Source organism: Pseudomonas sp. (assembly GCF_048265905.1).
In the GTDB taxonomy this organism is placed as follows: Bacteria; Pseudomonadota; Gammaproteobacteria; order Pseudomonadales; family Pseudomonadaceae; genus Aquipseudomonas.
Genome location: NZ_JBLXAP010000012.1, coordinates 1 through 57671 on the forward strand (window position 1 = coordinate 1; position 57671 = coordinate 57671).

At 53.7% G+C, this 57671-nt stretch carries 48 protein-coding genes, 2 tRNA genes, 1 other RNA gene and 1 pseudogene (1 of these 52 running past the window's edge); 36 read left to right on the top strand and 16 right to left on the bottom strand.

Annotated elements, in window-relative coordinates; genetic code table 11:
• From ACN0UH_RS15305 to ACN0UH_RS15315, 3 genes and pseudogenes are all read left to right on the top strand, one after another.
• Nucleotides 1-1170, top strand: a pseudogene (locus ACN0UH_RS15305) (hypothetical protein); the annotation flags it as partial.
• Nucleotides 1167-2162: a tetratricopeptide repeat protein gene (locus ACN0UH_RS15310; protein WP_417662868.1), complete on the top strand. Its 996-nt coding sequence runs from the start codon at nt 1167-1169 to the stop codon at nt 2160-2162. The pseudogene ACN0UH_RS15305 and the gene ACN0UH_RS15310, both read left to right, overlap by 4 nt.
• Nucleotides 2163-2290: 128 nt before the next feature.
• Complete coding sequence (locus ACN0UH_RS15315) at nt 2291-2815, top strand: hypothetical protein (protein WP_417662869.1); 525 nt, start codon at nt 2291-2293, stop codon at nt 2813-2815.
• Nucleotides 2816-2983: 168 nt separating this feature from the next.
• Here ACN0UH_RS15315 and ACN0UH_RS15320 read toward each other — a convergent pair whose 3' ends face one another.
• Both ACN0UH_RS15320 and ssrA read right to left on the bottom strand, forming a co-directional pair.
• The gene (locus tag ACN0UH_RS15320; RefSeq protein ID WP_417662870.1) at nt 2984-4240 is read right to left on the bottom strand and encodes an integrase domain-containing protein; all 1257 of its coding nucleotides are present in this window, start codon (nt 4238-4240) and stop codon (nt 2984-2986) included.
• Nucleotides 4241-4424: 184 nt separating this feature from the next.
• Nucleotides 4425-4811: a transfer-messenger RNA gene (ssrA, locus tag ACN0UH_RS15325) on the bottom strand.
• A 149-nt stretch (nt 4812-4960) separates the two neighbouring features.
• On the opposite strand from ssrA, the gene ACN0UH_RS15330 reads away from it, so the two are divergent.
• Entirely contained in the window at nt 4961-7882 is a 2922-nt protein-coding gene (locus tag ACN0UH_RS15330; protein WP_417662871.1) for an ATP-binding protein, read from the top strand.
• A gap of 110 nt (nt 7883-7992) precedes the next feature.
• Here ACN0UH_RS15330 and ACN0UH_RS15335 read toward each other — a convergent pair whose 3' ends face one another.
• The 5 genes from ACN0UH_RS15335 to ACN0UH_RS15355 form a co-directional block, all read right to left on the bottom strand.
• Entirely contained in the window at nt 7993-8406 is a 414-nt protein-coding gene (locus ACN0UH_RS15335) for an HPF/RaiA family ribosome-associated protein (protein WP_417662872.1), read from the bottom strand.
• Nucleotides 8407-8712: 306 nt separating this feature from the next.
• Complete coding sequence (locus tag ACN0UH_RS15340; protein WP_417662873.1) at nt 8713-8988, bottom strand: hypothetical protein; 276 nt, start codon at nt 8986-8988, stop codon at nt 8713-8715.
• A 219-nt stretch (nt 8989-9207) separates the two neighbouring features.
• On the bottom strand, nt 9208-12018 hold the full coding sequence (locus ACN0UH_RS15345) for an FAD-binding and (Fe-S)-binding domain-containing protein (protein WP_417662874.1): 2811 nt from the start codon (nt 12016-12018) through the stop codon (nt 9208-9210).
• Between the two features lie 100 nt (nt 12019-12118).
• Nucleotides 12119-13264 (bottom strand): FMN-dependent L-lactate dehydrogenase LldD, encoded by a 1146-nt coding sequence (gene lldD / locus ACN0UH_RS15350; protein ID WP_010487521.1) that lies wholly within the window; start codon nt 13262-13264, stop codon nt 12119-12121.
• 151 nt (nt 13265-13415) lie between these two features.
• On the bottom strand, nt 13416-15113 hold the full coding sequence (locus tag ACN0UH_RS15355) for an L-lactate permease (RefSeq protein ID WP_417662875.1): 1698 nt from the start codon (nt 15111-15113) through the stop codon (nt 13416-13418).
• A gap of 294 nt (nt 15114-15407) precedes the next feature.
• Here ACN0UH_RS15355 and ACN0UH_RS15360 point away from each other — a divergent pair, with 294 nt between their 5' ends.
• On the top strand, nt 15408-16181 hold the full coding sequence (locus ACN0UH_RS15360) for an FCD domain-containing protein (protein ID WP_417662876.1): 774 nt from the start codon (nt 15408-15410) through the stop codon (nt 16179-16181).
• 33 nt (nt 16182-16214) lie between these two features.
• On the opposite strand, the gene smpB is transcribed toward ACN0UH_RS15360, so the two are convergent.
• Nucleotides 16215-16694: an SsrA-binding protein SmpB gene (gene smpB / locus ACN0UH_RS15365; RefSeq protein WP_339516273.1), complete on the bottom strand. Its 480-nt coding sequence runs from the start codon at nt 16692-16694 to the stop codon at nt 16215-16217.
• Nucleotides 16695-16874: 180 nt separating this feature from the next.
• Between smpB and ACN0UH_RS15370 the strand changes: the two genes are divergently transcribed.
• From ACN0UH_RS15370 to ACN0UH_RS15380, 3 genes are read left to right on the top strand one after another with little or no spacing between them, the layout of a single operon-like run.
• Entirely contained in the window at nt 16875-18278 is a 1404-nt protein-coding gene (locus ACN0UH_RS15370) for a sodium-dependent transporter (RefSeq protein WP_417662877.1), read from the top strand.
• Nucleotides 18279-18312: 34 nt separating this feature from the next.
• Nucleotides 18313-18747, top strand: coding sequence for a type II toxin-antitoxin system RatA family toxin (locus ACN0UH_RS15375; RefSeq protein WP_417662878.1), 435 nt, complete (start codon nt 18313-18315; stop codon nt 18745-18747).
• An 8-nt stretch (nt 18748-18755) separates the two neighbouring features.
• On the top strand, nt 18756-19076 hold the full coding sequence (locus ACN0UH_RS15380) for an RnfH family protein (RefSeq protein ID WP_417662879.1): 321 nt from the start codon (nt 18756-18758) through the stop codon (nt 19074-19076).
• A gap of 136 nt (nt 19077-19212) precedes the next feature.
• Here the strand turns inward: ACN0UH_RS15380 and ACN0UH_RS15385 are convergent, their stop codons facing one another.
• Nucleotides 19213-19752, bottom strand: coding sequence for an outer membrane protein assembly factor BamE (locus ACN0UH_RS15385; RefSeq protein WP_417662880.1), 540 nt, complete (start codon nt 19750-19752; stop codon nt 19213-19215).
• Between the two features lie 97 nt (nt 19753-19849).
• On the opposite strand from ACN0UH_RS15385, the gene fur reads away from it, so the two are divergent.
• Nucleotides 19850-20254 carry a ferric iron uptake transcriptional regulator gene (gene fur, locus ACN0UH_RS15390; RefSeq protein ID WP_417662881.1) on the top strand — a complete coding sequence of 135 codons (405 nt, stop codon included), beginning with the start codon at nt 19850-19852 and terminating at the stop codon, nt 20252-20254.
• Nucleotides 20255-20374: 120 nt separating this feature from the next.
• Here the strand turns inward: fur and recN are convergent, their stop codons facing one another.
• Nucleotides 20375-22048 (bottom strand): DNA repair protein RecN, encoded by a 1674-nt coding sequence (gene recN / locus ACN0UH_RS15395; RefSeq protein WP_417662882.1) that lies wholly within the window; start codon nt 22046-22048, stop codon nt 20375-20377.
• Nucleotides 22049-22241: 193 nt separating this feature from the next.
• On the opposite strand from recN, the gene grpE reads away from it, so the two are divergent.
• The 8 genes from grpE (at nt 22242) to ACN0UH_RS15435 (ending at nt 32701) form a co-directional block, all read left to right on the top strand.
• A complete protein-coding gene (grpE, locus tag ACN0UH_RS15400; protein ID WP_087515770.1) occupies nt 22242-22811 on the top strand; it encodes a nucleotide exchange factor GrpE in 570 nt (189 codons plus the stop codon).
• 99 nt (nt 22812-22910) lie between these two features.
• Nucleotides 22911-24827 (top strand): molecular chaperone DnaK, encoded by a 1917-nt coding sequence (gene dnaK / locus ACN0UH_RS15405; protein ID WP_417662883.1) that lies wholly within the window; start codon nt 22911-22913, stop codon nt 24825-24827.
• Between the two features lie 205 nt (nt 24828-25032).
• Nucleotides 25033-26175, top strand: coding sequence for a molecular chaperone DnaJ (dnaJ, locus tag ACN0UH_RS15410; protein WP_417662884.1), 1143 nt, complete (start codon nt 25033-25035; stop codon nt 26173-26175).
• 176 nt (nt 26176-26351) lie between these two features.
• Nucleotides 26352-27155, top strand: coding sequence for a 4-hydroxy-tetrahydrodipicolinate reductase (dapB, locus tag ACN0UH_RS15415; RefSeq protein ID WP_417662885.1), 804 nt, complete (start codon nt 26352-26354; stop codon nt 27153-27155).
• A 218-nt stretch (nt 27156-27373) separates the two neighbouring features.
• Nucleotides 27374-28522 (top strand): glutamine-hydrolyzing carbamoyl-phosphate synthase small subunit, encoded by a 1149-nt coding sequence (carA, locus tag ACN0UH_RS15420; RefSeq protein WP_417662886.1) that lies wholly within the window; start codon nt 27374-27376, stop codon nt 28520-28522.
• A gap of 39 nt (nt 28523-28561) precedes the next feature.
• Nucleotides 28562-31783 carry a carbamoyl-phosphate synthase large subunit gene (gene carB, locus ACN0UH_RS15425; RefSeq protein ID WP_417662887.1) on the top strand — a complete coding sequence of 1074 codons (3222 nt, stop codon included), beginning with the start codon at nt 28562-28564 and terminating at the stop codon, nt 31781-31783.
• A complete protein-coding gene (gene greA, locus ACN0UH_RS15430) occupies nt 31780-32256 on the top strand; it encodes a transcription elongation factor GreA (RefSeq protein WP_417662888.1) in 477 nt (158 codons plus the stop codon). Before carB ends, greA begins: the two co-directional genes overlap by 4 nt.
• Before the next feature lie 43 nt (nt 32257-32299).
• Complete coding sequence (locus ACN0UH_RS15435) at nt 32300-32701, top strand: DUF4149 domain-containing protein (RefSeq protein ID WP_417662968.1); 402 nt, start codon at nt 32300-32302, stop codon at nt 32699-32701.
• 175 nt (nt 32702-32876) lie between these two features.
• On the opposite strand, the gene yhbY is transcribed toward ACN0UH_RS15435, so the two are convergent.
• Nucleotides 32877-33188 carry a ribosome assembly RNA-binding protein YhbY gene (yhbY, locus tag ACN0UH_RS15440; protein ID WP_087515777.1) on the bottom strand — a complete coding sequence of 104 codons (312 nt, stop codon included), beginning with the start codon at nt 33186-33188 and terminating at the stop codon, nt 32877-32879.
• Nucleotides 33189-33289: 101 nt separating this feature from the next.
• Between yhbY and rlmE the strand changes: the two genes are divergently transcribed.
• The 15 genes from rlmE (at nt 33290) to pnp (ending at nt 49034) form a co-directional block, all read left to right on the top strand.
• Entirely contained in the window at nt 33290-33913 is a 624-nt protein-coding gene (rlmE, locus tag ACN0UH_RS15445; protein ID WP_417662889.1) for a 23S rRNA (uridine(2552)-2'-O)-methyltransferase RlmE, read from the top strand.
• A 240-nt stretch (nt 33914-34153) separates the two neighbouring features.
• Complete coding sequence (gene ftsH, locus ACN0UH_RS15450; protein ID WP_417662890.1) at nt 34154-36079, top strand: ATP-dependent zinc metalloprotease FtsH; 1926 nt, start codon at nt 34154-34156, stop codon at nt 36077-36079.
• A 160-nt stretch (nt 36080-36239) separates the two neighbouring features.
• Nucleotides 36240-37091, top strand: a complete 852-nt coding sequence (gene folP, locus ACN0UH_RS15455; RefSeq protein ID WP_417662969.1) for a dihydropteroate synthase — start codon at nt 36240-36242, stop codon at nt 37089-37091.
• A 20-nt stretch (nt 37092-37111) separates the two neighbouring features.
• On the top strand, nt 37112-38449 hold the full coding sequence (gene glmM / locus ACN0UH_RS15460; RefSeq protein WP_417662891.1) for a phosphoglucosamine mutase: 1338 nt from the start codon (nt 37112-37114) through the stop codon (nt 38447-38449).
• Nucleotides 38450-38513: 64 nt separating this feature from the next.
• Nucleotides 38514-39269, top strand: a complete 756-nt coding sequence (gene tpiA, locus ACN0UH_RS15465) for a triose-phosphate isomerase (RefSeq protein ID WP_417662892.1) — start codon at nt 38514-38516, stop codon at nt 39267-39269.
• 4 nt (nt 39270-39273) lie between these two features.
• The gene (gene secG, locus ACN0UH_RS15470) at nt 39274-39657 is read left to right on the top strand and encodes a preprotein translocase subunit SecG (protein ID WP_417662893.1); all 384 of its coding nucleotides are present in this window, start codon (nt 39274-39276) and stop codon (nt 39655-39657) included.
• 10 nt (nt 39658-39667) lie between these two features.
• Nucleotides 39668-39753, top strand: a tRNA-Leu gene (locus ACN0UH_RS15475).
• Between the two features lie 98 nt (nt 39754-39851).
• Nucleotides 39852-39928, top strand: a tRNA-Met gene (locus ACN0UH_RS15480).
• A gap of 133 nt (nt 39929-40061) precedes the next feature.
• Entirely contained in the window at nt 40062-40520 is a 459-nt protein-coding gene (gene rimP / locus ACN0UH_RS15485; protein ID WP_087518987.1) for a ribosome maturation factor RimP, read from the top strand.
• A 47-nt stretch (nt 40521-40567) separates the two neighbouring features.
• Nucleotides 40568-42049 (top strand): transcription termination factor NusA, encoded by a 1482-nt coding sequence (nusA, locus tag ACN0UH_RS15490; RefSeq protein ID WP_417662894.1) that lies wholly within the window; start codon nt 40568-40570, stop codon nt 42047-42049.
• A gap of 25 nt (nt 42050-42074) precedes the next feature.
• The gene (gene infB / locus ACN0UH_RS15495; RefSeq protein WP_417662895.1) at nt 42075-44582 is read left to right on the top strand and encodes a translation initiation factor IF-2; all 2508 of its coding nucleotides are present in this window, start codon (nt 42075-42077) and stop codon (nt 44580-44582) included.
• 109 nt (nt 44583-44691) lie between these two features.
• Entirely contained in the window at nt 44692-45093 is a 402-nt protein-coding gene (rbfA, locus tag ACN0UH_RS15500) for a 30S ribosome-binding factor RbfA (protein ID WP_417662896.1), read from the top strand.
• Between the two features lie 4 nt (nt 45094-45097).
• Nucleotides 45098-46015, top strand: coding sequence for a tRNA pseudouridine(55) synthase TruB (gene truB / locus ACN0UH_RS15505; protein ID WP_417662897.1), 918 nt, complete (start codon nt 45098-45100; stop codon nt 46013-46015).
• A 375-nt stretch (nt 46016-46390) separates the two neighbouring features.
• The gene (gene rpsO, locus ACN0UH_RS15510; protein WP_010487557.1) at nt 46391-46660 is read left to right on the top strand and encodes a 30S ribosomal protein S15; all 270 of its coding nucleotides are present in this window, start codon (nt 46391-46393) and stop codon (nt 46658-46660) included.
• A gap of 268 nt (nt 46661-46928) precedes the next feature.
• Nucleotides 46929-49034 carry a polyribonucleotide nucleotidyltransferase gene (pnp, locus tag ACN0UH_RS15515; protein WP_417662898.1) on the top strand — a complete coding sequence of 702 codons (2106 nt, stop codon included), beginning with the start codon at nt 46929-46931 and terminating at the stop codon, nt 49032-49034.
• A gap of 96 nt (nt 49035-49130) precedes the next feature.
• Here the strand turns inward: pnp and ACN0UH_RS15520 are convergent, their stop codons facing one another.
• Nucleotides 49131-49820 (bottom strand): ArsR/SmtB family transcription factor, encoded by a 690-nt coding sequence (locus tag ACN0UH_RS15520; RefSeq protein ID WP_417662899.1) that lies wholly within the window; start codon nt 49818-49820, stop codon nt 49131-49133.
• A gap of 73 nt (nt 49821-49893) precedes the next feature.
• On the opposite strand from ACN0UH_RS15520, the gene ACN0UH_RS15525 reads away from it, so the two are divergent.
• The 4 genes from ACN0UH_RS15525 (at nt 49894) to ACN0UH_RS15540 (ending at nt 53607) form a co-directional block, all read left to right on the top strand.
• On the top strand, nt 49894-51171 hold the full coding sequence (locus ACN0UH_RS15525; protein WP_417662900.1) for an MFS transporter: 1278 nt from the start codon (nt 49894-49896) through the stop codon (nt 51169-51171).
• Between the two features lie 111 nt (nt 51172-51282).
• On the top strand, nt 51283-52701 hold the full coding sequence (locus tag ACN0UH_RS15530; RefSeq protein ID WP_417662901.1) for a tetratricopeptide repeat protein: 1419 nt from the start codon (nt 51283-51285) through the stop codon (nt 52699-52701).
• A 205-nt stretch (nt 52702-52906) separates the two neighbouring features.
• Nucleotides 52907-53275: a BON domain-containing protein gene (locus ACN0UH_RS15535; RefSeq protein ID WP_417662902.1), complete on the top strand. Its 369-nt coding sequence runs from the start codon at nt 52907-52909 to the stop codon at nt 53273-53275.
• Between the two features lie 134 nt (nt 53276-53409).
• The gene (locus ACN0UH_RS15540) at nt 53410-53607 is read left to right on the top strand and encodes a CsbD family protein (protein WP_417662903.1); all 198 of its coding nucleotides are present in this window, start codon (nt 53410-53412) and stop codon (nt 53605-53607) included.
• A gap of 58 nt (nt 53608-53665) precedes the next feature.
• Here ACN0UH_RS15540 and ACN0UH_RS15545 read toward each other — a convergent pair whose 3' ends face one another.
• The 4 genes from ACN0UH_RS15545 to ACN0UH_RS15560 all read right to left on the bottom strand — a co-directional run.
• Nucleotides 53666-55072: a rhomboid family intramembrane serine protease gene (locus ACN0UH_RS15545; RefSeq protein WP_417662904.1), complete on the bottom strand. Its 1407-nt coding sequence runs from the start codon at nt 55070-55072 to the stop codon at nt 53666-53668.
• Between the two features lie 109 nt (nt 55073-55181).
• Entirely contained in the window at nt 55182-55481 is a 300-nt protein-coding gene (locus ACN0UH_RS15550; RefSeq protein WP_417662905.1) for a DUF2845 domain-containing protein, read from the bottom strand.
• 31 nt (nt 55482-55512) lie between these two features.
• The gene (locus ACN0UH_RS15555) at nt 55513-55803 is read right to left on the bottom strand and encodes a DUF2845 domain-containing protein (RefSeq protein WP_417662906.1); all 291 of its coding nucleotides are present in this window, start codon (nt 55801-55803) and stop codon (nt 55513-55515) included.
• 11 nt (nt 55804-55814) lie between these two features.
• Nucleotides 55815-57671 carry the 3' portion of a DUF748 domain-containing protein gene (locus tag ACN0UH_RS15560; protein ID WP_417662907.1) on the bottom strand. The gene runs 1242 nt beyond the window's last position, so 1857 of the gene's 3099 nt are visible here — the last part of the coding sequence; its start codon lies beyond the right edge, outside the window; its stop codon occupies nt 55815-55817.

A 57671-nucleotide genomic window follows, 5' to 3' on the forward strand; every position in this document is an offset into this window, starting at 1 on the left:
ACGCCTGGCACCGTCAACAGCACTCATGTCAGCCAGCCTGTCTCGAGTGGTTCGGGCGGTATGCGTGTGGACGATGGCGTCAAGGCACAGTTCAATGTGTTCGCGGGGGTGCAAGCCGGTATCAAGATAACCGGCGCGGTCAATTGGGCGCCACCCGCGGATTTAGCCATATTGCGTAGCGCCCCATTAGCTGGGGCAGATGCTAACGCTGTAGCGCAAGATAATCAGTGGCTGAGTTTGGCGCGACTGGGGGCGAACCTTAGTATTGCTGCCGGTATCGGCGCCAAGGCCGAGCTAAGCATCTCGCTGCAAAATAACCGTTTGATTCTTACCATCAAAGCCGCCGTTATTGCAGGGCCGGGCGTGGATGGGGTATTTAGCTTTGAGGTCGGTTACGAAGCAGTTGCCGAACTGATTAATATATTTCGCCGCGAACTACGAGAGAATCAATATCGCCCACTGGGTTGGGTCACCAGTGAGGCATTTGGGATGATGTCGATGCTCAACCTGCTTGCTGCAGTAGGGCTCGACATAAAAATGGTCTACATGATGGACATGGCTTTTTCCCTGTACGAAGCCCTGACGCGAGGCGGCAAAGGCGGGCCAATTGCACATGGCATCATGACTTACAGAAAGCCTGCGGAACTTGAGCGGTGGTTTGTCGAAGCTATTCCAGAAGCACTGGGGCCAATGTTAATGACACTGATTAGCCCGCCAGAGGCGTTTTCTATAACCGACACAGTGATTGTTGATGGTCAGCCAAAAGAGGTGACTCGAGAGTACTCGGAGACAGAGTGTCATCTGCTGCAACAGCAAGCAATTGAACGGATTTTAGGATGGATTACAAGGCAAGCCCAAGCGACTGGCAAGTTAACTGAAGCCCAGCGCCAATTTGAAGAAGCATGCACTCGCATGAATCGCTTTGGTACTAAGCCTGCAGATGCTGGTCAGATTTATTGTGAAAATCGTTTGGCGCTAGATAATTTTATGGCTGTTGCAGTGGCTAATGTTGGGTCGCAAGCTGAGCAAAATTATAGAATGCGAGAGAAATATAAAATTTATACTACTGAACTGGGGGGCTTGAAGGACGGTTTCTGTCAGCGCAGCAGTTATTATGGGCGAACATTCATCCCGGCAGGCCGAGCGGAATATATTGGGCCGTCTCAATGAGTTATATAAAAGTGAGTGCTATGTTTTTAAAGAAATTTATTTCGGCTGCTGCGTTGATATTAGCTGTAGTCAATATGGCCTATGCACAACTTAGTCCAGAGCAGCAAGCGGCTAAAGAACGTGGTATCACTCTCTTTAATCAATACAAGCCAGCTTACAACGATTTGTTGATAGCAGCTGAAGCAGGTGATTCAGATGCTCAGTTTTATCTAGGTGAGGATATACGCCTAGAGCATCGATATGTAACGAAAGAAGCCAGTAAGTGGTATATCGCTGCTGCTAATCAAGGCGACTATTACGCAATGTTCAGGTTGGCGACTTCCGGCAGTGACTTATGTTCGGTTATGGGTAATTGTCCGGCAGATATTAAAGAACCTGGAGACTGGTTGAAAATGCTCTGGAACACCGCTCGCCCATTAGCTGAGCAAGGCGACGGTGAGGCGATGATGATTATGTATAACGCCACTACTGAAATTGAGTGGTTGGAAAAAGCTGCTGAGGCAGGCTATCCACGGGCACAATTATCTTTAGCAAAACGTTATTTTGATGGTGAAGGTTTTTTCTTGCCTTGGAACCGAAGCGCTGCTGTCAAAAAATGGGTCAAGGCCAGTGCTGAAGGTGGATTTCCAAAGGGGGTGTTTGCATATGCCGGAGAGCTTCAAAAAGATGGTGATATGGAAGGTGCTCGTTATTGGACAAAGAAAGCAGCAGAAACAGGGTTAGTCGATGGAGTAATAAACTACGGTTCATACTTGGCTCATAATCCTGACAGGCTAGGCTATCCGCTTGATCGGGTTAAAGGGTATGGTTTATTGTCGCTGCTTAAAGTATTAGACGGCGGTGGTACTGCTTTAGATTATATTAATGATGTAATGCCTGAAATCGCCGCCAAGATGACGCCTGAAGAATTAGAACAAGCCAAGGTATTTGCTGAAGAGTGGAAAAACACGCATCCGCCCGTCTCGTTTTTTCCCGATAAACTTGGGTTTTAATTTTTGTTAGGTTTGTCATGTAGTGTTTTTTTGTCGGTTTATCGATAACGGTTTTGTGCATTAAATCCACGCCCAAAATCGATGGTTTCGATCGCTATCACCTCGGGTCAGAGAAGGACATTAACGGAATGAGCAAAATCGGTGCTGACCTTATAAAGGCTTATCACAGTCCCACGCGCAATACAGAAGTTAAAGCTGCTCAATTCTCGTATTATTGGATTATAGCCATTCTCCTATTAATGGGTATAAGTGGCCTTGCAGGTCCTAAGTACGCAATTCTTGTCGTGGGACCGTTCTCGGCCTTATATCTACTGATTAAGTGGCTCTCTACACCGGATAGGCCAGAAAGTATTGGTGAAATATCCGTCGAGTTCCGTAAAGACGGCATCCATGTTCAGGCTAAAGTGGATCATGTTGCCCAGTTTAAGGAAAAGATAAAGTTGTCCGACGTTCGTCAGGTTCACGGTTATATTCAGGATGGCTGGCTACTGGTCCGCGAGCGCGGCCTGTTAATTGAAACCAAGCAGGATCAACAGTTTCGTTTGGCGCTCAATCTTAACCAGCAGGCACTTAAGGAAAAGGTGGAGGCATTGCAGCAAGAACTGGGCAATATGGGTTACACCTTTGGTCGATTACGGAAGTTCCAGCCCTGAAATTCTGGAACCCGCCCAAATGCTGCATCGGTTATGTTGAGCTTTCCATGAGCACCGTAGGAAGCGCTTCACCTAATCGTTGTAGTGGTATACACAAGTATCGCCACTAGGCGTTAGGCAGGTAAATCGTTCATCAAGATGAAGCGCGTGTATATATTGTCTGTCCGCTCAACGAATTTGTACGACTTTTCTTTCCCGGTTTTCCTGGGTTGCTGCTACTGACAAGCTACCAGTGGCGGCATGCTGAATATGCTTACTCCACCAGGTCATCATCGGACGTCTGCGTTCGATGTAGTCTGCCCGGTTGTAAGCGCTGCGAACCTCGTCTTTATCAACATGCGCAAGCGCCACTTCGATCAGTTCAGGATCCCAGCCGTGCTCGTTGAGAATGGTGCTGGCCATTGAGCGCATGCCATGGCTTACCAGGCGATCTTTGAAACCCATACGTTTTAGCGCCATGTTAGCGGTCTGGCTGTTGCAATGGGTTCGAGGGTTACGGTCTGCAGGGAATACGTACTCTCGGTGCCCGCTATAGGGCTTGATTGCTTCTAGCAATGCCAAGGCTTGCTCACTGAGAGGGATAATGTGTGCGCGGCGCTTTTTCATGCGTTCAGCAGGAATCGTCCAGATTTGCTTTTCGAAATCGATGTCGACCCAGCGGGTAGTCGCAGCTTCTGCTGGGCGGGTCATGGTGTTGAGCTGCCATTCGATCAGGCAGCGCGTGGTTCTTTTTATGCTTGCATTGGCAATTGCCACCATGAGTTCTTTCAGCTCATCTGGAGCAAGTGCCGCCATGTTTTTCTTTTTCGGTTTTTTGAAGACGGAGCGAATCCCGCTAAGTGGGTTTGCGTGAATCAGCCCTGAGTTAACACCGTAGGTCATGATTTCGTTGAGTCGCTGCGACAGCCGTTTAACAGTTTCAAGGCTGCCTTTGGTTTCGAGTGGCCGAAGCAGATTGATAACTTGTGGCGCACTGATGGCTGAGATCGGTGTGGTGCCTAAATCAGGGAAGACGTGCAGCGTCAGCGAGCGCCAGATATCTTCAGCATAAGCTGGCGTAACCGAGTCTTTTTTGAGCTCATACCAAGCCGTCGCTACGTTCTGAAAAGTATGCTCGGTTTCAGCCTTCTTAGCCTGCTTCAGGGTATCTCGCTGCTCTTTCGGATCAATACCAGTAGCCAGGAGCTCCCTTGCCGCAATGGTCATTTTTCGTGCTTGAGAAAGAGACAGCTCAGGGTATGCGCCAAGTCCCATATTGATACGTTTCTTGGTTACAGGGTGGTAGTAGTTAAAATTCCATAGCTTAGAGCCATTAGTTCTCACTCGCATCTGAAGGCCATCGCCATCGACTAGGACGTAATCCTTCTCTAAAGGCTTGGCGGTTCTGATCTTGAGTTCAGAAAGGCGAGTAGCTTGAGCGCACATTGGTATTCCACGAGATGTTTTGGTATTCCAAAAAATAGCATTTGAAGGCTTGGAATACCATCTGGAATACCAAAAGACATAGATCTTGCTGGACGCTAATGGACTCTGCTGGTGCTTAAAACCCCGTTTTTACTGGGTTTCAGGCACAAAAAAGGACGTCCGTGGACGTCCTTAGATGTAATAATGGTGGAGCCGGGGGGATTTGAACCCCCGTCCGCCAGTTCTCCGCTGTCGGTTCTACATGCTTAGCCGTGTCTATTAAGTTAACCCTTGGCCGCCCGACGGGCAGGGTGCTTTGGGCGAGTTGTGTAAGTTTTAGCCACTTCGTCCACAACGTACTACGCGGCGATTCTGTTCTATATGACAATCATTTCGGGTTTACAGACATCCCCTAATGATTGCTGGAGCCGAAGCTACCAGAAGTGCGACTAGGCTGCTTACGCAGCTAGTTGAGCACCGTAATTGTCATCATTGGCAATTATAAAGTTTGCAACAGTGGATTTACGAGTTCTGTTACCCACTCGGCATGCCCCTCGAGTTTCGCTACCGGCGTCGAATCCTAATCGGCCCCGAAACTGTGGTGCGTCTTTACGACCCCTCTAGTGTACGACAAAGCGCCTGTGTGCGTCGACCGCCAATACTTCGATTGCTGAGTCGCCCTGCCTGATGCATGTATGATGGGGTTTGCTAGACATTGGGTCTTCGGGAAGAGGCAAGGGTATGTCATCACGAGTATCGCCGTATCCATTGCGCCAGTGGATATGGCGGGCATTTGTACAGAGCTCGCTGATTCCGCTGGTGCTGGTTGAGTGCGTGCTAATTGCTGTTTACATGCTAAGCAATTCGGCCATACGAGAGGCCCAAGTTGGCTACCTGCGCGACAGTGCGCTTAGCCAGTTGTCTACTTCCGTTGACCGTGAGCGGCAGGTTATCGAAAGCCGGTTGCGAGGCGTGCAGGTTCAGGTTGAGCTATTGCGTGATGCTGCTCAGCAAGCGCTGCAGGATAAAGACTTCAAACCTGATGAAGTCGAGCGAAAGCGTTACAGAACCAGTCCGGAAGGGATCTACTACTCAGAACCTGACCTTGGCCGCGCTTCATCCTTCTATTCGAATCTGACCCCACTGCAACAGCAGGATCATGACAAGGTCCTGCGTTTAGCTCAGATTGACCCCCTTCTGCGCTCCATTCACGCTGCGAATTCGACTGTGGCAGCGGCGTATTTCAATACGTGGGACAGCTACAACCGGATTTACCCCTCTATCGATTCACTTGCGGTCTACCCGCGTGATTTCGACATGACCAAGTTCAGTTTCTACTACAAGGCCGATGCCGCGCATAACCCTGAGCGCAAAACAGTCTGGACCGATATTTACCTCGATCCAGCAGGCCAAGGCTGGGTGATGTCAGCTATCGCGCCAGTGTACCGGGGTGATTTTTTGGAGGGTGTGGTTGGGCTCGATGTCACGGTCAGTGAGTTGATTGAAGAAATCAGCGATTTGATTGTGCCTTGGGAAGGGTACTCCGTGTTGGTCGGTCCTGAAAATATCATCATGGCGCTGCCTAAAGCCGGTGAGCAAGACTTCGGTTTAGCAGAGCTTACCGAGGCTTCGTACAGCGGAGCGGTAAGTGCTGAAGTCTTGAAACCCAAACGTTTTAGCTTGGCCGGGCGCGAAGACATGCAGCCACTGTTGGCCGCTATTACGCAAGGCAATGGCGCAGTAACCGAGACCAATCTAAACGGTCGTAAACAGTTAGTGGCGTGGAGCGAGGTTAAACAAACTGGCTGGAAACTGCTTCTGGTTGTTGATGAGGTCAATATCTTCCGTGAAGCCAATCGCATTGCCAGCCATTACCTGAGTATTGGCTATCTGATGATCGTGGGCTTACTGCTGTTTTACCTACTGTTTTTCGGCTGGATGTGGCTGCGGTCCAAGCGTTTGAGTGCTCTGTTGCTCACGCCGATTGACTCTATCGTGGGAATGCTTCGGCAGCTGGGAGGCGGCCAATATGAGTTGCAAGCGGTACGCAGTGAGATCTGTGAGTTGGAGTCAATTTCAACTGCGGTGCTGCAGACGGCGGAGCAGTTGCAAGCGAGTGAACTCAAGCGTCAGGAAGCGCAAGGCATCTTGCAGCTGGTGCTTGAAAGTACGACCGAGAGCTTGTGGGAAGTAGACCATCATTTGTTGACGATTCGCATCAGTGAGCGGTTTCGCACGCGCTTTGGGCTGCCAGATAATGTCATCTCCTTTACGGATTTCAATCAGCGTATGCACCCCAATGACGTGGAGCGTATACGCCATTTGCGTGAGCAGTTTGCGCACAGTGATCAAGAGCGCTTCGAGGCCGAGTACCGTTATGCAGACGCAGCGGGTAACTACGTGTGGTTGCTGAGTCGCGGCAAGGTTTTGCAGCGTAATGAAGATGGCTATGCAGTTCGTATTGCGGGGACACATGTTGATATTACCCGCCTGAAATTTGCCCAGGAGGAGCTGCGCAACGCTACATTGGAGGCTCAATCTGCAAGCCAGGCCAAGAGTCGTTTCCTGTCGAGCATGAGCCATGAGCTGCGTACACCACTCAATGCGATTCAAGGGTTTGCCCAGTTAATTGAACTCGAGACGCAGGATAAAAGCGACCGCCAGCAAGAGGCTGATTATGCGCAGGAGATTGTCAACGCAAGCCGTCATCTGACCTCATTGGTTGATGACATTCTTGATCTGTCGAGCATTGAAAGCCGCACCCAGCAATTGCACATGGAGTCGGTCGAACTTTCTGGCCTGCTGCACGGCTGCGCGGAATTACTGCTGCCTGAAGCGCAACGTCGCGAGCTGAATATCGACGTTGAAATTGGCAAGGATGTTTCGTTATATGTTCACGCGGATGCTCGACGCGTTCGTCAGGTGTTACTTAACTTTTTGTCCAATGCGATCAAGTACAACTCGCCAAAAGGTACCGTCAAGCTTGGTTACGAGTTGCGCTCTGACTCGGTAAGGTTATGGGTGAGTGACAATGGTGATGGCCTCAGTAAGGACCAGATCAGGCAACTGTTTGAACCCTTCCAGCGGCTTGGTCGTGAGAGTTCGAACATCCCAGGCACAGGCATAGGGTTGGTGCTTTGTCGCGAGCTGGCCAACTTGATGGGGGGAGAGATCGGGGTAGACAGCGAGGAAGGGAAGGGCAGTTGTTTCTGGATCGACTTGCAGAGCGCGGGCCAACCAGATTTAACTCACCAACACAGCTTACTCGCGCTGAAAACGCCGACAGTGCTGTGCGTTGACAGCAGTCAGGTTAGCTTGAAGCTGGCCACAGAAGTGATGCAAAACTTAGCTGATGTGCGCGGGGTTAATACTGCGCAGCAAGCGTTGGTCGCGCTTGATGAAGAGCTGCCAAGTCTATTGCTGTTAGACCTTGACTTACCGACTGCTGCTGAAGGGCTTGTTCTATTGCGCCAGATCCATGGCAACCCTGCGTTCACTGGACTCCCGGTGATTGTCATAAGCGCGCACTCTGATGAGCGGGTATTCGCTGAGGCACGCGGCCTTGGTGCTCAAGCGTGCATGGCCAAGCCGATAACGCTCAAAACGCTGCGCCGCTTGCTGCTGTCATCACTGGATGTCACCAGTCAGGTCGCGCGGCCGTAAGCATGTGCCACAGGGGGAAGTCCATTAAAAAGGGTGGAAGCGCTTATGCGGTTCCACCCTTTTCAGATCGTTTCAGCACTGATGCTCAATGCCTAAAACATGGCTATTGATTAGCTGTGCAGAGCTTGATCGTTTTCCAGAAACTCTTCCTGAAGCAGGGCATCTGTATTGCCTGAGGTTTCATCAGTGGCCAGTGCATTGGCGCCTGCACGTTTGTTTCGCAGTTTGCCGAACATATGTTCGAGCGCGTGGTTGAGCTTGGTGGCCGCGCCTTCAACGGCTTGATCCAGAGAGCTTGCCTTGTGAGAGACCGAAACCGGCTGGTGGCCTTTGGGTCGAGCTTCCATCTGACAGCGCATGTCATCCGGGCCAGGCTTGTCGCCGTTTTCATCGCTGAGGTGAACTTCAACGCGAGTAAGGTGCTCGTCATAGTGCGCGAGTGCGCCTTCAACGGTACTGCGGACCCAATCCTCCAGTCGGCTAGTGCTGTCGATGTGGTTATCGCTATTGACTTGGATTTTCATAGTTACCCCTTACTTAGGCGTTCTCACATGAGAGTGATCCACCTTATTCGGGTGACGCAGTGGTGTCTATTCTTCCCGGACATCTCGATACATTAAAAGTCATCAACGCAGGGTCGAGACGCTTTTTACAGTGGGAAAATTACAGCTGGGAAACGCTGAACATCCGGCGATAGCTGCAAGCTACCGAGTGTCAGGTTGTTTGTGGTTGAACATTAGTTTGCGTTTGAATATTAGGCTGCGGTTGAATACTCAACGATGAAGGCAGCCATTCAGGAGTGAGCCTGAATGGCTGCCATTTGGCCGTGATTAGCCTGCGTCGGTGTTGGTGTCGCCGCTTGGGCCTTTAAGCATCTGCAGTGCTTGTTCTGTATGGCTACTGCATGCTTTTAAATCGCCAGCCGCTTTGGCTTCTTTTGCCGCATTCACGTGCTCTTCAACCTGCTCTTTTAGCGGTGAGCCAAGCGTGCTGGTGATGGCGGAGTTGTCAGCGAGCTTTTGCAGATTTACGTCACATAGATCATCAGCGGCGAAGACAGGTGCTGTCAGGGCGGCTGCGATAACGAAAGCTGAGATACGTTTCATAATAGTCATCCTTTTCAATGGTGAATCTCGCGAGCGGACTCATTACAGTGAGTCGCATGTGCGGGGTTTCTCAAGCCATTTTCTTAAGAGCTCACAGAAAATGACTCCACACGCCAATTGAAAGTTCAGATTTTTTCAAAGGTCTGGCCTGGGTGTTCTTGCCCGTAATTCGCTACCTAAGCCCCGCACGCTCTCCTTCGGAAAGCATGCGGGGCAGGCTTAAATTGAGCGTGGTCGCGAAACGCGATCAACCAAGTAAACCAGGCCGTGATAATCAATGCCGGCATGTTCACTCAGGCCAATCTCACAGGTGCGGCTTGTCGAAATACCTTCGTCGCAGAGCTGTACTGCATCTTTCAGGCTGCGCAGTGCGTGTGTGTTTAGTGCTGGGGTAGTGAAACCCTTGTCGCCAGCAAAGCCGCAGCAGTGAATACCTTCTGGGATCACTACTTGGGTCGAGCAGCGTTTGGCTATGTCGATCAAACCTTGCGCCTCGCCCAAGTGCTGTGTACTGCAGGTCACATGCAAAGCAATGGGTTTGTTTTGTGGAGTTATCTCCAGACGATCGAGTAGATACTCGCGGATGAACTTGACCGGATCATTTACATTTAGCCGTGGATCGATGCCGTCTTGAATCAGGCGCAACGTGCAAGGGCTGGTGTCGCAGTAAATTGGATCAAGCCCACCACGGCTGGCTTTGAGCAACGCATCGACTAACTCAGCACGCTTACGCTCAGCTTGCTCGGCGTAGCCTTTGGACGCGAACGGCTGGCCGCAGCAGAGGTTTTCCTGAGCTTCGGGGAATACAACCTGATACCCGGCTTTTTCCAGCAGGCTGCGCGTTTTGTCGATTAGCGGCATTTGTTCACTGTCGCTAAATGCAGTGCCCATCGCCCGTGATACGCAAGCGGCCAGATAAACCACGCGGGGGCGTGCGTCATTTGTTGGCGGGTGCACGCGTATGGGGCGAACAGCTTGCGGCATGGCAGGCGTCCACTGTGGAACACGTTGTTTGGATATACGGCTCAAGCTGGCTGAGAGGCTTTGCAGGCGTGGCGCGCCGAGAAACTTGCGCACTCCATTGGCCAGTGTCAGCGTGGCCCGCGCGCCATTCAGAGCCGTTTCAAAATTGTCGGCGAGCCAGTTTGCGCTGCGGGTATGTGTTGCCTCTTTGGCGCGCAACTTACGTACTAAATCACCTGTGTTGATGCCAACAGGGCAGCGTTGTGCGCACAGGCCGGTGGCCGCACAGGTGTCGATACCCTGGTAATGGTAATCGCGCTCCAGCGCCGTGGTGTCAATGCCTGCGCGTTGTTTGGCCTGAATATCACGCCAAATAACGATGCGCTGGCGTGGGCTCAAGGTCAGGCCTTTTGAAGGGCAGACCGGTTCGCAGAACCCGCACTCGATGCACTTGTCGATTATTTCGTCGGCAGCTGGCAGTGGCTTCAGGTTCTTCAAATGAATCTGCGGGTCAGTGCTGAGCACGACGTCTGGGTTGAGGATGCCTTGCGGATCAAGCAGGCGCTTGATCTGCCACATCAATTGATGTGCGTCGCGGCCCCACTCCAATTCAACAAAGGGCGCCATATTGCGCCCAGTTCCGTGTTCAGCCTTGAGCGAGCCGCCGAACTCCACCGCCACCAATTGAGCAACGTCTTGCATAAAGGCTTCATAGCGGGCGACTTGTTCGGGCAAGTCAAAGCCTTGGGTGAAGACGAAGTGCAGGTTACCTTCGAGTGCGTGGCCAAAAATGATGGCTTCGCTGTAGGCGTGCTTGTCGAACAGTTCGAGCAGGCGGTTGACCCCTTCGGCAAGCTGTTCAACCGGGAAGGTGACGTCCTCGATGATGACCGTGGTGCCTGTCTCGCGGACGGCGCCAACGGCTGGGAAGGTGTCTTTGCGGATCTTCCACAGCTGGTTGTAGACCAGTGGGTCGCTGCTGAAGTCGACTTGTTTTTCGACTGGGAAATGGCTGATGGATGCGCTGATCTGACTAAGTTGCTCGGTTAGCAAGCTGTCCCCGGCGGCGCGCGCTTCAATCAATAATGCACAGGCATTGGCCGATAGCGACTTGACCCAATCGGGCATGCCTTTTTGATTCTCTACCGAGCGTAAGCTGCGCCGATCAAGTAACTCGACTGCCGACACCGGCTGGCTTTTCAGTACGGTAACCGCGCGGCAGCAGGTCTCGACATCCGGGAATACGATCAAGGCGCTGGCTTTGTACGGGTGATCCGGCACCGTGTTGTAAGTAACTGCGCTGATAAACCCCAGCGTACCCTCGGAACCGACCATCAGATGGCTGAGGATATCCAGTGGTTGATCGAAATCGACCAAGGCGTTGAGTGATAAGCCGGTGGTGTTTTTCAGCCGATACTTGTGGCGAATCTTCGCCGCCAGCTCGGTATTGGCGCGGGTCTGACGGCCCAGTTCTTTAAGCTGTGCAAGCAGTTCGGCATGGCTTCGTTCAAAGATGGTAACGCTGGCTTCGTCTTCGCTGTCATACACGCTGCCATCAGCCAGTACCAAGCGGATGCCGGCGAGTGTCTGGTAGCTGTTTTGCGCTGTGCCGCAGCACATGCCGCTGGCGTTGTTGGCGACGATCCCGCCGATTTTGCAAGCATTGATTGAAGCCGGGTCTGGGCCGATTTTGCGTTGAAACGGTGCCAGAACTAGATTGGCCTGTGCGCCGATGACGCCGGGTTGCAGGCGGATCTGCGCCCCTTGCTGGCGCACCTCGCGAGCGTTCCAGTTGTCACCTAATACGATTAATACTGAGTCGCTCAGCGCCTGGCCAGACAGGCTAGTGCCCGCCGCGCGGAATGTCACCGCGACTTGATGCGCGCTCGCAAACTTCAATAGATCGACGACTTCTGCCTCTGATTCTACGCGCACCACCAGCTTGGGAATCAGCCGGTAGAAGCTGGCATCCGTGCCAAATGCCAGCGTAGACAGCGGGTCATCAAACAGGCGCTCGGCCGGAATCAGGCGTTTAACTTCAGTCAGGAATGCAGCAGGCAGGCTCATGCGAGCTCCGTGAATCATCGGTGGTTGAGCGGTATTCAAGCGGTAGCAATGAGGCTGCTTTCAGCCGCATTGCTCCGCTTTTTTAAGTTTTATCCAGGGCTTAGCGGCCTAGTTCACGCACCAGTGACTCAGCACTGATCTCGCTGATGGATTTAGCGCCAGTCAGCACCATTGCTACGCGCATTTCTTTCTCGATCAGGTCGAGCAAGTTGCGCACGCCAGCCTCACCGGCTACCGAAAGTGCGTACAGGAATGCGCGGCCGAGCATTACGCAGTCAGCGCCCAAGGCGACCATGCGCACCACATCGAGGCCGTTGCGGATGCCCGAGTCAGCGAGGATTTTCAGATCGCCTTTCACTGCATCAGCAATGGCTGGCAATGCGCGTGCGCTGGACAACACACCGTCGAGCTGACGGCCGCCGTGGTTGGAGACGACAATGCCGTCGGCGCCAAATTTGACTGCATCCTTGGCATCTTCCGGGTCGAGGATGCCCTTGATGATCATCGGGCCGTCCCAGAAATCACGGATCCACTCCAGATCTTTCCATGAAATCGATGGGTCGAAGTTATTCGCCAGCCAGCCGATGTAGTCAGCCAGTCCGGTTGGGTTGCCGCGATAAGTCGAGATGTTGCCCAAATCATGGGGGCGACCCAGCAAGCCAACATCCAATGCCCAAGAAGGGTGCGTCACGGCTTGCAGCATGCGCCGTGCCGCTGCGTTCGGGCCGCTCATGCCCGAGTGCGCATCACGGTAGCGGGCGCCCGGTGTTGGCATATCAACGGTGAACACCAATGTAGTCACCCCGGCAGCCTTGGCACGTTCAAGGGCGTTTTTCATGAAGCCACGGTCTTTCAACACGTACAACTGGAACCACATGGGCCGGTTGATCGCTGGTGCAACTTCTTCGATCGGGCACACCGACACAGTCGAAAGAGTAAATGGGATGCCTTTTGCGTCAGCTGCACGCGCCGCTTGAACTTCGCCGCGCCGCGCGAACATGCCACATAAACCGACGGGAGCAATTGCCACGGGCATCGACAAGGTTTCATTGAACAGCGTGGTTTCCAGGCTGAGCTCTGACATATTTCGCAGCACTCGCTGGCGCAGGGCGATGTCAGCCAGGTCGGAAACGTTGCGGCGTAGGGTGTGTTCGGCGTAAGCGCCGCCGTCTGCGTAATGAAACAAAAACGGTGGTAGTTTGCGTTGGGCTGCTGCGCGGTAATCGGTAGAGGCCGAGATAATCATCAATAAAGCACCCTTTGATATTGATTATGAGGAGCTTGCCAGGCGGGCGCTGTCCTCGACTTTGCGTGCACAGAGTTGCGCGCGCTTTTATATGCATAACGTCTCTATCGACAACATGCCCAGCAGGGTTGGGCATGTTGTATTGAAGCGCTTACTGTGTGGCCAGCAGTGGATCGCTGATACCCAAACCATACACGGCAATCATGGCAATGATGCCGGTGAATAGCACGTAGTACAGCGTAGGCCAGATGGTTTTGCGCAGTGTATTGCCTTCGCGGCCTAGCAGGCCGACGGTTGCAGATGCCGCCACGACGTTGTGAATGGCCACCATGTTACCGGCTGCCGCGCCAATGGCTTGGGCCGCAACAATCAGTGCGCTCGATAAACCAAGGCTCGTGGCAACACCAAACTGGAACTGGCTGAACATCATGTTGCTGACGGTGTTGGAACCCGCAATAAATGCACCCAGTGCGCCGATACTTGGTGCGAGCAATGGGTAAATCCCGCCTACGCTATCTGCAGCCCAGCGCGCCATAACGATTGGCATGCTACCCAAATCGGCACCATTAACCCCTGAGTTGATCAGAATGCGCACCATCGGCACGGTGAAGAGCAAGACAAAACCCGCGCTGAGCAATACTGAACTGGACTCTTTCACCGCAGCAGTCAGCTCGCGCACCTTCATGCCGTGCAGGAAGAAGGTTGCCAGCACTACGGCGACCAGAATACCGCCGGGCAGAAATAGTGGCTGGAAGTTAGCGCTGACGCCCGTTTCACCCAGTAAATCAGGGAAGTTGATCACCACTGCTTTGAGTGCGTTGCCAACATCCGGGAATACGCGGCTGATCACCAGCAATACGCCAACCAGCACGTAAGGCAACCAGGCACGCAGTGAACTCATTGGCTTGTGGGTCAGTTCGTCCAGTTTCATTTCGACTGTGCCGATCCATTCGGCAGGCCAGTCTTTGGCCGGGGCAAAATCCCAAGCGGTTTTCGGTACCAGAAAACCCATGCGCGCCGCGCTGGTGACAATCGCCAAACCGGTAAGGCCGCCAATCAGGGAGGGGAATTCAGGGCCGAGGAATACGCCGGTCAAGGCGTAAGGAATGGTGAAGGCCAAGCCCGCGAAAAGCGCAAATGGCAGGACTTCCAGACCGGCTTTCCAGCTTTTCTCCTGACCAAAGAAGCGGGTCAGCATCATCGCCATGAACAGCGGCATCACCGTACCGACAATGGCGTGAATGATCGCCACTTCGCTGGTGATCAGTTGCAGGAACTGCGCCCATGAAGAACCTTGTTCCAGCAGTTGCGCGCCAATCACATGGCTGTCCAGACCGGTGCTGACACCGACGATAATCGGCGTACCAACTGCGCCGAACGATACCGGTGTGCTTTGCACCAGCATGCCCATCAGCACCGCGGCCATGGCTGGGAAGCCAATCGCAACCAGCAGTGGTGCGGCAATCGCCGCCGGTGTACCAAAGCCTGACGCGCCTTCGATAAAGCAACCAAACAACCAGGCAATGATGATCGCTTGAATGCGACGGTCAGGACTGATGGTGGCAAAGCCAGCGCGGATCGCGGTGATGCCGCCAGAATGCTTGAGTGTGTTCAGCAACAAGATTGCGCCGAAGATAATCCACAGCAGGCCAAGAGTGACCAGCAGACCTTGCAGGGTCGAAGCCAGAATACGGTTGAAGCTCATGTCCCAGGCCAGTAAACCGACCGCTGCGGTCAGCAAATACACCAAAGGCATGGCCCGTTTGGCTGGCCAGCGCAGGCCGATCAACAAAATGGCGGCGAGCAATATAGGCGAGAAAGCAAGTAAAGCGAGTACACCGGAATTCATCTGAAATCTCCGCTCAGTAGCGCGTAGGTGTGACGTGTGAGGTGCAAACCAGAGTGGCTGTTTAGCGCAGCAATCATGACGAACCTCAAATTATTGTTATTAAACGCAGTGATAATTGGTAAGACCAATTTACAAAGTGCAGCGGTCAGGTTAAAAGTAGCGGAGCTGAGTGTCAAACGCCGTGACTAATACTTAGGTCGGATAGCATGTTGTTGTGCGACTAAAGGCGACGATATAGGCTTGTGCCCGTGGCGCGAGCCACAAGGCTAAGTGGTCAAACCAGTGAGGTTATGTATGGAAGTTGGACCACTGCGTCAGCGACGTCTCAGTGATGACATCGTGGCGCAACTGGAAACCATGATTCTTGAAGGGTCGCTGAAGGTCGGCGAACGTTTGCCAGCGGAACGGGTGTTGGCCGAACGTTTCGGCGTTTCGCGGCCGTCGCTGCGAGAGGCGATCCAGAAACTGGTTGCCAAAGGGTTGTTGGTCAGCCGTCAGGGGGGTGGCAACTATGTCGCGCAAACACTGGGCTCAACCTTTAGTGACCCTTTGTTGTTGCTGATGGAAAGTAATCCAGAGGCGCAGCGTGACTTGCTTGAGTTTCGTCATACGCTGGAAGGCTCATGTGCTTATTACGCGGCAATGCGCGCCACCGAGCTTGATCTGGAGCGTCTGAAAAATGCCTTTGAGGCGCTGCAGGATTGCTACAACCGTAGCGGCAAGGTAACCCGTGCAGAAGAGGGCGCGGCCGACGCACAGTTTCACTTGGCTATTGCCGAAGCGAGCCACAACGCGGTGTTGCTGCACACCATTCGCGGCCTGTTTGACTTGCTCAAGCGCAACGTGGTGACCAATATCGGCGGCATGTATGAGCAGCGCAGCGAAACCCGGGACATGCTGATTAATCAGCATCGGGCGTTATACGAGGCGATTATTGGCGGGCGTGCCGATGAGGCGCGGGCGTTGTCTAATCAGCACATTGATTATGTGCAGGAAGTGCTCGCCGAGGTGCAGCAGCAGGTGCAGCGCGAAGCCAGGGCGCAGCGCCGTTCGACGCAGTTGACCTAGCTCGCGGCTTGGCTGAAAGGGCTCAAGCCAAGCTTATTCTTTACCTTTGGTGCGCATGGCGCGCTGGACTTCGCGATCAGCATCACGTTCTTTCTCGGTGTGACGTTTGTCGAAGTCTTTCTTGCCTTTCACCAGTGCAATGGTGCACTTGACCAGGTGCGCCTTCCACTGAATCGACAGCGCGACACAGGTATAGCCTTTCTGGTTGACTGCGCCGAAGAGCTTTTCAAGCTCGCGCTTGTTGAGCAAAAGCTTACGGGTGCGTGTCGGGTCTGCGATCACGTGGGTGCTTGCAGTTGTGAGCGGGGTGATGTGACAGCCCATCAGCCAAGCTTCATCGTTTTTCAACAGCACATAACTGTCGGTCAACTGAGCTTTGCCGGCACGCATGCTTTTCACTTCCCAGCCGGCGAGCGCGAGCCCAGCTTCGAACTTGGTTTCGATGAAATAGTCATGCAGCGCTTTCTTGTTAAGCGCGATGGTGTTTTCGTTCTGTTTCTTTTGTTTAGCCATAGGCGGCGCATTATAGGGAGTCGAACGCGCTCGCGCTATCTGCTGATGCACGACAATTGATTAATTGATTGCGTCGTCATCGCATACAAACCCCGGGCGCGGGCCATGCACGCTTGAGCCGCCTCGCGTTATCTCGGACAATGCGCGATCTTTTTTGTCAGCACAGCAGGCTAGCCACACATGGCAAACGATAAAGTCTCGATTCACGGCGCTTGGGCCAGCCGCTGGGTGTTTATTCTGGCGGCCACTGGTTCGGCGGTTGGATTGGGTAATATCTGGAAATTCCCCTACATGACCGGCCTTTACGGTGGCGGCGCCTTTGTGGCCATGTATCTGGTGTGCATTGCCTTGGTCGGTTTGCCGATCATGTTGGCTGAAACCTTGATTGGTCGTCGTGGGCGGCAAAGCCCGGTCAATTCGATGCGCAATTTGGCCATGGAATCTGGCGGTTCGCGCTATTGGTCAGTCGCAGCGGTGATCGGCATGGTCGCGGCTCTGCTGATCTTGTCGTTCTATAGCGTGGTTGCGGGTTGGTCGCTGGATTACATCATCAGCATGGGACGTGGCGATTTCACTGACATCAGCGCCGAAGGCGCAGGCGCGGCATTTGGTGGCCTTACTGATAATCCTTGGCGCCTGACTCTGTGGCATACGCTATTCATGATCGGCACGGGTTTTGTGATCGCCAAGGGCGTGGTGGCTGGGCTTGAGCGCAGTTTGCGGATCATGATGCCGATGCTGTTCGTGTTGTTGCTGATCCTGCTCGGCTACAGCTTCACCACCGGGCATTTCATGCAGGGCTTTGATTTTCTCTTTCACTTTGACCCAAGCAAGGTGCAAGGCGGGATTCTCGCGGCGCTGGGGCATGCCTTCTTCACGCTCAGCGTGGGCGTGGGTTCGATCATGGTTTACGGCTCTTACATGCCGAAAAAATCTTCAATTGGTGCCACGGTGCTCGCGGTCGGCCTGCTTGATACCTTGGTCGCACTGACTGCTGGCCTGGCTTTGTTCCCAATTGTTTTTGCTGCTGGCCTTGAGCCCGGCGGTGGCCCCGGGCTGATGTTTGTCACCTTGCCGATCGCCTTCGGCAATGTGGCATTCGGGCAGGTCATGGGCTTGGTGTTCTTCGTGTTGGTTGCATTGGCCGCCTGGAGTTCGTCTATTTCCATGCTCGAGCCAGCAGTGGCCTACTTTGTTGAGCGTACCGGACGCAGCCGTGCGGCCGTGACCAGCGTATTGGCTGTTTTCTGCTGGGTAGTCGGCATGGGAACGGTGCTATCGTTCAATGTTGGCGCAGATGCTAAGTTCTTTGTATTTGCCAAAGACGGCTTTCACCTGTTTCAGTGGGGCGCGGAAGGCGGAAAAAACTTCTTTGAGGGGATTGATTACCTCACCAGCCGTATTTTACTGCCTGTTGGTGGTTTGGCTTTCGCCATGTTCGCGGGTTGGGTTATGACTCGGGAAACAGTGCGTGATGAGTTATCGATCAAAAGCCCGCTGTTGTTCAATATCGCTCTGTGGCTGATTCGCGTTGTGGCACCGATTGGTGTTTTGATTGTGTTTGTTGCAGAGCTGACTAAGTGAGAATTATGTTCGTGTTGCATGTAGTTGTTGGTTTATGAGTACGCATATTCAGCGTTCGGCGCTGTTGCCGTACCCGGCGCAGGCGCTCTATGACTTGGTCAATGATGTGGCTAAATATCCGGAGTTCTTGCCCTGGTGTTCGTCCAGTGAGGTGCTTGAAGTTACCGATGAACTGATGGTCGCCAGTCTTGAAGTGGCCAAGGCAGGCTTTAGTCAGCGCTTTGTCACGCGTAACACCTTGGTGCCGGGGCAGTCGATCGAGTTGAACCTCGAAGATGGTCCGTTCAATCATTTTCATGGACGTTGGGAGTTCAAGGCGCTGGGTGATAAGGCCTGTAAAATCAGCCTTGATCTGACCTTCGATTACGCGGGTTCGATTGTCCGTGCGACATTGGGGCCGCTGTTCAATCAGGCAGCAAACACCTTGGTCGATGCGTTCTGCCAGCGTGCTAAAAATTTATACGGGTAGCTCGCTTTATGGATAGCAGAAGCATTGTGGTGGAAGTGGTGTATGCCTTGGCTGATAAGCAAAAGCTGCTGCGCTTGAGCCTGCCGTATGGCACCACAATGCGCCAGGCTGCCGAGCAATCGGGTATGCAGACGCATTTTCCTGGTCTTGATTTAGCCAACAGCCCGTTGGGCATATTTGGTAAAGCCGTCGCCAAGCCTGAAGAGCGGGTGATGGAGGATGGCGAGCGAGTTGAAATCTATCGACCCTTGATCGCTGACCCTAAAGAGGTGCGCAAACAGCGCGCCGCCAAAGCAGCCAAGGCCAAGGAAGAGGCTGCAAGAGAGTAGGGTGGCAACGCGAAGCTTGCCAGCCAATACTTGATAAATAAGCCAAGTGATTGATGATAAAAGCGTCACTCACCTGGTTTAAGTAACAAAAAAACCGGTTTTCACCGGTTTTTTTGTGTCTGGCGGCTGGCAGCCTTTATTCGGTGTCCAGTGGCTCAGGAGAAGGCACAGCTGCAGGTTCTGCGCTGTCGACATCCTTCTGGATTTGCTCCAGTAGTGAGCCCGGTTCCGGTGGCTCTTCGTCGGCTTTCGGTGCCTCAGTCTCTGGCTGCTCTGTGCTGCCGTCAGCTGGTGTGACAGTCGTCGCAGGCTCATCGCCCATGATTTCCTGGTCACGGCTAACGCCTGGCATAAAGTCGCCAGCTAAACCGGTGAGTTGGTCATTGTCGTCAAACATAAGACTCACGCGTTCTTGCAAACGCTGGCGACCACCTGGCTGCATGCTGTACAGATAATCCCAGCGATTTGCATGGAATGTATCGGTGATCAGCGGGTTGCCCATAATAAACCGCACTTGTTTGCGGGTCATTCCTGGGCGCAACTGGTCTATCATGTCTTGTGTGACGACATTGCCCTGTTGAATGTCGATTTTATAAACCCCGGGGAATGAACAACCGGCGAGTGCGATGAGCCCCGTAAAGGTGAGGCTGGTCAGCAGGAGCTTGGTTTTTTGCATCGGTGCGTGACTTCCACTATCTTGGCTGGGCAACGTAAACCCCGATCATACCCGTAATAAGGGAAGCTGCGAAACCGCTTCCTCGAGAAAGCAGACCATGGTTGAAAATAACGAACTACGCAAGGTTGGCCTGAAAGTAACCCTACCACGGGTTAAGATCCTGCAAATGCTGGACTCAGCGGGTCAACGCCACATGAGTGCAGAAGATGTCTACAAGTCTCTGATGGAGGCGGGTGAGGACGTTGGTTTGGCCACTGTTTATCGGGTATTGACGCAATTTGAGGCCGCAGGTCTTGTTGTTCGTCATAACTTTGATGGCGGTCATGCCGTGTTTGAGCTGGCTGACGGAGGACACCACGACCATATGGTTTGTATGGAAACGGGTGAAGTGATTGAATTTTTCGATAGCGAAATCGAAAAACGCCAAAAAGAAATTGTAAAGGAACATGGTTTTGAGCTGGTAGACCACAATTTGGTGCTCTACGTACGTAAAAAAACCTGAGGAATCCTTTGGGGTTTTACCCGGAGATTTCTTACGCCACGCGGTTTGTTCGCGTGTGTGATTTAAAGAGGCGGCCTGTTGGTCGCCTTTTTTATGGCCTGTTGAGCGGTGTAAGTGTGTTCAGGCTTGGGCGCTGCTGACCATTTGTCGGGCGTGGGCGATGGATTCATCGGTCAGGTCAACACCGCCTAGCATTCGGGCGATCTCTTCTACCCGTTGTTCATTGCTCAGTTTGCTGACTGCGGTGCGAGTGGCGTCGTTGCCGCGTGCTTTGTGGACGAACAGGTGCTGATGGCCTTGCGCTGCAACCTGTGGCAGGTGGGTAACGGTCAATACTTGTCCGCGATCACCCAAGCGGCGCAGCAGTTGGCCGACGACCTCGGCAGTTGGGCCGCCAATGCCCACGTCAACTTCGTCGAATACCAGCGTTGGTACCCTTGAGGTTTGGGCGGTGATTACCTGAATTGCCAAACTGATACGTGACAGCTCACCGCCCGACGCAACTTTAGCCAGGCCTTTGAGCGGTTGGCCGGGGTTGGCGCTTACCAGAAACTCAACCTGTTCCATACCGTTAACGTGTGGCTCTGGGCTGCTGCTGGCATGCAGTTTGATGCTGAAGCGTCCACCAGGCATGCCCAGGGTTTGCATTTCCTTTTCTACCGCTTTGCCGAGCTTCTCGGCGGCTTTGTTGCGCAGGCGGCTTAGTTCGGCGGCCTTTTCTTGATAATGCCGCTCAAATGCGCTGAGCTCTTCGCTCAGGCGTTCAACTGCTTGGTCGTCAGCGTTGAGTGTCTCGATTTCATCGAACAGTTGTTGCTGCATATGCGGTAGCTGGTCGGGCTGAATCCGGTGTTTGCGAGCCAATGTATAAATAGCGTCGAGGCGCTCTTCGAGCGTTTGCAGGCGCTCTGGATCAGCATCGAAGTGATCAATAAAGCGGTTTAGTTCGCCGACGGCTTCTTCAACCTGGATTTGTGCATTGGCGAGCATGTTGCTCGCTTCTGTCAGTGCGCCGGGCTGGCCTTGAAAACTGCTGAGCCGGTTGAGGCTGCCAGTCAGCGCTGATAACACGTTGCCTGCATCGCTCTCGCTGCACAGCTCCAAAACCTGGCGACAGGCGCTGAGCAGGCTTTCCGCATTGGTCAGGTTCTTGTGTTCTTGCTCAAGCTGTTCCAGTTCGTTGTCGACCAACGCAAGGTTGTCGAGTTCTTCAAGCTGATAGCTGAGCAATTGATGGCGCGAGCGTTGTTCATCTCCGATGTTGGAGATGCGCTCCAGTTCATTCTTGGTTTGCTTCCAGCGTTGCGCTGCCAGCGACACTTGGCGAGAAATTTCTTGGCTGCCAGCAAACTCATCAAGTAAGCGTCGATGAGTTTCAGCTTTAAGCAGTGATTGATGCTCATGTTGGCTGTGAATATCAATCAGCAACTCGCCCAGCGCCTTTAGATCGGCTTGCGGGCATGGCGATCCATTGATGTAGCCGCGTGAACGGCCTTCAGCTGTGATTACGCGGCGCAAGATGCACGGGCCGTTATTGTCGAGGTCGCGCTCGGCTAGCCAGGTGCGGGCTTCGGGAATGTCATCCAGATCAAAGCTGGCCAGGATGTCGGCTTTGTCAGCGCCGGGGCGCACAACACCGCTGTCTGCCCGGTCGCCTAAGGTCAGGCCAAGTGCGTCAAGCATGATTGATTTACCGGCCCCGGTCTCGCCGCTGATCACGCTCATGCCGCGCTCGAGCTCTAGATCGAGATGCTCAACGATTGCGTAGTTGTGTACGGACAGGTGCACCAGCATGGCGAGGTCTCCGGGGTGTTTGACATGGTTATTTATACAGTAGTTTTTTCGCTGCTGGCAATATCCTTATGGTGCGCGTGTTTAATCTTGCGCATTTGCGAGTGTTTTCCCCTTGAAGCGCTAAAAACCGCCCCCATATAACGGTGCAGAAGCGTGAGTTAAGACTCACGCCCGTTATTTAGAGGAGAGAGGCATGGCTGACGAACAGACCCTGGATACGCAGATTCCCGAGGCAGATGCAGCAGTAGATGCAGCGCCGGGTGACGAACTGGCTGCTCGCGTGCAGACGCTGGAAGAGCAGTTGGCCGCTGCGCAGGATCAATCGCTGCGCATGGCTGCTGACCTGCAAAACGTACGCCGTCGTGCAGATCAGGATGTAGAAAAGGCGCATAAGTTTGCCTTGGAAAAATTTGCCAACGACCTGTTGCCGGTTGTCGACAGTCTGGAGCGCGGCCTTGAGCTGTCGAGTCCGGATGATGAGGCGATCAAAGCAGTGCGCGAAGGCATGGAGTTAACCCTTAAGTTGTTCCGTGACACGCTGTCGCGTTTCCAGTTGGAAGCGATTGATCCGCATGGCCAGCCGTTCAACCCAGAGTTGCATCAGGCGATGGCAATGCAGGAAAGCGAGACCCTGGAGCCAAACAGCGTGATCCAAGTGTTCCAGAAGGGTTACCAGTTACACGGTCGTTTGCTGCGTCCGGCGATGGTTGTTGTGAGCAAGGCACCTGCCGCTCCGACGCCATCAATTGATGAAAAGGCTTGAAATTAATTTTTTAGCCCCCATTAAACAGTCAAGCGTTTTAGTGCTAGCGCAACTGGCTCAGAACCAGTGCGCAATTATCAAAGTTTCGGGAGAGTAATTATGGGTAAAATTATCGGTATCGACCTGGGGACAACCAACTCCTGCGTCTCCGTTCTTGAAAACGGCAAAGCCAAAGTTATTGAAAACGCCGAAGGCGCGCGCACCACTCCGTCGATCATTGCTTATGCAAACGATGGTGAAATCCTGGTGGGCCAGTCGGCTAAGCGTCAAGCAGTGACCAATCCGCACAACACCCTGTACGCGGTGAAGCGTTTGATCGGTCGTCGTTTTGACGAAGAAGTTGTACAGAAAGACATTCAGATGGTGCCGTACAAAATTGTCAAAGCTGACAACGCCGACGCCTGGGTTGAAGTAAACGATCAGAAAATGGCTCCGCCACAGATCTCGGCTGAAATCTTGAAAAAGATGAAGAAAACCGCCGAAGACTATCTGGGTGAAGCTGTAACTGAAGCTGTTATCACTGTTCCGGCTTACTTCAACGACAGCCAGCGCCAGGCGACTAAAGACGCCGGCCGCATCGCGGGTCTGGACGTTAAGCGCATCATCAACGAACCAACCGCAGCTGCTCTGGCTTACGGTATGGACAAGGCTAAGGGCGACCACACTGTCATCGTTTATGACTTGGGTGGCGGTACCTTCGACGTTTCGGTTATCGAAATTGCCGAAGTTGATGGCGAGCACCAGTTCGAGGTGTTGGCGACCAACGGTGACACCTTCCTCGGTGGTGAAGATTTTGATATTCGTTTGATCGACTACCTCGTCGACGAATTCAAGAAAGAAAGCGGCATGAACCTGAAAGGTGATCCGCTGGCGATGCAACGTCTGAAAGAAGCTGCCGAGAAAGCCAAGATTGAGCTGTCTTCGAGCCAGCAGACTGACGTTAACCTGCCGTACATCACTGCAGATGCGTCCGGTCCTAAACACTTGAACGTGAAAATCTCGCGCTCCAAGCTTGAGTCGCTGGTTGAAGATCTGGTTCAGCGTACTATCGAACCTTGCCGCATCGCGTTGAAAGACGCAGGTGTTGATGTCGGTGCGATCAACGACGTGATTCTGGTCGGTGGCCAGACTCGTATGCCGCTGGTACAGAAGTTGGTTACTGACTTCTTCGGTAAAGAAGCGCGTAAAGATGTGAACCCGGACGAAGCTGTTGCCATGGGCGCTGCGATTCAGGGTGCGGTTCTGGCCGGTGACGTTAAAGACGTGCTGCTGCTCGATGTATCGCCTCTGACCCTGGGTATTGAAACCATGGGCGGCGTGATGACTGCGCTGATCGAGAAAAACACCACTATCCCGACCAAGAAGTCGCAAGTGTTCTCGACCGCTGATGACAACCAAGGCGCTGTGACTATTCACGTGCTGCAGGGTGAGCGTAAGCAAGCTTCGCAGAACAAGTCGCTGGGCAAGTTCGATCTGGCTGAGATTCCACCAGCTCCACGTGGCGTGCCACAGATCGAAGTGACCTTCGACATTGATGCCAACGGCATCTTGCACGTAGGCGCCAAAGACAAGGCGACTGGCAAGACTCAGTCGATCGTGATCAAGGCTAACTCGGGTCTGTCCGAGGAAGAAATCGAGCAAATGGTGCGCGACGCTGAGGCTAACGCCGATGAAGACCGCAAGTTCGAAGAGCTGGCGACTGCACGTAACCAGGGTGACCAACTGGTTCATGCAACCCGCAAAATGATCACCGAAGCTGGCGACAAAGCCACTGAGGAAGAGAAAGCAACCATCGAGAAAGCCATTGGCGAACTCGAAGTTGCGGTCAAGGGCGACAGCAAAGAAGAGATCGACGCTAAAGTTGCGGCGCTCTCGGAAGCGACTGCACCTCTGGCGCAGAAAATGTACGCCGAGCAGCCACAGCCGGGCGCTGAAGCCCAGCCGGAAGGCAACGATCAAAGCTCTGCTGATGACGTTGTTGATGCTGAGTTTGAAGAAGTTAAAGAAAACAAGTAAGCGCACGCTTGCTAGGCGCATCCTTGGTGGTTTCAGGGATGCGTTAAGGCTCCAGCCGGTTGTGGCGTGAGTCACAACCTGTATGATCCGCCGCGCGGGAGCTTGCTCCCGCGTTGGCGTGTCTGGAGGGAATGATTTGCAAGGCGTTAATCAGAGGCGCAGGTGCGATAGCTTTTTAACGATTTGTTCAAGGTGTTGAGGATTTATGTCTAAACGTGACTATTACGAGGTGCTCGGTGTTGAGCGCGGCGCCAGCGAAGCTGAGCTGAAGAAAGCTTACCGACGCCTGGCGATGAAGCATCACCCGGACCGTAATCCTGACGATAAAGTCTCGGAAGAAAAGTTCAAGGAAGCCAATGAGGCTTACGAAGTGCTTTCTGACTCGAGCAAGCGTGCCGCTTATGACCAGTATGGCCACGCAGGCGTTGATCCAAGCATGGGTGGCGCAGGTGCAGGCGGTGCAGGCTTCGGTGGGGCGAACTTCTCCGACATTTTCGGTGATGTATTCAGTGACTTCTTTGGTGGTGCGGCCGGTGCTGGCGGCCGAGGTCGCGGTGGTGCGCAGCGCGGTAGCGACTTGCGCTACACCCTTGAATTGGATCTGGAAGAGGCTGTGCGCGGCACGACCGTAACCATTCGAGTGCCAACGCTGGCGAACTGCAAGACCTGCGATGGCTCGGGTGCCAAGAAGGGCACGACACCAGTGACCTGTACCACCTGTGGTGGTATTGGTCAGGTGCGTATGCAGCAGGGCTTCTTCTCGGTGCAGCAAACCTGCCCGCGCTGCCACGGCAGCGGCAAGATGATTACTGATCCATGCGATTCTTGCCATGGTCAGGGCCGTGTTGAAGAGCACAAAACCCTGTCGGTTAAAGTCCCGGCGGGCGTTGATACCGGCGACCGCATTCGTCTCTCGGGCGAGGGGGAAGCGGGCGCAATGGGTGGCCCGGCAGGCGACCTGTACGTAGTGGTGAATGTGCGCGAGCACACGATCTTCCAGCGCGACGGCAAGCACCTGTATTGCGAAGTACCAATCAGCTTTGCTGATGCTGCCTTGGGTGGTGAGCTCGAAGTGCCGACGCTGGATGGTCGGGTCAAGTTGAAGATTCCGGAAGGCACGCAAACCGGTAAGTTGTTCCGCCTGCGCGGCAAGGGCGTTGCGCCTGTACGCGGTGGTGGTGCCGGTGACTTGATGTGTCGTGTAGCGGTGGAGACGCCGGTGCATCTGGATCGTCGTCAGCGTGAGTTGCTTGAAGAGTTCCGCAAGTCGATCGACGGCGACAGCTCGCACTCGCCAAAAGCCAATGGCTGGTTTGAGGGTGTTAAGCGTTTCTTCGGTGACCTGTAAGCTGATCACACGCAAGGCGCTGCATTGAAAAAGCTGCTTAATGTGCAGGTTTACCTAGTAAACTGCGGGTTAAGCAGCTTTTTTATTTGGGCAAAGCGCTTGCGGTACTTGTAGCGTAAGCCGTTAATCTTTAAATGGGTGTCGGCCCGAGATTTTCAGTTTGGAGTGGTTTGGATATGCAACGTATTGCTGTGATGGGCGCCGCCGGGCGTATGGGCAAAACCCTGATTGAAGCGGTTCGGCAGGCTGAGGGTGCGAGCCTGAGCGCTGCTGTTGATCGCCCGGATAGCAGTCTGGTTGGTGCTGATGTCGGCGAATTGGTCGCATTGGGCAAGATCGGCGTGCAGTTGTCGGGCGACCTGAGCGGCGTACTTGATGATTTTGACGTATTGATCGATTTCACTCATCCAACGGTTACCCTGAAAAACCTCGAGATCTGCCGCAAAGCCGGCAAGGCGATGATCATCGGCACCACCGGATTCAGTGTTGAAGAAAAGCAGCTGCTCAGCGAAGCGGGCAAGCAGATCCCGATTGTGTTCGCGGCAAACTTCAGTGTGGGTGTGAATCTTTGTCTGAAACTGCTCGATACAGCTGCTCGGGTGTTGGGTGATGAGGTCGATATCGAAATCATCGAGGCGCATCACCGGCACAAAGTCGATGCGCCGTCCGGGACTGCAGTGCGCATGGGTGAAGTTGTCGCCAAAGCGCTGGGTCGTGATCTGGAAAAGGTTGCGGTTTATGGTCGTGAAGGTCAGACCGGTGCGCGTGAGCGCGAAACCATCGGTTTTGCCACTGTGCGCGCCGGTGATGTGGTGGGTGATCACACGGTTCTGTTCGCTGCAGAGGGCGAGCGGGTTGAGATTACCCACAAGGCATCGAGCCGCATGACCTTTGCCAAAGGCGCCGTTCGGGCAGCTTTGTGGCTGCAGGGCAAGCCGGCAAAGCTTTACGATATGCAGGATGTTTTAGAGCTTAACTAGGCACTTTGGCGGGCTCGCCAAAAAGTTGACTGCATTCTGCGGTTTTTAGCGCAAGTTGGGTGGACCAAAAACGCAGTTTCCTGTAAGCTTTCTGCTTTAGTGTGCCCACTAAAAGTTACGCAGAATGAATTCATAAAAAAAGCGGGATGACGGTTCACACGTCATCCCGCTTTTTTACAATCTGCGTTTGCTTCATGCTTTGATTTTCGGAGGTTTTCTTGAGTAAGCCAGCCCCTAAAGCTGCCATTTTGGCCCTTGCTGATGGCAGCATTTTTCGTGGCGAGGCCATCGGTGCCGACGGCCACACAATTGGAGAGGTGGTTTTTAACACCGCCATGACCGGCTATCAGGAAATCCTTACAGATCCTTCCTATGCCCAGCAAATCGTAACCCTGACCTATCCGCACATTGGCAACACCGGCACAACGCCGGAAGATGCCGAGTCGAACCGCGTCTGGGCTGCAGGTTTGATTATTCGTGACCTGCCGCTGATCGCCAGTAACTGGCGTAACAAGCAATCGCTGCCTGATTACTTGAAAGAAAACGGTACCGTCGCAATCGCCAATATCGATACTCGTCGCCTGACCCGCATCTTGCGTGAGAAAGGCTCGCAAAATGGCTGCATCCTGGTCGGTGAAGATGCCACCGAGGAAAAAGCCCTGGAGCTGGCGCGTAGCTTTCCAGGCCTCAAAGGCATGGATCTGGCTAAAGTCGTGAGCTGCACCGAGCAGTACGAATGGCGCTCAACCGTTTGGGATTTGAAAACTGACAGCCACGCAGAAGTGCCTGCCAGCGAACTGCCTTACCACGTTGTTGCCTTCGACTACGGTGTCAAGCTGAACATCCTGCGCATGCTGGTAGCTCGCGGTTGCCGTGTGACAGTGGTGCCGGCGCAAACCCCAGCCAGTGAAGTGTTGGCGATGAATCCTGATGGCGTGTTCCTGTCCAATGGCCCGGGCGATCCTGAGCCTTGCGACTACGCTATTGAAGCGATCAAAGATGTATTGCAAACCGAGATTCCTGTATTCGGCATCTGCCTCGGTCACCAACTGCTGGCGCTGGCTTCGGGTGCTAAAACCCTGAAAATGGGCCACGGTCATCACGGTGCCAACCATCCGGTTCAAGATCTCGACACTGGCGTTGTGATGATTACCAGCCAGAACCACGGCTTCGCAGTGGATGAGGCGACCTTGCCAGCTAATGTTCGGGCGATTCACAAGTCGTTGTTTGATGGCACGTTGCAGGGCATCGAACGTACCGACAAAGTCGCGTTTAGCTTCCAGGGTCACCCCGAGGCGAGCCCAGGTCCAAATGACGTCGCGCCACTGTTTGACCGCTTCATCGAAGCCATGGCCAAGCGCCGCTAAGCCTGCTGACTGTGACCAACGGATTCGAGTGAGTAAAAAATGCCAAAACGTAGTGATATAAAAAGCATCCTGATCCTCGGCGCCGGCCCGATTGTTATCGGCCAGGCCTGCGAGTTTGACTATTCGGGTGCTCAAGCCTGTAAAGCGCTTAAAGAAGAGGGTTTCCGGGTCATTCTGGTGAACTCCAACCCGGCGACGATCATGACCGATCCGTCGATGGCCGATGCCACCTATATCGAGCCGATCAAGTGGTCGACCGTGGCCAAGATCATCGAAAAAGAGCGTCCAGACGCATTGCTGCCGACCATGGGCGGCCAGACTGCACTGAACTGTGCGCTGGATCTTGAAAAGCACGGTGTGCTGGAAAAATTCGGCGTTGAGATGATCGGCGCCAATGCCGACACCATCGACAAGGCTGAAGACCGCTCGCGCTTCGACAAGGCGATGAAAGACATCGGTTTGGCGTGCCCGGTTTCCGGTATTGCGCACAGCATGGAAGAGTCCTATGCAGTGCTGGAGAAGGTCGGTTTTCCGTGCATTATTCGTCCGTCCTTCACCATGGGCGGCACCGGTGGCGGTATTGCTTACAACCGCGAAGAGTTCGAAGAAATCTGCGCCCGCGGCCTGGATCTGTCGCCAACGCGCGAGCTGTTGATCGACGAATCCCTGATCGGCTGGAAAGAGTACGAAATGGAGGTTGTCCGCGATAAAAAGGACAACTGCATCATCGTTTGTACCATTGAAAACTTTGACCCGATGGGCGTGCACACCGGCGACTCGATCACCGTGGCGCCAGCGCAGACCCTGACTGACAAAGAATTTCAGATTCTGCGTAACGCATCGCTGGCCGTTCTGCGCGAAATCGGCGTAGAAACCGGTGGTTCTAACGTTCAGTTCGGTATTTGCCCGAACACTGGCCGCATGGTCGTGATCGAGATGAATCCGCGTGTATCGCGTTCCTCGGCGCTGGCCTCGAAAGCCACAGGTTTCCCGATTGCTAAAATCGCTGCCAAGCTGGCTGTTGGCTACACCCTCGACGAGCTATCGAACGACATCACTGGCGGTCGCACGCCTGCCTCGTTCGAGCCGGCTATCGACTACGTTGTGACCAAGATTCCACGTTTCGCCTTCGAGAAATTCCCGAAAGCCGACGCACGTTTGACGACCCAGATGAAGTCTGTGGGCGAAGTCATGGCCATCGGCCGCACCTTTCAGGAGTCTTTGCAGAAGGCCTTGCGCGGTCTGGAAGTGGGCGTTGCCGGGCTTGATCCCAAGCTGGACCTGAAAGACCCGGAAAGCGAAGGCACGATCAAGCGCGAGCTGACTGTGCCGGGTGCGGATCGTATCTGGTACATCGGTGATGCATTCCGGGCAGGCAAGACAGTTGAAGAAGTCTTTGCCCTGACCAACATTGATGAGTGGTTCCTGGTTCAGATCGAAGACCTGATCAAGGACGAAGAGCGGATCAAGACTCAAGGCCTGACCAGCATCGATCGTGATGTGATGTTCAAGCTCAAGCGCAAAGGCTTCTCTGATGCGCGCCTGGCCAAGCTGTTGGGGGTGACCGAGAAGAACCTGCGCAGCCACCGTCACAAACTGAAGGTGTTGCCGGTGTACAAGCGGGTTGATACCTGCGCCGCCGAGTTCGCCACTGATACTGCTTATATGTATTCGACCTATGAGGAAGAATGCGAAGCGAACCCGTCGACCCGCGACAAGATCATGATCTTGGGCGGCGGTCCAAACCGTATCGGCCAGGGTATCGAGTTCGACTACTGCTGCGTACACGCGGCACTGGCAATGCGCGAAGACGGCTACGAGACCATCATGGTCAACTGCAATCCGGAAACCGTATCGACCGACTACGACACCTCTGATCGCCTGTACTTCGAGCCAGTAACGTTGGAAGACGTGTTGGAAATCGTCCGTGTCGAGCAGCCTAAGGGTGTAATCGTGCAGTACGGTGGGCAAACCCCGCTGAAACTGTGCCGTGCCCTTGAGGAAGCTGGTGTGCCGATTATCGGTACCAGCCCGGATGCCATCGACCGTGCGGAAGATCGTGAGCGCTTCCAGCAAATGGTTGAGCGCCTGAACTTGCGTCAGCCGCCTAACGCAACAGCACGTAGCGAAGACGAAGCCTTTGCGGCCTCGAAAACCATCGGTTATCCGCTGGTTGTGCGTCCATCCTATGTATTGGGTGGGCGTGCCATGGAAATCGTTTATCAGGAAGACGAGCTGCGCCGTTATATGCGCGAAGCCGTACAGGTCTCGAACGACAGCCCGGTATTGCTAGATCACTTCCTCAACTGCGCAATCGAAGTTGATATCGATGCGGTCAGCGATGGTGAGCAAGTGGTGATCGGCGCAATCATGCAGCACATCGAGCAGGCTGGCGTTCACTCCGGCGACTCCGCCTGTTCGCTGCCGCCTTACTCGTTGCCTGCGCACATCCAGGACGAGATTCGGGATCAGGTCAAGAAAATGGCCCTTGAACTCAACGTAATCGGCCTGATGAACGTACAGATGGCTGTGCAGGGCGAGGATATCTTCGTCATCGAAGTTAACCCACGTGCATCGCGTACCGTGCCGTTTGTGTCCAAGTGCATCGGCGAGTCGCTGGCTAAAGTGGCTGCGCGTGTAATGGCGGGCAAGACATTGGCCGAGATTGGCTTTACCAAGGAAATCATTCCGCCGTTCTTTAGTGTCAAGGAAGCGGTATTCCCGTTCGCCAAGTTCCCGGGTGTCGACCCGATCCTTGGCCCGGAAATGAAATCCACTGGTGAAGTGATGGGGGTTGGTGACAGCTTCGGCGAAGCTTTCGGCAAGGCTCAGTTGGGTGCCAGTGAAATTCTGCCAAACTCGGGCTGTGCCTTTATCAGTGTGCGTGATGATGATAAGCCGCAAGCGGCTGACGTTGCTCGTGACCTGATCTCGCTGGGCTTCGAGGTTGTGGCTACTGCCGGGACTGCTAAAGTAATCGAGGCTGCAGGCTTGCCTGTGCGCCGCGTCAACAAGGTGACTGAAGGTCGCCCACACGTTGTCGATATGATTAAGAATGACGAAGTCACGCTGATCATCAATACCACTGAGGGGCGTCAGTCGATTGCTGACTCCTACTCGATCCGTCGTAACGCTCTGCAACATCGGATTTGCTGCACAACCACCCTGGCGGCGGGTGCGGCAATTTGTGAGGCGCTGAAGTTTGGTCCAGAGAAGACCGTGCGCCGCTTGCAGGATCTCCATGCAGGAATCAAGGCATGACAAAATACCCAATGACCGTCCAGGGCGCGCGTGCTCTGGAAGAAGAACATTTGCACCTGACCAAGGTCGTGCGTCCAAAGCTCAGCGAAGACATTGGTACTGCGCGCGAACTGGGCGATCTCAAGGAAAACGCTGAATACCATGCTGCCCGCGAGCAGCAGGGTATGGTTGAAGCGCGTATTCGTGATATCGAGGGGCGTATGCAGAATGCGCAGATCATCGATGTTACGGCTATTCCGCACACCGGTAAGGTGATCTTCGGTACTACCGTTGAAATCGCCAACTGCGAAACCGATGAAAGCGTGACCTATCAAATCGTTGGTGACGACGAAGCTAATATCAAGCAGGGCAAGATCTCGGTCAGCTCACCTATCGCACGTGCCTTGATCGGCAAAGAAGAAGGTGATGTCGCCGTGGTTCAAACCCCGGGCGGTTTGATCGAGTACGAAATTGTCGAAGTCCGTCATATTTAGGTCTGGTGATCCGCGGGCGGTGCCGCAAGGGGCCGCTTCGCGACTGAGTGCAGGTGCGATCAGTTGGTTGATCGCCCAGACTTTCTGGGTTGGCGGTATTTGGTTGTTGCAATTCCTGGTGATGCCAGCGCTGACTAAGATGGGGATGGCGCCGCTACTGATTGACGACCTGATGAATACGCTGAAACCATTGCTGGTGGGGTTGGCGGCATGCTGCGCAGTGTTGCAGACTGTTGTGTTGATTGCTGCGTCAGGCTTGCCCAGCTTGTGGCGCGATATTCGTGGGCAGTTGCTGCTCGCGGTGTTGTTGATGGCGTTGAGTTATTTTGTCGTGCATTGGCTCGGGCTGCAGGCTCCGCGCTGGCAATTGTTCAACTACATGGTGCTGGCATTCTGTGGCTTGCTACTGGTGCTGCAGTCGGTGCCCGCTAAGCATGCTGGATAACGCTTTACCCATCTACCATCGATAGCTGATGCGATAAACTTATACGCTTGGTTTTGGGTGTTTGGCGCTGGTGGACAAGCTGCGCGTTGTCACACCCTACCGATTAATTCCGGTTAGGGTGAGCGGCTCCTTACCTATCCACCGCAAACTGTGGTGGATAGCCGAGGTGCAGGTATCAACCTTGAAAGCGGCTGATATTCGAAAGATTTTTATTCACTTTCGGATTTTTGCGGTAGATCAGCGCCATTTTGCCGATGATCTGCACTAATTCAGCGTTGGCTGATTTGCACAGTTCATTGATCGCAGTGATACGGTCTTCGCGCTCGGTGATGCGAACCTGTACTTTGATCAGCTCATGATCGTTAATAGCGCGCTCTAGCTCGGCTAAAACGCCTTCGGTCAAACCGTTATCGGCGACCATTACTACCGGTTTCAGGTGGTGGCCGATAGACTTGTACTGTTTCTTCTGCTCTTGAGTGAGCGGCATAATCTGATCCCTGCGTGTGATCTGGTGAAAATATGGCGCTCAGTTTACCTGAGCGCTTTAATGCTCGCCCAGAAATTCACGAATGTTAATAGAGGTGCCACGTGGCGCGTTCCAAAACTAGCCAGCGTTGGCTGAAAGAACACTTCGATGACCCTTACGTCAAAATGGCGCAAAGGGACGGCTATCGCTCGCGAGCCAGCTACAAGCTGCTGGAAATCCAAGAAAAGGATCGGATTTTGCGTCCGGGCATGACCGTGGTTGACCTGGGCGCGGCGCCCGGCGGCTGGTCGCAGGTGACCAGTCGGGTGATTGGCGACAAAGGTACTTTGATCGCATCCGACATCCTGGAAATGGATAGCATCCCCGACGTAACCTTTATTCAGGGCGACTTCACCGAAGATGAAGTATTCGCGCAGATTCTTGAGGCTATCGGAAATAATCCTGTAGACCTTGTGATTTCCGATATGGCCCCCAATATGAGTGGAGTAAGGACAGCAGATCAGGCGCGTGCGATGTACTTGTGCGAGCTGGCTCTGGATCTGTCTGCTCGAGTGCTCAAGCCGGGCGGTGATTTTTTGATCAAAATTTTCCATGGTGAAGGTTTTGATGCGTACCATAAACAGGTACGTGAAATGTTTGACAAGGTGCAAATGCGCAAGCCGTTATCTTCACGCGACCGTTCGCGTGAGCAATACATGCTTGGTCGCGGTTTTCGCGGTAATTAATCGGCTTGAGAGACTGGCGCTATGAAACCTAGGTCGGGGTTGTCAGTCTTATTTAAACCCAGGTATTCAAGTCTGCTGGGTCAGGAATTTCGCGAGTCGCGAGTCGCGGCTCATAAAGGGTTACAGACAGTGCCTGCAACAAAGGGGCGTTGTGTAGTAAGTTAGATCGGTACATAACTGGTCGTCATGCGAGGCATGCTCGCGCACGGGCTTGCTTCAGAGGGTAGGTAATTGAACGACATGGCAAAAAATCTGATCTTGTGGCTAATCATTGCGGCCGTTTTAGTGACCGTGATGAATAATTTCTCTAGTCCGAACGAGTCGAATAAGCTCAATTACTCTGAGTTTATTCAGCAGGTGCAAGAGGGCGAGGTTAAGCGTGTGACGGTTGATGGTTACATCATCAGCGGTGTGCATTCTGACGGCAGCTCGTTTGAGACCGTGCGTCCGGCTATTCAGGATAATGGCCTGATCAAAGACTTGATCGACAACAAGGTCGATATCGTCGGTAAACAGCCAGAGCGTCAGAGCATCTGGACTCAGCTCTTGGTTGCCAGCTTCCCGATTCTGGTAATCATTGCCGTTTTCATGTTCTTCATGCGCCAAATGCAAGGCGGTGCTGGCGGTAAAGGCGGGCCAATGAGCTTTGGCAAGAGCAAGGCGCGCCTACTCTCTGAAGACCAGGTTAAAACCACTTTTGCTGACGTCGCCGGTTGCGATGAGGCCAAGGAAGAAGTGAGTGAGCTGGTTGAGTTCTTGCGCGATCCGGGCAAGTTCCAGCGTCTCGGTGGGCGGATTCCGCGCGGCGTATTGATGGTTGGCTCGCCAGGTACGGGTAAAACCTTGCTGGCCAAGGCGGTTGCCGGTGAAGCCAAGGTGCCGTTCTTCACTATTTCCGGTTCTGACTTCGTTGAGATGTTTGTCGGTGTAGGTGCTTCGCGTGTTCGTGACATGTTCGAGCAAGCCAAGAAGCATGCGCCGTGCATCATCTTTATCGATGAAATCGACGCCGTCGGTCGCCATCGTGGCGCTGGCATGGGCGGTGGTCACGATGAGCGTGAGCAGACACTTAACCAATTGCTGGTTGAGATGGATGGCTTTGAAGCGAATGACGGCATCATCGTTATTGCTGCAACCAACCGTCCGGATGTACTCGACCCGGCACTGCTGCGTCCTGGCCGTTTCGACCGTCAGGTCGTTGTGGGGCTACCAGATATTCGTGGACGCGAGCAGATTCTCAAAGTGCACATGCGTAAAGTGCCAATGGGTGAAGACGTCAATCCCGCTGTTATTGCTCGCGGTACGCCGGGCTTCTCCGGTGCTGATCTGGCCAACTTGGTCAACGAAGCGTCGTTGTTCGCTGCTCGTTCGGGCAAGCGCCTGGTCGAAATGAAAGAATTCGAGCTGGCTAAAGACAAGATCATGATGGGCGCTGAGCGCAAAACCATGGTCATGTCTGATAAAGAAAAGCTCAACACCGCCTATCACGAAGCAGGCCATGCAATTGTCGGTCGCTTGGTGCCTGAGCACGATCCTGTCTATAAGGTTTCGATCATTCCGCGCGGTCGTGCGCTGGGTGTGACTATGTTCCTGCCAGAGGAAGATCGTTACAGTCTCAGCAAGCGCGCCTTGATCAGTCAGATATGCTCGTTGTTCGGTGGTCGTATCGCTGAAGAAATGACCCTTGGTTTTGATGGCGTCACCACGGGCGCCTCCAACGACATCATGCGTGCGACTCAATTGGCGCGGAACATGGTGACCAAGTGGGGTTTGTCAGAAAAGCTTGGGCCACTGATGTATGCCGAGGAAGAAGGTGAAGTATTCCTGGGTCGCAGCATGGGCAGCCAAAGCAGTAACGTTTCTGGCGATACCGCCAAGCTGATTGATCAGGAAATTCGCAGCATCATCGATGGTTGTTACGACACTGCCAAGCGCATGCTTGAAGAGAATCGCGACAAACTTGAAGCCATGGCTGAAGCCCTGATGAAGTACGAAACCATTGATGCCGATCAAATTGAAGACATCATGAGTGGTCGTACACCGCGTGAGCCGCGTGACTGGACAGGTGGTGGTGATGCGGGTACGCCGATTGATCCGTCCCTGGGTGCGGATGACAAGCCAGATACGCCTGAAAAGCCAATCGGTGGCCCAGCGACTGAAGTTTAAGGTTCGGTTGTTGCTCCATTGCATTTAGGCTTGTAGTGCGCCGGAATACTTCGTTAAGGGGTATTCCGGCGTTTTGCTTTGTTGGTCAGGAAAATTTGCTCACCGATACAGGCGGGGTAAAATGCCTGGCTCGAATCGCTCGCGGGTCTACGGGTCGTCCATGACGTTAAAGCACAGTTTCAGTCCGCTGCCTTGTGGTGGCCGGGCTCTTGATCTGACCCGCACTCAGGTGATGGGTATCCTCAATGTAACGCCTGATTCTTTTTCTGATGGCGGTCGCTTCACTCGGCGTGACGATGCTTTGCGTCATGCTGAAGCCATGTGTCGTGCAGGCGCTACGCTGATAGATATTGGTGGTGAATCTACCCGGCCCGGTGCGCAGCCTGTAGGTGCTGAGCAGGAGCTTGAGCGAGTGGCTTCGGTGATTGAGGTCATTGCAGCAGAGTTGGATGTGATTATTTCGGTCGATACTTCAACCCCGGCGGTTATGGTCGAGGCTGGACGGTTGGGTGCAGGCTTAATCAATGATGTGCGTTCATTGCAGCGTGAAGGTGCCTTGGTGGCTGCGGCGGCAACAGGTTTGCCTGTGTGCCTGATGCATATGCGTGGTGAGCCGACGACAATGCAGCAAAACCCGCAATATGCCGATGTGGTTGCCGAGGTTGAAGGTTTTCTGGTTGAGCGCATGCAGAAATGTGCGGCGGCGGGTATCACCAGCGATAAGCTGTTGCTGGACCCCGGTTTTGGGTTTGCCAAAACCCATGAGCACAACTTGAGTCTATTTAAGCGCATGGAGTTACTTCATGGGCTGAAGCGGCCATTGTTGGTGGGCGTTTCGCGTAAAAGCATGATTGGCCGAGTGCTGGGGCATGAGGTGGGTGGCCGTTTATATGGCAGTCTGGCGCTTGCGGCGCTCGCTGTTGTTAAGGGGGCCCACATCTTGCGGGTGCATGATGTGGCAGAAACAGTTGATGTAGTGCGGATGATTGCTGCGGTTGAGGCTGCAGAATAACTATTTAGGGAAGACGACTTATGGCGCGTAAATATTTTGGAACTGACGGTATTCGTGGCCGCGTAGGTGACTATCCGATTACCCCTGACTTTATGCTCAAGCTTGGCTGGGCTGCTGGCATGGCATTTCGTAAGCAGGGTGTATGCCGAATCTTGATCGGTAAAGACACGCGCATTTCCGGTTATATGTTTGAGTCTGCGCTAGAGGCTGGATTGTCAGCTGCTGGTGCCGATGTGATGCTGCTTGGGCCTATGCCGACGCCTGCGATTGCCTATCTGACACGTACTTTCCATGCTGATGCGGGTATCGTAATTAGTGCGTCGCATAATCCGCATGATGACAACGGCATCAAGTTTTTCTCAGGGCAGGGCACCAAGTTACCGGACGAAGTTGAGAAGCTGATTGAAGATTTGCTCGATACCCCAATGACCGTGGTTGAGTCGGCCAAGTTGGGCAAGGTGTCGCGAATCAACGATGCCGCAGGGCGTTATATCGAGTTTTGCAAAAGCAGCGTGCCTACCAGTACCAGCTTTGCGGGACTCAAGGTGGTGCTCGACTGTGCCCATGGAGCGGCATACAAGGTCGCGCCAAGTGTTTTCCGTGAGCTGGGCGCTGAAGTGGTGGTGCTTTCGGCTGAACCTAATGGGCTGAATATCAACCACGGCTGTGGTTCGACGCACATTGAAAACTTGCAGGCGGAGGTTGTCGCGCAAGAGGCTGATTTGGGCATAGCTTTTGATGGTGATGCCGACCGGGTGTTGATGGTTGATCATACCGGCGCCTTGGTTGATGGCGATGAGTTGCTGTTTATCATTGCGCGTGATCTGCAAGAGCGCGGCAAGTTGCAGGGCGGTATCGTGGGTACCCTGATGAGTAATCTGGGGCTTGAGCTGGGCTGTGCGGAGCTGAATATCCCATTCGTGCGGGCCAATGTCGGTGATCGTTATGTGATTGCTGAGCTGCTTGAGCGCGATTGGGTGTTGGGTGGTGAAAATTCAGGTCACATTGTTTGCTTCCAGCACACCTCGACCGGGGATGCGATTATCGCAGCCCTGCAAGTATTGCTCGCTGTGCGCCGCCGTGAGCAGCCATTGGCGCAGGCTCGTCAAGGGATGCGTAAGTGCCCGCAAGTACTGGTCAATGTGCGCTTTAAAGGCGGTGTTGATCCGCTGGAGCATCCGTCGGTTAAAGAGGCGTGCGCACGCGTGACGGAGAAAATGGCTGGTCGCGGGCGTGTCCTATTGCGCAAATCTGGCACTGAGCCGCTGGTTCGGGTCATGGTTGAAGGCGAGGAAGAAGGCTTGGTTCGCGGCTATGCCGATGAATTAGCTAAAATTGTTGCAGAAGTATGTGGTTGAACAGCTTGCCAGTCACGACCGCGCTGGGTATCATCTGCGCCCTCTTTGATCGACGAGGTATTGCATGCGTCGCCCCATGGTAGCTGGTAACTGGAAAATGCACGGTACCCGCGCCAGCGTCGCAGAGCTGATCAAGGGTCTTCGTCAGTTGGCGTTGTCGACTGGCGTAGATGTCGCAGTGTTTCCACCTTGTCTGTACGTCGGCCAGGTTGTAGAAGGTCTGGCAGGTAAGTCGGTGGTGGTGGGTGCGCAGAATTGTGCGTACGAGCCATTACAGGGTGCTTTGACGGGTGAAGTGGCTGCGAGTCAGTTGCATGATGCGGGCTGTAAGATGGTTTTGGTTGGGCACTCTGAGCGACGTTTGTTGTTGGGTGAGTCTGATGAGACCGTGGCGCGCAAATTTGCAGCGGCTCAGTCATGCGGCCTGACTCCGATTCTGTGTGTGGGCGAGACCCGCGAGCAGCGTGAGGCAGGCAAGACACTGGAAGTAGTAGGTCGCCAGCTTGATAGCGTCTTTGAGTCGCTGGGTGTTGGGGTGTTTGCGCAAGCGGTGATTGCTTATGAGCCTGTATGGGCGATAGGCACCGGTTTGACAGCTACTCCAGACGAAGCGCAAAGCGTTCATGCGGCAATACGCGCGCAGCTCGCGGCAGAAAATGCTGAGGTGGCACGCGGCGTAAGAATTTTATATGGCGGCAGTGTTAAGGCCGCTAATGCTGCCGAACTATTCGGTATGCCGGATATCGATGGGGGGCTTGTTGGTGGAGCCTCTCTGAATGCGGATGAATTCGGTGCGATTTGTCGCGCCGCGGGAAACTGAGAAAATGCTGGAAACAGTCATAGTAGTACTTCATCTGTTGGGCGCGATTGGCGTTGTTGTGCTGGTTTTGTTGCAGCAGGGCAAAGGCGCCGATGCGGGTGCATCTTTTGGTTCGGGTGCTTCGGCTACTGTGTTTGGTAGTCAAGGTTCCTCTACCTTTTTGAGTAGAGTTACTGCTATACTCTCAACCGCTTTTTTCATTACTAGCTTGGGCTTAGGCTACTTAGCTAATGAAAAAGCTGAAGTGTTAACTCAAGTAGGTTTGCCAGATCCGGCAGTCTTGGAAACACCTCAGACCCAACCGGTCATCGAAGATGTGCCGGTGCTCGAAGAGCAAAATGCAGCTGATAAAGCCGCTGATGTACCTCAAGCTCCAGAGCAGCAATAAAGTAATATTTGCCGAGGTGGTGGAATTGGTAGACACGCAACCTTGAGGTGGTTGTGCCCATAGGGTGTAGGGGTTCGAGTCCCCTTCTCGGTACCAATTGTCAAGCAAGCCCGCTACATGCGGGCTTGCTTGTTGATGGGGCTTTGGTTGACCCGTAGCAGGGTTCGGCCGTATAATCCGGCCCCCGGCTTTGACGCGGGATGGAGCAGTCTGGTAGCTCGTCGGGCTCATAACCCGAAGGTCGTTGGTTCAAATCCAGCTCCCGCAACCAGTAGTAGCGGAGCCCCTTTCCAAGGGGCTTTTTGCTAGCTGAGAGACAGCTTTACTTACCTTGCGAAGAGGTAAGCTAAATGGATGGGCGTTTCGCCCATTTTTTATTTGCACAGCATGCGCGAGGGGTTCGAGTGTCGAGCAAGCTAGAACAGTTGCAGGACTTGCTGGCCCCGATAGTCGAGGAACTTGGCTATCAGTGCTGGGGCATTGAGTTTCTGTCCCAAGGGCGGCATTCGCTGCTAAGAATTTATATTGATCATGCCGATGGTGTTCTCGTCGAAGACTGCGAGAAAGTAAGTCGGCAGATCAGCGGTGTTTTGGATGTAGAAGATCCGATCACGGCTGAATACACCTTGGAAGTTTCATCTCCAGGTATGGATCGACCACTTTTCACTTTGGCGCAGTTTGCTGCGTTTGCGGGTGAGCAAGTGAAAATCAAGCTGCGTTCGCCTTTCGAAGGGCGCCGTAACTTTCAAGGCCTTCTGCGTGGTATTGAAGAGCAGGATGTCGTGGTGCAGGTTGATGATCATGAATTCCTTTTGCCGATTGATATGATCGACAAGGCCAACATTATCCCAAGGTTTGATTGAGACGCGGATCCCGCGGATCCAATGGATTGCGAAAGGCGAGGCGTACGATGAGCAAAGAAGTATTGCTGGTTGTTGAGTCGGTATCCAATGAAAAGGGCGTACCGGCGAGTGTGATTTTTGAAGCGCTGGAGTTGGCTTTGGCCACGGCGACCAAAAAACGATTCGAAGACGAAGTCGACCTGCGTGTAGCGATTGATCGCCACACCGGTAATTATGAGACTTTTCGTCGCTGGACCATTGTTGAAGATGCAGAGCTGGATGATCCAGCGCATCAACTGACTCCAGATATGGAGCAAGCCATGAAATCCGACGCTAAAGTCGGTGACGTGCTTGAAGAGAAAATTGATTCGATTGAGTTCGGTCGCATTGCTGCACAGACGGCTAAGCAAGTCATCGTGCAAAAGGTTCGTGAGGCAGAACGCGCTCAAGTAGTTGAAGCGTATCGCGAACGTTTGGGTGAGATCGTCGCTGGTACTGTTAAAAAAGTTACTCGTGACAACGTTATTGTTGATCTGGGTAACAACGCTGAAGCGCTGTTGGCCCGTGAAGATATTATCTCGCGTGAGACTTTCCGTGTAGGTGCGCGTCTGCGCGCACTGCTCAAGGAAATTCGCACTGAGAATCGTGGTCCGCAACTGATTCTTTCGCGTACTGCTCCTGAAATGCTGATCGAACTGTTCCGCATTGAAGTGCCAGAAATCGCTGAAGGGTTGATTGAAGTAATGGCCGCATCCCGTGATCCGGGTTCGCGCGCCAAGATTGCAGTTCGCTCTAAAGACAAGCGTATTGATCCTCAGGGTGCCTGTATTGGTATGCGCGGTTCGCGCGTTCAGGCGGTCTCTGGTGAATTGGTTGGTGAGCGTGTCGACATCGTGCTGTGGGATGACAATTCTGCGCAGTTCGTTATCAATGCGATGTCCCCTGCTGAAGTCGCTGCAATCATTGTCGACGAAGATGCCCATGCAATGGACATCGCCGTAGGCGAAGACAACCTTGCTCAAGCAATTGGGCGTGGTGGTCAGAACGTACGTTTGGCGAGTCAATTGACTGGCTGGACGCTCAACGTAATGACTGAAGCGGATATTCAAGAGAAACAACAGGCTGAGACTGGCGATATTCTGCAGCGTTTCATCGACGAGCTGGAAGTTGATGAAGAGTTGGCGCAGGTACTGGTTGAAGAAGGCTTTACCAGCCTGGAAGAAATTGCCTATGTGCCGATGGAAGAGATGCTCAGCATCGACGGTTTTGATGAAGAAATCGTTAATGAACTGCGTTCACGGGCTAAAGATCGCCTGTTGACTCGTGCCATCGCCACAGAAGAAAAACTGGCAGACGCCCAGCCAGCCGAAGACCTGCTCTCACTTGAGGGTATGGAGAAAGGCCTGGCACAGGAACTGGCAGTACGCGGTGTGGTTACCCGCGAAGACCTGGCCGAGCAGTCGATTGACGACCTGCTCGACATCGACGGCATCGACGCAGATCGTGCCGGCAAGCTGATCATGGCCGCCCGAGCCCATTGGTTCGAGTAGTTTTACGGCCTGAGGAGAGAAGTGCATGACGCAAGTCACGGTGAAAGAACTGGCCCAAGTGGTCGACACACCGGTAGAGCGCCTGCTGCAGCAGATGCGTGAGGCGGGATTGCCGCACAGCAGTGCCGAGCAAGTTGTCACCGATAATGAGAAGCAAGCATTGCTTGCTCATCTCAAGAGTAGTCATGGCGATAAAAAGGCTGAAGAGCCGCGCAAGATTACTCTGCAACGCAAAACAACCAGTACGCTACGTGTGGCTGGCAGCAAAACTATCAGTGTTGAAGTGCGCAAGAAGAAAACCTTCGTTAAGCGTAGCGCTGAAGAGATTGAAGCTGAGAAGCAACGTGAGCTCGAAGAGCAGCGTGCTGCAGCTGAAGCTGCTCGCCTGAAAGCTGAGGAAGAAGCCAAGCGTAAAGCTGCTGAAGAAGCTAAAAATGCTCCTGCAGCCGCTCAAGCCACTCCGGCTGCTGTTGACGCGCCTGCGTCAGTTGCTGAAGTGCCGGCGCCTGTTGCCACTCCAATGCCGGTTGACGTTCCTGCAGTTGATGAACGCAAGAAAGACGAGCCTCGCCGTCCTGATAAAACGCGCAATGACGATGATCGTCGTACCGAGCGCAAGTCAGGTTCGCATCGTCCAGCTGTTAAAGAGAAAGCGCCAGCTCCACGCGTTGCGCCTCGTACAGTTGACGAAGAGAGCGATGGTCACCGTCGTGGTGGTCGTGGCAAGTCGAAACTGAAAAAACGCAATCAGCACGGTTTCCAGAGCCCAATGGGTCCGGTTGTACGTGATGTTGCCATCGGCGAAACCATCACTGTTGGCGAGCTCGCTGGGCAGATGTCGGTTAAAGCCGCTGAAGTCATCAAGTTCATGTTCAAGATGGGCACTCCGGTGACCATCAACCAGGTACTGGATCAGGAAACTGCCCAGTTGATCGCCGAAGAGCTGGGCCACAAGGTCAAGCTGGTTAGCGATAACGCACTTGAAGAGCAATTGGCTGCATCGTTGAAGTACGACGGTGAAGCAATCTCCCGTGCCCCGGTTGTGACCGTAATGGGTCACGTTGACCACGGTAAGACATCGCTGCTCGACTACATTCGTCGTGCCAAGGTGGCCTCTGGCGAAGCCGGTGGTATCACTCAGCACATCGGTGCCTACCACGTAGAAACCGAGCGCGGCATGGTGACCTTCCTTGATACACCGGGTCACGCTGCGTTTACGCAGATGCGTGCTCGTGGTGCCAAGGCGACCGACATCGTGATTCTGGTTGTTGCTGCAGACGACGGCGTAATGCCGCAGACCGAAGAAGCTGTTCAGCATGCGAAAGCAGCTGGCGTTCCATTGGTTGTTGCAGTCAACAAGATCGACAAGCAGGGCGCTGATCTTGATCGCATCAAGAACGACCTGGCTGGCCGTGAAGTTGTCCCGGAAGAGTGGGGTGGCAACACTCAATTCGTACCGGTTTCGGCTAAAGAAGGTACTGGCGTTGACGAATTGCTTGAAGCTGTATTGCTGCAAGCTGAACTGCTGGAGCTTAAAGCCACTCCGTCGGCCCCGGGTCGCGGTGTAGTGGTTGAGTCGCGCCTCGATAAGGGCCGCGGTCCAGTTGCAACCGTACTGGTACAAGACGGTACGCTGCGTCAGGGCGACATGGTTCTGGTTGGTTCGAACTACGGCCGCATCCGCGCCATGATCGACGAGAACGGCAAGTCGATCAAAGAAGCAGGTCCATCGATTCCGGTTGAGATCCTCGGTCTCGACGGTACCCCAGAAGCTGGCGACGACATGACTGTTGTTGCTGACGAGAAGAAAGCCCGTGAAGTGGCTCTGTTCCGTCAAGGCAAGTTCCGTGAAGTTAAGCTGGCGCGTGCTCACGCAGGCAAGCTGGAAAACATCTTCGAGAACATGGGCCAGGAAGAGAAGAAGACGCTTAACATCGTCCTCAAATCTGACGTTCGTGGCTCGTTGGAAGCGTTGCAAGGTTCGCTTAGCGGCCTGGGTAACGATGAAGTACAAGTGCGCGTAGTGGGCGGCGGTGTCGGTGGTATTACCGAGAGCGATGCTAACTTGGCACTGGCTTCCAACGCTGTTCTGTTCGGCTTCAACGTTCGTGCTGATGCTGGCGCGCGTAAGATCGTCGAGCAAGAGTCGCTGGATATGCGTTATTACAACGTTATCTACGACATCATCGAAGACGTTAAGAAGGCCCTGACCGGCATGCTCGGCAGCGATGTTCGCGAGAACATTCTCGGTACTGCTGAAGTGCGAGACGTGTTCCGTTCGCCTAAGTTCGGCGCCATTGCCGGTTGTATGGTTATTGAAGGTGTTGTTCACCGTAACCGTCCAATCCGTGTATTGCGCGACGACGTGGTGATCTACGAAGGCGAACTTGAGTCGCTGCGTCGCTTCAAAGACGATATGGCTGAAGTGCGTAACGGCATGGAGTGCGGTATTGGCGTCAAGAGCTACAACGACGTCAAGGTCGGCGACAAGATCGAAGTGTACGAGAAAGTCCAGGTGGCTCGTAGCCTGTAAGGCTTCTGCCGCAACATGCAACGCCCGGCCCTGCTTATGCACGGCCGGGCGTTTGCCGCTTTTGAGTCTGATGCTTTTGTGGCCTCAGGCGGGTAATTAGGTAGTAAAAATGGCAAAAGAATACAGCCGTGCCCAGCGTATCGGCGACCAGATGCAGCGTGAGCTGGCGCAGTTAATTCTTCGCGAAGTCAAAGACCCACGCGTCAGTGGTTTGGTAACTGTGACCGCTGTCGAGGTAAGCCGCGACGCTAGCCACGCCAAAGTGTTTATCACTGTGATGGGCGCTGAGATTGATGCCGAGAGCATTCGTCAGAGTGTCAAAGTGCTGAACGATGCCAGCGGCTTTCTGCGCATGCAGTTAGGCAAGGCGATGAAGTTGCGTAGCGTGCCAAACCTGCGTTTCCACTATGACGAAAGTGTCATTCGTGGTGCCCAGTTGTCGGCGTTGATCGAACGCGCAGTGACTGAAGATCGTCAGCACGACGACGAAGCAACTGACGCCAAGGAGTAAGTACGTGGCTCAGGTAAAACGTATTCGTCGCAAGGTTAACGGCATCATCCTGCTGGATAAGCCGAAAGGCTTCAGCTCCAATGCGGCATTGCAAAAAGTGCGCTGGTTGCTCAATGCCGAGAAGGCCGGTCACACCGGCAGTCTCGATCCATTGGCAACGGGCGTATTGCCGTTGTGCTTTGGTGAAGCGACCAAGTTTTCGCAGTATTTGCTCGATGCTGACAAGGGCTATGAAACCCTGATGCAACTCGGTGTTACCACCACCACGGCGGATGCCGAAGGTGAGGTCATCGAGCGTAAGCCGGTTAATGTTCAAAGCGCTGATATTGAAGCTGTATTGCCGCAATTCCGCGGTGACATCAAGCAGATTCCGCCGATGTATTCGGCGTTGAAGCGTGACGGTCAGCCGCTGTACAAGCTGGCCCGTGCTGGTGAAGTCGTTGAGCGTGAACCGCGTGCAGTGACTATTAATCGCTTGGAGCTGTTGTCCTGCGAGGCAGAAGTTGCACGTCTTGCTGTAGATTGCACCAAGGGCACTTACATTCGCACGCTGGTTGAAGATATCGGCCAACTGTTGGGATGCGGCGCCCACGTTGCAGAGTTGCGCAGAACCAAAGCTGGCCCATTCAATCTGACTCAAACCGTCACTTTGGAAGAGCTTGAAGCGGTGCATGCAGATGGCGGTAACGAAGCCGTTGATCGCTTCCTGCAGCCAGTCGACAGTGGCTTGGAACACTGGCCGTTGTTGCAGTTTTCCGAGCACAGCTCGTTCTACTGGTTACAGGGTCAAGCGGTGCGCGCCCCTGATGCGCCGAAGTTCGGCATGGTTCGGGTGCAGGATCACAACGGTCGCTTTATCGGTATCGGTGAAGTGAGCGAAGATGGCCGTATTGCACCACGTCGGTTGATTCGCTCTGAGTGAACAAACCGTAGTAGAATGCGCGGCCAGAGAATTTAGTGATGATTGAGGGTTGAATAAAACACCCATGATCTTTGCAAAAGTGTTTTGGTTTATAGATGTTAAGCAGAATTTAAGCGCCTGTTAGAGCGCAGCGAGCGAAGGCAGAGCAAGGCAAAAAAGTGTGAAAGAGCGACCGCGGTCGCGCGCGACTTTACTGGTGTAAATGAGCATCTTGAGCAGTTTTTTAACGCAGCTATGTCGAGCGCAGCAGCTCTAAAAGGTTCTTACCCGAGGATGGCTGTTAATAGGCACGGTCACTCCTCACTTTAAAACATGGGAAGCAGTTCCCAGCCTATTGCGACCGCTCTGCGGTTGCTTGAATGAGAGGAAGCCAACATGGCACTCAGCGTTGAAGAAAAAGCCCAAATCGTAAACGACTACAAGCAAGCTGAAACTGATACTGGTAGCCCAGAAGTGCAAGTTGCACTGCTGTCTGCCAACATCAATAAGCTGCAAGGCCACTTCAAGGCCAACGGTAAAGATCACCACTCGCGTCGTGGCCTGATCCGTATGGTTAACCAGCGTCGTAAGCTGCTGGATTACCTGAAGGGTAAAGATGTTAGCCGTTACAGCGCCCTGATCGGTCGCCTGGGTCTGCGTCGCTAAGCGATGCTTGCGCGTAGCTGAATGCTGAAGCTGGAAGTGGGTTTATCCCACTTCCAGCTTTTGTGTTTCAGCTACATGCATTTTGGACAGTCTCGGGCCGATTCCCGCAACTGCCCACGAATTGTTTTACCCCTGTTACACAGGTAGAAAATTAGGAACCCTCGGAAAAGCTAGTGAGCGCAGGCAGGACATATCAACGCCAGACGCAGCCATTTTTCGCAGAGTTCCAGCAAGTTTCCCCCAAGGCAATATAGAGAAGGAAAACACCGTGAACCCGGTAATTAAGAAGTTTCAATTCGGTCAATCGACCGTAACCCTCGAGACTGGCCGTATCGCCCGTCAGGCCTCTGGCTCCGTGCTGGTCACCGTTGACGACGACGTTGCTGTTCTGGTTGCAGTAACTGGCGCCAAGACCGCTGACCCAAGCAAAGGCTTTTTCCCGCTGTCTGTGCATTACCAGGAAAAAACCTACGCCGCTGGTAAAATCCCTGGTGGTTTCTTCAAGCGTGAAGCGCGTCCTTCCGAGAAAGAAACCCTGACCTCGCGTCTGATCGACCGTCCGATCCGCCCGCTGTTTCCAGAAGGTTTCCAGAACGAAGTGCAGGTTATCTGTACCGTTATCTCTACCAGCAAGAAGACTGATCCGGACATCGCTGCGATGATCGGTACTTCGGCTGCCTTGGCTATTTCGGGCATCCCGTTCAATGGCCCAATCGGTGCAGCGCGCGTAGCTTTCCACCCGGAGACAGGCTACCTGCTGAACCCTAACTACGAGCAGCTCAAGGCTTCGAGCCTGGACATGGTTGTAGCCGGTACCAAAGACGCCGTACTGATGGTTGAATCGGAAGCCAAAGAGCTGACCGAAGACCAGATGCTGGGTGCAGTACTGTTTGCCCACGATGAATTCCAGGTTGTTATCAACGCTGTTGCCGAACTGGCCGCTGAAGCCGCCAAGCCAACCTGGGACTGGCAGCCAAAAGCTGAGAACACTGCACTGCTCAACGCTATTCGTGGCGAATTTGGCGATGCTATCTCTCAGGCTTACACCATCACCGTTAAGCACGAGCGCTATGCGCGCCTGGGTGAGTTGCGCAATGAAGTCGTTGCCAAGTTCTCCGGTGAAGAAGGCCAGCCGACTGCCGGCGAAGTGAAAGACATCTTCGGTGAAATCGAATACCGCACCGTGCGCGAGAACATCGTCAACGGTAAGCCGCGTATCGACGGCCGTGATACCCGCACTGTGCGTGGCCTGAACATCGAAGTTGGTGTTCTGGACAAGACTCACGGTTCTGCGTTGTTCACCCGTGGCGAAACTCAGGCACTGGTTGTTGCCACTCTGGGTACCGCACGTGATGCACAGCTGCTCGACACTCTTGAAGGCGAGCGTAAAGACCCGTTCATGCTGCACTATAACTTCCCACCGTACTCGGTTGGTGAGTGTGGCCGCATGGGCGCCACTGGTCGTCGCGAAATCGGTCACGGCCGTCTGGCTCGTCGTTCCGTAGCCGCCATGTTGCCAAACGCCGATGAGTTTCCGTACACCATTCGTGTCGTATCGGAAATCACTGAATCCAACGGTTCCAGCTCCATGGCTTCGGTCTGTGGTGCATCCTTGGCACTGATGGACGCTGGTGTACCGATGAAGGCTCCAGTTGCTGGTATTGCCATGGGTCTGGTTAAAGAAGGCGAGAAGTTCGCAGTTCTGACCGACATCCTGGGTGACGAAGATCACCTTGGCGACATGGACTTCAAAGTAGCGGGTACCGACAAAGGTGTTACCGCGCTGCAGATGGACATCAAGATCCAGGGCATCACCGAAGAAATCATGGAAATCGCTCTGGGCCAAGCCCTGGAAGCGCGCCTGAATATTCTCGGCCAGATGAACCAGGTTATTGCCCAGTCGCGTACAGAGTTGTCGGCTAACGCTCCAACCATGATCGCGATGAAGATCGATCAGGACAAGATCCGTGACGTGATCGGCAAAGGTGGCGCGACCATCCGTGCGATCTGTGAAGAAACCAAAGCGTCGATCGATATCGAAGACGACGGTTCGATCAAGATCTTCGGCGAAACCAAAGAAGCTGCAGAAGCGGCTAAGCAGCGCGTTCTGGGTATCACTGCTGAAGCTGAAATCGGCAAGATTTATGTCGGTAAGGTTGAGCGCATTGTTGACTTCGGCGCCTTCGTAAACATCCTGCCGGGCAAAGACGGTCTGGTGCACATCTCGATGTTGAGCGATGCTCGTGTTGAGAAAGTCACCGACATTCTTAAAGAAGGTGAGGAAGTTGAAGTATTGGTACTGGACGTGGACAACCGCGGCCGTATCAAGCTGTCGATCAAAGACGTTGCTGCGGCTAAAGCATCAGGCGTTTAATCGCGAGCAGTCTGTAGTGTAGAAAAGGGCCCCTTGCGGGCCCTTTTTTTTGCCTGAAATAACCGCGTTTCCTACAGCGTCGGGCGAAAAGGCTGCTCAGCATTGAATGCCAAATTTTTTGCTTAGCTTGGTGGCCCCTTTAGGGGTTAAGGTGAGCGCCCTGGAGTCGAGATGACGGTTCATCCAGCCTTGTTTAAGCATCAAGTTAAGTAGCGCTGCTCCCAGTGCGCCACCTATGTGGGGCGAGCGCTCACTCCAATCCATGCAGGGATAGGCCAAACGTCTGCGTTGGTTGAGTGCGCTATCCACATCAAGCCCCATTTGGGCAAAGCTGTCTGCACCTTGTTTACTCAGGCAGTAATCGTTGCCTTGTAAATAAATCCAACCCTCTTGAAGCAATGCATCATGCAGCCCGACTGCAATTTCGCCAGCGCAATGGTCATAACAGGTTCTGGCATGCCTCAAGGCTGAAGGTGTGCTGGGTTTGAACGTCATTGCCCGGCGATCAGTGATCGACAGTAACGCCTCTAAGGCTTCGGCTACTTGGGCATTGCTCAGCCGGTAATAACGATAACGACCTTGAACATGCATCTCTACCAAGCCTTGCTCACGCAGACGTGCGAAGTGAGCGCTTGCGGTCGAAGCGCCTACATCGGCCAGTGCCGCCAATTCAGTCGCCGTGCGAGCACAGCCATCCAGCAGCGCGCAAAGCATTTTTGAGCGTGCAGGATCAGCAATTGCACCTGCCACCGCCGCCAGAGAAAGATCCGTAAACTCAGCATCCATAGTTCAGTTTTTCCCGAAGTGTCTATGTGCGAAGTCATCATACTTCGGCAAAAGCATATGAAGGAATACGTTGATGAGCACATCGAGCTTTTTTGGCAAAAAGGTAGTAGCTGCGACTTTTTTGATGGCCGTTTTCGGCTGGGGTATTGGTTTTTATGGCCCGCCGATATTTATGTATGCCGTGATGCAGAAGACCGACTGGTCTTTGGCGCAGTGTTCGGCAGCTGTGACTGTGCACTTTCTGGCTGGCACCTTGATCGTCGTGAAACTGCCTGTTTTGTATAAGCGAGCAGGCATTCCTTTAACGACGCTTTTCGGGGTGATAACCCTGGCTTTTGGTGTTTACGGGTGGTCGATAGCCGCCCAGCCGTATCAGTTGTTCATAGCAGCAACCCTCAGTGGGTTCGGTTGGGTCACGATGGGCGCCGCAGCGGTCAATGCAATCATCGCACCATGGTTCATCAGCAAGCGCCCAGGCGCCTTGGCTATGGCCTACAACGGCGCGAGTATCGGTGGTGTTATCTTTTCATCTGTTTGGGTCTATCTGATTGGCCAGTTTGGGTTTTCGCAGGCGTCCATTGGGGTCGGGGTTTTGTCGGTCTCAGTTATCGCAATGCTCTGTTTCTACGTTTTCAGGATTCAACCCGGACAGATCGGCCAATACCCCGATGGCGAATCCCACGATCCAATTGAGCAAACGCAAGCGCCATGCACTCCAGCGATATCACTTTGGAGGAATAGACAATTCTTCACGTTGACGCTGGCAATGTCTCTCGGCTTGTTCGCGCAGATCGGGCTGATCAGCCAGATGTTCTTGCTGTTAGTGGAGCACGTCGCGGAGCAAAAGGCAGGATTGGCAATGGGGCTGGCAACGGCAAGCGCAATAGCGGGCAGGTTTTTGTCCGGCTGGCTGCTATCGCCAGGCGCAAATCGCCGTAGGATTGCCGGCATGAGCTATGGTTGCCAGTTCGCTGGGTGCCTGATCTTGATGGGCATAAGCACTTTCCCTGAGTTGCTATGGATCGGCATGATCCTGTTCGGCATCGGTATTGGTAACGCAACTTCCCTGCCACCGCTTATCGCTCAATCCGAGTTTCCTCGTCAGCAAATTCAACGGGTCGTGACGCTGATCGTAGCAACTGCGCAGGGTTGCTACGCTTTTGCTCCGGTATTTTTTGGTGGGGCCAAATCATTGTTTGCAGGGGCGACGGGCGAGTTATTCATATTGGCTTTGGCTGGATGCATTCAAGGTCTTGCAATGCTCGCGCTTTTTGTTGGAAGTAAAGGTTCAGAGCACTCAGGGGTAATACTCAAGCCGTCAGGCAATGATGGGCAAAGTCCAAATATCTAGCGTGACGCGCTGCATGGCCTTGGCGTTTTCTAGGTGCAGATAATGCCCGCTGGCATTACGCTATCGCACTGGATGGCTAAGTACATGTTGAGCACTCAGGAATAACCACTTATGGACAAGACAGCTTGCCGCTATCACCCCGAGCAGCCTTCAACTTGGCTGTGCCGCTCGTGCGAGCGGAGTTACGGTGATTGTTGTATTCCCCTGAACATGGATGCGCCGGATGACGCGCCGCGTTGCCCCATGTGCAGTGGCCAGTTGGAGTTTCTGGGAGCGGCTAATACTGCGCAGCCGTTCTGGCAGCGTTTGCCAACATTTTTCCTCTACGCCTTACAGTCTGGGCCGCTGGCATTCGCCGCGCTGCTGGGCGTTGCCAGCATCTTCATGCCGCGTTCAATTATCTTGTGGGTGATTCTGTTCAGTATTGCCACTAAGTATTTTCACAGCGTAATTGAGTCGAATAGCCTTGCGATAAAGGCTGCGCCGAGTTTGAGAAGCGCTTTCAGTGGCGAAGGCTTCAGCCTGTTTTTCAAGCAGTTAGCCGTGTTCCTGATCGCCTTTGCGGCGTTGTGGTTGGCGGCGGACTTCAACAGTGAAGCGATCTATTGGTGTGTGAACATCGGGCTGTTGCTGGTTATGCCCGCAAGCATTATTCGCTTGGCGTTGGATAAAGACTTGTCCTCGGCATTGAGCCCGGAACAAGTCGGGCAGGTTATTTCCGCCATGGGCTGGCGTTATCTGATTCTGTGCGCGTTCCTGTTTATCCTCTGGCAGTCGCCGGGGTGGGTCGCTTATATGCTGTCTCATGGCTTGCCACGAGTGATCTTGCTGCCAGTGATGGCATTTGCCTTCGCCTATTTCGGCGTGGTGATGTGCGCGATGATGGGCTATGTGGTGTTTCAGTACCAAGGTGCACTGGGTTATGTGATTGTTGATGAAGACAGTCATGCTGCGTTCCCTGCTGAGGAGTACCTGCGGCGCAAAGCCTTAGCTGAAACTGAGATTCGGCTCAAAGAAGGGCAGAGTGCTAATGCTCTGGAGACGCTGACCGCTGCACTGGAAAAGAATCCTGATGACCTCAAGCTCAATGAGCGTTTTCATCAACTGCTATTTAACCTCAATGCCGCTGATCGGTGCTTGCGCCATCTAGCGCATTACTTGCCGCTAACATCCAAACTCAATCCGGCACTGGGTGCCACCGCGTTGCTCAATGCGCGCAGGCTTAAGGCTGATTATCTGCCCTCAGAGCCTGAGGTGTGTGAACGTATTGCTGAGGCGTTGAGCAAGCGTCATAAAAATCGTGAGGCCTTGAGCCTGTTGCGCAACCTGCATCAACGCGCACCGGATTATCCACATATCCCACGTGCTTATCTGTTGGCTGCTCGTACCTTTGCTGAAGGACTTGGGCAGGTTGAGCAAGCGCAAAAATTATTGCAGTTCGTTCGTGTGCGATACCCACAATCACCATTGCTGGCTGAGGTGGTAAATCTCGAGGCGACGCTGAGCAAATTATCGAACATGCCGGGTTGAGCTGAAGTTATCGTGCAATATGCCCGGTAGATTTTGATCGAACATGCGCATTGCACGAAAACTGAAAATTGGTGATGTTGATAACTATATGATTTATATGGATTTATTTGTATTTTATAAGTTGGCACAGGGCCTGCAATAGTACTGGTGACGCTGCAGCTAGGATCTGGCATGCAGAATAATCAAATGTACAGGAGCGATACCCATGAAAACGCCAATTAATAAGTTCGCCTTTGCCGCTATCACCGCGACCGCCCTGAGCTTGTCGCTGGCGGGTACCGCATTTGCCGATACCTCAAGCGCCATGCAGCCAACCATGCTGGCGGCTAATGACACCATGGATCAAGCCGGTGAAGTTGTGACCGATACCTGGATCACCAGCAAAGTGAAGTCGACCTTCCTTGCTGACGACAGCCTAAGCGCTTTGGATATCAAGGTTGAGACCAACAAAGGTGTTGTGTCGCTGTCTGGCGTTGTAGCAAGCGATGCAGAGCGTGACTTGGCGGTAGCCAAAACCAAAGAAGTCAACGGTGTTAAAGACGTTTCGGCTGACGGCCTGAAAACAGCTGACTAATACAGTTTGCTAAGTTTGCCAGCTGCAATTGCATCTGGCGTCTTCAACGCTACTTAATGTCCGCAATTTAGAGACCTCTGAAAGCTGCAGGGAGTGCAGTCGTTTTTTTCAGTGGTCTCGAACAGGAGCACACCATGAATTCTGATGTAATCAAAGGTAAGTGGAAGCAGCTCAATGGCCGCATCAAAGAGCGTTGGGGCAACCTGACAGACGACGATGTGGACGTAGCTGAAGGTCACAGCGAATACCTCGCAGGGAAGCTGCAAGAGCGTTATGGCTGGACCAAGGAAAAAGCTCAGGATGAGCTACGTGATTTCAGCGATAAGCTGTAATCAGCGCAACAATTTAAAAGGCCCGCAGCTAACTCTGCGGGCCTTTTGCATTTGAGTTTCAGTGGTTATTAAGGTGGTGAAGGTATATGCCGATTTGCGCAGTCTGCTCGCTATCCGGATAGGTGCGATTTAGAAACTGCGAGAGTTCGGCCACTGCTTTTAGGTCTTGTTGGCGACCAAGCTGTTTCGCCAGTTGCAAGGTCATGGCTGGCAGCATCGGTGGACGTTGTTTGGTTTTGCAGAGCAAACGCCAAGAGACGAGAGCAGAGGCGCCTTGATCGAGTCGCAGCAGGCGCTGTAATAGATGCAGTTGTACGTTTGGATGCCTCAGCAAAGACTGTTGCGCCGCGCTGCTGTCTGCCGCCAGTCGCTTGAACAGGAGCAGGCCCTGCGCTGAGTCAGGCAGCTTGAATAATTGTTTCAACACGGCGCTGAGCAGGGTTTTATCTTGACGGTTGAGCGCCAGTGAATACAGTTTCTCCAGTAGCGCAGGTCTATTCGGGTAGCGTTCCAGCATCGCTAGGCCGCGGGTACTGGCTTTTTCAAGCTCAAAACTGGCGATTTGCTTATCGAGGCCGGTCAGCTCACGTTTGAATTCGGCGTCTGGGTCGGTTTTATTCAAATAGTCTTGATCGACGCTTAACCTGTTGCCGAACTGAGCCAGGTAAATCGCCACAAAACCTGCACCCAATCCACCCAAGTGCGCATAGTAGTTGGTGTTGTCATTGGCCATGAGCAGCCCATAGAGCTCCTTGCCCATCCACACCGGCAGAATCCACAACGCTGGCGCACGAAAATAGCCAAACATCGGCCCCAGCCAGTAAAAGAAATTGATTTTGCGTAGGCCGTAGAGCGCCAGGTACATGCCCATCAAACCGGAAATTGCCCCTGATGCGCCGACGCCTGTGATCCAGGCCGGATCCATGACCCACCAGAGCAGGTGAGAGGCGACGCCGCAAGTGAGATAAAGGCCAAGATAGAGCCAGCGACCAAGGGCGATTTCCAAGGCAAAGCCGAAGATAAACAGAAAGAGCATGTTGCCTGCTAAATGGGCAAAGCTGCCGTGCAGGAACATGGCGCCGAATAGGCCTTCAACGCTAAACCGTGCAGGGATAAAACCGAAGCGCATGCTGCTGATTTGATCGCGCAGATGCTCAACCTTGCTGCGCTGTGCTTGCCAATCGTTGTCAGCTAGATAATCCGAGTTGTTGTGAATCGAGTTTTCAAACTGCAGGTCATACAGCACCATGCGCGCCATTTGATTGCGGCGCACTTGCTCAAGCTGTGTGGTTGCGCTGGCTGTCAGCTCGTGCCGGGCACTGAATGATTGAATAAATAGCGAGCGCTCCCGGCTGAGCAAACCTGCTTGCAGGTAGCTCTCGACTGCTTTCGCTTCGCGAGCGCTATCGCCACCTTGGTAGCCGAAATAGATCAGCACGTTGAGGGCGATCAACAGGAGTGTCATGACTGGCGGTTTTTTCCAGTCAAGAGGGTGCTCAGCAGGAAGAATTAGCATCGACAACCGATTGGTAGTGGCATTTTGCCGAGGAGCCTAGCACTGGTGATGGCTGGTGTCAGTTGCCGCGTTTACTGGTGACGCGTTTTAAGCGGTTGCCCTCAAAACGAATGAAATGATACATGCCACTGCGCGGCCCGTAGGCCCATTCCTCAATGGCAACTTCATTGGTGTAGCCGAACGAGTCGACTGTTTGTTTATAGCCAAGAAAGTCGCGACTGACAGGCTCGCCGCACTTGTCGAGGACTTCACTGGTCGAGTCGTCAGTGGTGACCAAAGCACTGCCGCAGCGCAGGCTGTCGGCCAAAACCAGGCTGCTGCAACCGAGCAATAGAAAGGCTGTCAGGAGTCGCTTCACATGGAGTCCTAATACATTGGCCCGGGATGGATTACTGGCGCTTGCGCTCAATATGTCGCAACCGGCTGCCTTCGAATGTGAGGATGCTGTTGACGCCGTTATTAGGGCCGTAAACCCATTCCTCAATTTTCATTTCGCGGCGTTCATAAGGGCCGAGGGTGTAGCCGATAACGTCGCGAAACGCTGGTGCGCCGCATTTGTCCTCGACCTCGAATGCGCGGTCGCCGGTGCTAATCAACTGGCTGCCACAGCGCATGGTGTCGTCGGCTTGAGCGACACCAGCCCCGAGTGTGACAGAGAGCAGTACCCATAAACGCTGCATATGTTCTCCAGTTACTCACTGCCAAGTTGCAGCGGAGAGGCAACTCGGCCATCAGTTGCGGCAGTACCTAAGCTGACATCGAGCAGGTAGATGCGCTCATCACTCAAGCCGTTCTGGGCCAAGTAATCCTTGATTGTTGCTGCACGTTCTTGAGCCAGTTTACGCAGCAGTAATTCGCTGCTGCTCCAGTGTGCGACGACTGCGTCGCTGAGTTTTTTGCTGCGTTGTTCGTCATCCAGCTCTGCCCATTCAGCAGGCGGCTGTTTTTTCAAGCGAGCACGGTATATGCCTTCAAGCATGGGGCCTTTTACGTCATCCGGCACCTCAAGCTCGTCGGCGTCGCCAGGGACGGTATCGCCACGGCGCTGGAGCATCTTGTAGTAGGTCGATTGATATTCTCTCTGCAGGCGCTGCTCAGCAAGAAGCGGACCGTCAGATGATTGTGCGCTCATGCCTTCCACTTCAAGGCGCAAGGCTGGGCGTTCGGCAAGGGCTTTGATCAAGGTGTCGAGCGAGGTTTGCGCCGTCTTGTCGAGCTCGCTGCTGCCTGCGGCAAACTGCACGTTACTCAAATCGACATCACTGCCGCCGGCAACCAAGCCACCAATGAATTTGAATGGCGCTGTTGCAGCGCGAACCACCAGGTTGCGCAGGGTCTGCCAAACGATTGGCATCACACTGAACTGCGGGTTGTTGAGATCGCCCTGTACAGGCAGGGCCAAGGAAATTTTGCCATCGCTGTCTTTGAGCAGCGCTACTGCCAGCTTGATCGGCAGGTCCACGGCGCTTGGGCTGTCGACTTTTTCGCCCAGTTGCAGTTGTTCTACGACCACACTGTTTTCGGCATTGAGCTTGCCGTTATTAATCTTGTAGTGCAGGTCCAGATTGAGCCGGCCCTTGCGAATACGATATCCGGCGAACTTGCCGGAGTAGGGCGTCAACGTGGTGAGTTCGACACGTTTGAACTGGGTGGCGATATCGAGGCTGGCCAGCGGATCAAACGGATTCAGGCTGCCTTTGATGCTAACCGGCGCGTATTTGTCGACTTTACCGGCAATATTGATTTTCGCGGGTTTTGGCGCACGGCTGTCGATAGTGCCAATCTGACCGTTGAGCTGCTGAATCGCCGTAGCAAAGTTGGGCGTCAAGCTAAAGTCGGCAAAGTTAGCAGAGCCATCGGCAATGTTGATTGCGCCAATATGGATACCCAGTGGCTTGCCCGCGGGTTCGGCTTTGGCATTGGGGTCTGCTGGTTGTGGGATCACCAGTTCACTGACGTTGGTGGTCAGGTCTTCGTTGATCAGGAAGCGCGCGTAAGGGTTGTCCAGACTGACTTTATCGATGCTCAGGCTGTCGCCGTGCTTGTAGCTCAGGCCAGTCAGATCGAGTGTCTTCCAGCGCACAAAATCGCGTTGCTTGAGCGTATCAAGTGTATGTAACTGGCTGACTTGGGCATTACCTGTAACGGTCAGCTGCAAGGGATCTGTGCTGGGCAGTGCAACATTCAACTGGCTGCCAAGCATGCCGCTGCGCAGTTCCAGGCGCACAAATGGGTCCATATAGGCTTGCGCCACGCGCAGATCGATATTGCTGGTGGTGACGTTCAGGTTGGCGGTGGTTGGTGCCAGCTGAACCTTGCCTTCCGCCTGAAGCTTGCCTTGTTTGCCTATACCGGTATCGAGCTTGATATCGAACGGTGCGGAGCCCTGGCTGTTGAAGTTTTTGATGTCGAGGTTGAGCGGACCAAGCTCGAGCGCCAAATCTTTCTCTGGCACCTTGTCGGTCAGATGCACCTGATAGTCGCGCAATTGCACGTCTTTGAGCAGCACAACCCACGGCTTGCTAGCTTCGGGGGTGGCCGCTTGAGT

Bases quoted from the DNA above. Each gene is read 5' to 3' on its own strand.
- secG (WP_417662893.1), top strand. From the start codon at position 39,274: ATGCTGGAAACAGTCATAGTAGTACTTCATCTGTTGGGCGCGATTGGC.
- ACN0UH_RS15355 (WP_417662875.1), bottom strand. From the start codon at position 15,113: ATGAATTCCGGTGTACTCGCTTTACTTGCTTTCTCGCCTATATTGCTC.
- ACN0UH_RS15385 (WP_417662880.1), bottom strand. From the start codon at position 19,752: ATGCAAAAAACCAAGCTCCTGCTGACCAGCCTCACCTTTACGGGGCTC.
- fur (WP_417662881.1), top strand. From the start codon at position 19,850: ATGGTTGAAAATAACGAACTACGCAAGGTTGGCCTGAAAGTAACCCTA.
- ACN0UH_RS15330 (WP_417662871.1), top strand. From the start codon at position 4,961: ATGTCATCACGAGTATCGCCGTATCCATTGCGCCAGTGGATATGGCGG.
- ftsH (WP_417662890.1), top strand. From the start codon at position 34,154: ATGGCAAAAAATCTGATCTTGTGGCTAATCATTGCGGCCGTTTTAGTG.
- ACN0UH_RS15530 (WP_417662901.1), top strand. From the start codon at position 51,283: ATGGACAAGACAGCTTGCCGCTATCACCCCGAGCAGCCTTCAACTTGG.
- recN (WP_417662882.1), bottom strand. From the start codon at position 22,048: ATGCTGGTGCACCTGTCCGTACACAACTACGCAATCGTTGAGCATCTC.
- ACN0UH_RS15520 (WP_417662899.1), bottom strand. From the start codon at position 49,820: ATGGATGCTGAGTTTACGGATCTTTCTCTGGCGGCGGTGGCAGGTGCA.
- ACN0UH_RS15535 (WP_417662902.1), top strand. From the start codon at position 52,907: ATGAAAACGCCAATTAATAAGTTCGCCTTTGCCGCTATCACCGCGACC.
- ACN0UH_RS15360 (WP_417662876.1), top strand. From the start codon at position 15,408: ATGGAAGTTGGACCACTGCGTCAGCGACGTCTCAGTGATGACATCGTG.
- glmM (WP_417662891.1), top strand. From the start codon at position 37,112: ATGGCGCGTAAATATTTTGGAACTGACGGTATTCGTGGCCGCGTAGGT.
- ACN0UH_RS15555 (WP_417662906.1), bottom strand. From the start codon at position 55,803: ATGCAGCGTTTATGGGTACTGCTCTCTGTCACACTCGGGGCTGGTGTC.
- ACN0UH_RS15310 (WP_417662868.1), top strand. From the start codon at position 1,167: ATGAGTTATATAAAAGTGAGTGCTATGTTTTTAAAGAAATTTATTTCG.
- ACN0UH_RS15375 (WP_417662878.1), top strand. From the start codon at position 18,313: ATGAGTACGCATATTCAGCGTTCGGCGCTGTTGCCGTACCCGGCGCAG.
- ACN0UH_RS15545 (WP_417662904.1), bottom strand. From the start codon at position 55,072: ATGACACTCCTGTTGATCGCCCTCAACGTGCTGATCTATTTCGGCTAC.
- folP (WP_417662969.1), top strand. From the start codon at position 36,240: ATGACGTTAAAGCACAGTTTCAGTCCGCTGCCTTGTGGTGGCCGGGCT.
- tpiA (WP_417662892.1), top strand. From the start codon at position 38,514: ATGCGTCGCCCCATGGTAGCTGGTAACTGGAAAATGCACGGTACCCGC.
- nusA (WP_417662894.1), top strand. From the start codon at position 40,568: ATGAGCAAAGAAGTATTGCTGGTTGTTGAGTCGGTATCCAATGAAAAG.
- dnaK (WP_417662883.1), top strand. From the start codon at position 22,911: ATGGGTAAAATTATCGGTATCGACCTGGGGACAACCAACTCCTGCGTC.
- infB (WP_417662895.1), top strand. From the start codon at position 42,075: ATGACGCAAGTCACGGTGAAAGAACTGGCCCAAGTGGTCGACACACCG.
- ACN0UH_RS15380 (WP_417662879.1), top strand. From the start codon at position 18,756: ATGGATAGCAGAAGCATTGTGGTGGAAGTGGTGTATGCCTTGGCTGAT.
- ACN0UH_RS15320 (WP_417662870.1), bottom strand. From the start codon at position 4,240: ATGTGCGCTCAAGCTACTCGCCTTTCTGAACTCAAGATCAGAACCGCC.
- yhbY (WP_087515777.1), bottom strand. From the start codon at position 33,188: ATGCCGCTCACTCAAGAGCAGAAGAAACAGTACAAGTCTATCGGCCAC.
- grpE (WP_087515770.1), top strand. From the start codon at position 22,242: ATGGCTGACGAACAGACCCTGGATACGCAGATTCCCGAGGCAGATGCA.
- ACN0UH_RS15315 (WP_417662869.1), top strand. From the start codon at position 2,291: ATGAGCAAAATCGGTGCTGACCTTATAAAGGCTTATCACAGTCCCACG.
- greA (WP_417662888.1), top strand. From the start codon at position 31,780: ATGACAAAATACCCAATGACCGTCCAGGGCGCGCGTGCTCTGGAAGAA.
- smpB (WP_339516273.1), bottom strand. From the start codon at position 16,694: ATGGCTAAACAAAAGAAACAGAACGAAAACACCATCGCGCTTAACAAG.
- rpsO (WP_010487557.1), top strand. From the start codon at position 46,391: ATGGCACTCAGCGTTGAAGAAAAAGCCCAAATCGTAAACGACTACAAG.
- ACN0UH_RS15335 (WP_417662872.1), bottom strand. From the start codon at position 8,406: ATGAAAATCCAAGTCAATAGCGATAACCACATCGACAGCACTAGCCGA.
- ACN0UH_RS15370 (WP_417662877.1), top strand. From the start codon at position 16,875: ATGGCAAACGATAAAGTCTCGATTCACGGCGCTTGGGCCAGCCGCTGG.
- ACN0UH_RS15345 (WP_417662874.1), bottom strand. From the start codon at position 12,018: ATGAGCCTGCCTGCTGCATTCCTGACTGAAGTTAAACGCCTGATTCCG.
- ACN0UH_RS15525 (WP_417662900.1), top strand. From the start codon at position 49,894: ATGAGCACATCGAGCTTTTTTGGCAAAAAGGTAGTAGCTGCGACTTTT.
- dnaJ (WP_417662884.1), top strand. From the start codon at position 25,033: ATGTCTAAACGTGACTATTACGAGGTGCTCGGTGTTGAGCGCGGCGCC.
- ACN0UH_RS15540 (WP_417662903.1), top strand. From the start codon at position 53,410: ATGAATTCTGATGTAATCAAAGGTAAGTGGAAGCAGCTCAATGGCCGC.
- dapB (WP_417662885.1), top strand. From the start codon at position 26,352: ATGCAACGTATTGCTGTGATGGGCGCCGCCGGGCGTATGGGCAAAACC.
- ACN0UH_RS15340 (WP_417662873.1), bottom strand. From the start codon at position 8,988: ATGAAACGTATCTCAGCTTTCGTTATCGCAGCCGCCCTGACAGCACCT.
- lldD (WP_010487521.1), bottom strand. From the start codon at position 13,264: ATGATTATCTCGGCCTCTACCGATTACCGCGCAGCAGCCCAACGCAAA.
- carB (WP_417662887.1), top strand. From the start codon at position 28,562: ATGCCAAAACGTAGTGATATAAAAAGCATCCTGATCCTCGGCGCCGGC.
- rbfA (WP_417662896.1), top strand. From the start codon at position 44,692: ATGGCAAAAGAATACAGCCGTGCCCAGCGTATCGGCGACCAGATGCAG.